This window comes from Salinispora mooreana (assembly GCF_000379065.1).
Classification (GTDB): domain Bacteria; phylum Actinomycetota; class Actinomycetes; order Mycobacteriales; family Micromonosporaceae; genus Micromonospora; species Micromonospora mooreana.
The window spans coordinates 3,876,133-3,932,456 of the sequence record NZ_KB900614.1; the positions used below are offsets into that span (position 1 = coordinate 3,876,133).

Consider the following 56,324-nt stretch of genomic DNA (forward strand, 5'->3'; position numbering starts at 1 on the left):
CTCGCCATGATCGACAACCTCGCCAAACGCCTCACCGCCGAAACCACCCCAACCTGGCGAGAACCACTACAACCACAACACACACAAAATACGTGAATCAGACGTCCTCTCACACCACGAACACACTGGCGTGGGTGTGGTTAAGCGGCTCGGCCTGCGGTCAATTGACCCGGCCGGGCCTGCAGTGACCAGCGGTCGAAGCGGCTCACCTGAGTTTGGTCATCGGTTCTCGGAGTTTCGGGGCGCGGCGCGCTGACCTGGGGTGATGGGTTCTGATGGGCTGGTTTTGAGGCACTAATTGGTGTCTTACGCTCGGTGTGTGGCGTGGATTCGGCGGGTCCGGACGGCCTCGGGCGCGACGGCGGTGCAGATCGCTGAGTCCGTCGGTGGGCGTCGGCGGATCGTTGCTCATGTCGGCTCGGCGCGTACCGAGGCTGAGTTGGGGCTGTTGATGGTGCGGGCTCGTGAGCTGATTGCCGATCCTGGGCAGGGCGAGTTGGAGCTCGGCATCGATGCGGTGGCGCCGAAAGCGGCGCTGGTCGGCCCGGCCGGTGACGCGGCGTTGTTCGATGTCGAGGGCTCACGGGAACGCAGTCCGCTGGTCGCTGCGCCGCGGGTGGTGGCGACGGCGTCGCGGGTGCTGTATGAGGTGCTGGTGTCGGTGTTCACGTCGCTGGGATTCGACGCGGTGGGTGACAGGGTCTTCCGGGACTTGGTGATCGCGCGGATCGTGGAGCCGACCTCGATCCGCGATACCGGCCGGGTACTGATCGATTTAGGCCGTAAGCCGGCCAGCGAGAAGACGATGCGCCGTAGCCTGGCCCGCGCCCATGAGGGCGCATACCGTGACCAGGTCGCGCGGTTGTGCTTCGCCCACGCCACGGGCAGCGGCGACGTCAGTCTGTGCCTGTACGACGTGACCACGTTGTACTTTGAGGCCGACAAGGAAGACGACCTACGCAAGGTCGGGTACTCCAAGGAACGGCGGGTGGACCCGCAGATCGTCGTCGGGCTACTGGTTGACCGGCACGGGTTCCCGTTGGAGATCGGCTGCTTTGAGGGCAACAAGGCCGAGACATTGACATTGCTGCCAGTCATCCGCCAGTTCCAGGCCCGCCACCAGATCACCGGCATGGTCATCGTCGCCGACGCCGGCATGCTCTCCGCGACCAACCTACGCGAACTCGACGACGCCGGCCTCGGCTTCATCGTCGGCTCGCGCACCACCAAGGCACCTATCGACCTGGAGTCGCACTACCGCTGGCACGGCGACTACTTCACCAACGGGCAGACCATCGACACGATCACCCCCCGCACCGGCGTCAACCGAGACAACGACCCCGCACTCAAGACCGAACCGGTGTGGAACCCCCAAACACACACCTCGGCATGGCGGGCGGTATGGGCCTACTCCACCGCACGCGCTGTCCGGGACAACAAGACCCTCAACGCCCAAGAGGCGAAAACACGAGCCGTCATCGCCGGAGACAAGACGACCCGAAACCCGAGGTTCGTCACCACCAACGGCGACGCCCGCACCCTCGACGAAGCGTCCCTGACCAGGGCACGAAAGCTCGTCGGCCTCAAGGGCTACGTCACCAACATCCCCCACACCGTGATGAGCCCCAGCGACGTGATCTCCAACTACCACGACCTGTGGCACATCGAGCAGTCCTTCCGCATGTCCAAAACCGATCTCGCCGCCCGACCCATGTTCCACCACACGAGGGCCGCCATCGAAGCGCACCTGACCATCGTCTTCACCGCCCTGGCCGTCACTCGCGAAGCCCAAACCCGCACCGGACTCGCGATCCGCAACGTCCTGCGCCAACTGCGCCCACTACGCTCCGCGACCCTCACGATCAACGGCGCCATCCAGACGTTCCCACCCGAGATCAACCCCGAACAACAAGCCATCCTCGACGCCCTCACCCAAGCAAACCTCAGGCACTAACGGAATGACCGAACTCAGGTCACACCACGAACACACTGGCGTGGGTGTGGTTAAGCGGCTCGGCCTGCGGTCAATTGACCCGGCCGGGCCTGCAGTGACCAGCGGTCGAAGCGGCTCAGGCGACCAGGCCGGGGGTAGCGGCGAACGAATGGCATCACCAAACGACACAACAACTCCCACATCCATAATGACGAGGTCAACTTGGCTGGCTGATCCTGCCGCAGCCAGCACCGCCTGGTGTAGCCGGAAATACCGAAACCCGATCCAGAACCACAATCCGTGGCCAGTAAATACCCGAACTCAAGTCATTGCAAGCAATATCATGAATTACATATCTGATATCGTGATCATTCATCCACTAATCAAAAAGATCCGGCACGCACCCATAAAGGACTAAATATGCGGTAGCCGACTCCACGCCCGAGTGGGTTTCGACGCACGCGGGATAGGGCGCAGGGGAGGACGGCGACGCAGGGGAGGGCCAGAGGGACGGCGATGGGGGCGGCGGCGAGACCGCTGGCGCGGATGACGACGGCGATGGCTGGTCCGCCGGCGGGGGCATCGGGGCCGAACCAGCACCGGCTGTGGCGAGCAGCGGCAGGGAGGCGGTCCCGGCGAGCAGCGCCACCGTGAACAGGTAGCCACGGGAGGGACCTGCGCCGCCGGGGGCACGGTGAGCGCCGACAACCCGTCGATAGCCGGTAACCGAGCGGTGCCCGTCGGCGGGGAGAGGACCCACCGCGTCACCTGGCTCGGGCACGCCATCCTCCTCGTCATCCTCAGCCGACGGGAGTGACCCAACGGGCAGCCGCGGCGCCAGCAGTATCATCACCCTGACCCAGTAACCCTGGGCGTACCAACTAGCACAGCGTGTCGACACGCCAATGCGATGGAAGTGACACGAACCATCCTGGGTTCGGCGTTGCGTCACTGCCGCCGACACTCTGGAATCCAGATAACGAAGCGGGCACCCGGCAGGACGCGGGCAGGCCGGACTGTGGGCGTGCTCACGTGTGATGCGAGTATGGACCACGACGGCAACGCAGCCGGAACCTCCGCGCACCCCGCAGGCGGTACGGCTGGGCGCCGGCGCTCCCGAACCGGATCCACTCCCCTGGATCCGGCTCACGCCGCGCGGCAACCCCCACCGGGGCTAGGCGTGGCCGCCAGGATCTTGTCCGGCAGCAGCCGGACAGGCGCACGAGTTGCGTGCCGTCGGGTTACCCCCGGCGCCGACGCAGACACGACAGGGAGAGACGGATGGCAAAAGGCGACCCCGGGGTCAGCACCCGCGGCCGGCGGGCCGTACCCCGATCCAGGAAGGGCGCGACCGGCGACCCCGAGCTGGTACAGCTGCTCACCCCCGAAGGTGAGCGCCTCGAGAGTGTGACCGGGCCGGACGGCACGGAGTACCGGGTCGACTTCACCGACGAGGAGTACCGCGGCTTCTACCGGGACCTGGTGCTGGTGCGGAAGCTGGACGCCGAGGCGACCGCCCTGCAGCGGCAGGGCGAGCTGGGCCTCTGGGCGAGCCTGCTCGGCCAGGAGGCGGCCCAGGTCGGTTCCGGCCGGGCGCTGCGTACGCAGGACATGGCCTTCCCGACCTACCGGGAACATGGTGTCCTCTACTGCCGGGGCATCGACCCGATCATGCCGCTGGGCCTGTTCCGCGGAGTTGACCAGGGCGGCTGGGACCCGAACGAGTTCAAGTTCAACATGTACACGATCGTGATCGGGGCGCAGACCCTGCACGCGACCGGGTACGCCATGGGCGTCACCATGGACGGCAAGACCGGCACCGACGAGGGCGAGGCGGTGATCGCCTACTTCGGCGACGGCGCCACCAGCCAGGGCGATGTCAACGAGTCGTTCGTCTGGGCCAGCGTCTTCAACGCGCCGATGGTCTTCTTCTGCCAGAACAACCAGTACGCCATCTCGGAGCCGCTGGAGCGTCAGACGCGCATTCCGCTCTACCGACGGGCCGCCGGCTTCGGCTTCCCCGGCGTCCGGGTGGACGGCAACGACGTACTGGCGAGCTACGCGGTGACCCGGCACGCGCTGGACAACGCGCGGCACGGACAGGGCCCGAGCCTGATCGAGGCGTACACCTATCGGATGGGGGCGCACACCACCTCCGACGACCCCACCCGGTACCGGATCGCCAGCGAGGTCGAGGCCTGGCAGGCGAAGGATCCGATCGCCCGGATGAAGGCCTTCCTGGTAAAGCAGAAGATCGCCGACGACGACTTCTTCGCCGAGGTGGACGAGCAGGCCAAGCGCGAGTCGGTGCACCTGCGCGAGCGGGTGCTGGAGATGCCGAACCCGGAGCCGAGCAGCATGTTCGACCACGTCTACCCCAACGGATCGCCCCTGGTTGACCAGGAGCGGGCGCAGTTCACGCAGTACCTGGAGTCGTTCGAGGGGAGCGCGCACTGATGGCCACGGAGACCCTCACCCTCGGCAAGGCCCTCAACGCCGGCATGCGCAAGGCCCTGGAGAACGACCCGAAGGTCGTGATCATGGGCGAGGACGTCGGCAAGCTCGGCGGCGTGTTCCGGATCACCGACGGGCTACAGAAGGACTTCGGTGACCAGCGGGTGATCGACACCCCGCTCGCCGAGTCGGGCATCATCGGCACCGCGGTCGGCCTGGCCATCCGCGGCTACCGGCCGGTCTGCGAGATCCAGTTCGACGGTTTCGTCTACCCGGCGTACGACCAGATCGTGTCGCAGGTGGCGAAGATGCACTACCGCTCCCGCGGCAAGTTGACGATCCCGATGGTGATCCGCATTCCGTTCGGGGGCGGTATCGGGGCGGTGGAGCACCACTCCGAGTCGCCGGAGGCGTACTTCTCCCACACCCCCGGGCTCAAGGTCGCCACCTGCGCCAACCCGCAGGACGCGTACGTGATGATCCAGCAGGCCATCGCGTCGGACGACCCGATCGTGTTCCTGGAGCCCAAGCGCCGCTACTGGGAGAAAGGCCCGGTCGAGGTCGACCAGCCGCTGCCGGAGGCCTACCCGCTTCAGGCCGCCCGGATCGCGCGGCCGGGCACCGACGCGACCCTGATCGCGTACGGGCCGATGGTGCGCACCTGCCTGGACGCGGCGACCGCCGCCGCCGAGGACGGCCGTGAGCTGGAGGTCATCGACCTGCGCACGCTCGCCCCGCTGGACCTGGGCCAGGTGTACGAGTCGGTACGCCGCACCGGTCGGGCCGTCGTGGTGCACGAGGCGCCGTCGAACATCGGCCTCGGAGCCGAGGTCGCGACCCGGATCACCGAGGAGTGCTTCTACTCCCTGGAGTCTCCGGTGCTGCGGGTGACCGGCTACGACATCCCCTACCCGGCCTCCCGGGTGGAGGAGGAGTACCTGCCCGACCTCGACCGGGTGCTCGACGCCGTCGACCGCACCTTCGGCTGGTGAGTGAGATGTCACGAGTCAAGGAATTCAACCTGCCCGACCTGGGCGAGGGCCTGACCGAGGGGGAGATCCTCAGCTGGCTCGTCAAGGTGGGCGACACCATTGAGCTGAACCAGCCCATCGTCGAGGTGGAGACCGCCAAGGCGGCGGTCGAGATCCCGGCGAAGTGGGCCGGCCGGGTGCAGTCGATCTTCCACGCGGAGGGCGCGACCGTCGAGGTCGGCACACCGATCATCGCGATCGACACCGACCCGGCCGCCGGCCCGCTGGAGACGCCGGAACCGGCCGACGACGCCGCGGAGGCCTCGTCAGCGGCGGGGGAGGCCGCCAGGGGTGCGGCCGAGTCCGGCCAGAACAACGATGCCGAGTCCGGTAAGCGCACCCCCGTACTGGTGGGTTACGGCCCGCGTACCACCGCCGCGAAGCGCCGCCCCCGCAAGGGTGTCGCTCCGGCCGCGCCAGCCCAGCCCGCTCCCGTACCGGCCCAGCCCGCTCCCGTACCGGCCCAGCCGGCTCCCGCGCCGGTGGTCAGCGGGCCGAGTACGGCGGGCAACGGGCACAGCGGTCCGGCCGGCGGCGCTCGGGTGCTGGCCAAGCCCCCGGTACGCAAGCTCGCGAAGGATCTCGGGGTCGACCTGTCCACCCTGACCGGGTCGGGTCCGCACGGCTCGATCAGCCGGGAGGACGTACGGCAGGCAGCAAGCGCCACCCCGGCGGCGGCTGAACCGCTGGCGGCGGCCGCGCTGGTCGGTAGCACGGCGGCCAACGTCGGGGTGCACCGCGAGCAGCGGATCCCGGTCAAGGGGGTCCGGAAGCTGACCGCGGAGAACATGTCCCGATCGGCGTTCACCGCGCCGCACGTGACGGAGTTCCTGACCGTCGACATGACCCGGGCGATGAAGGCCCTGGACCGGCTCCGTCAGCGGCGGGAGTGGCGGGATGTCCGGGTCTCCCCGCTGCTGCTGGTCGCCAAGGCCGTGCTGTTGGCCGTCCGGCGGCACCCGATGGTGAACTCGACCTGGGCGGGCGAGGAGATCGTCGTCAAGGACTACGTCAACCTTGGCATCGCGGCGGCAACCGAGCGCGGTCTCATCGTGCCGAACGTGAAGGACGCGGGGCGGCTCACCCTGCGGGAGCTGGCGGACTCGCTGACCGATCTCGTTCAGACCGCCAAGGCCGGAAAGACCTCACCGGCGGACATGTCCGGCGGCACGTTGACCATCACCAACGTGGGGGTCTTCGGCGTGGACACCGGTACCCCGATTCTGCCCCCGGGTGAGTCGGCGATCCTGGCCTTCGGCGCGGTCCGCAAGATGCCATGGGTGCACAAGGGCAAGGTCCGCCCCCGCCAGGTCACCACGCTGGGTCTCTCGTTCGACCATCGGATCATCGACGGGGAACTCGGGTCGCGCTTCCTGCGGGACATCGGCGACTTCCTCGCCGATCCGGAGGCGGCGCTGCTCGCCTGGAGCTGACCGGTAGCGATCGGCTGGTCCACTGACGGCCGGTGTGCCTGGGGTTGACGCCCCGGCACACCGGCCGTCGCCGTTGGTGAGGCACCTTCAGTCAAACGGCCAGGCCACCTTAGATTTTTCGGCTCGTGTCCCAGCTCACCTAAGAATCGTTGGCGATCTCGGACCCGGTTGCGTTTCAATTGGTGTCAGCAGGGGCTACCGACAACCGAATAGCCAGGAGTGAGACCCATGAGCATGATCGACCGATTCCGCAGCCGTCGCGACGCCAGCCGCCGCGCCCGTGCCATCGAGCGCGCGCTGCGTTCCGCCAATTCGCCGGCGGTCCGCGACGAGATCCTCACCATCGCGCAGCGTCAGATGTACTGACCCGCCCACGAGTTTCTCGCCTCCCCACCGAAGCCCGTCCGGCTCCGCCGGGCGGGCTTCGGCGTTCCGCGGCGCGCACGCGTCGACCGGGTCCTGTGACGGCTGACACCGGGATTTCGCCATCACCCGCCGCCCGGTACGGTGGTGTCCGGTCGTCGCCCGCCGATGCGGCAGGGCGGTTCCGGATCGAACCCAATCGAAACCGCCCGGCAACACGGAGTAGCGGCCCGACGCTCCCGAAACCTCCCTTGAGGAGGACCGGATACGGTGCGGAGAGCGGGCCGGGGCCCACGGTCCGGCGATGCCGGTTGCCGTGTCGCGCACCGGCGTCCGCGGCCGAAGCTGATGGAGGAGGCGCACGCATGACGTCCGAAGGCACGCACCACCCCGGCCAGCAGCCGGAAGAGGCGTCGCCGGGCGCTGGCGGACCGACGCCATACGGCGACTGGCCGGCAAGGCAGGACAGCGGGCACGCCGCCGGGCAGCCGGATCTGGGCTGGGCCCCTCCGCCCCCCGCGCACCCAACCCCGGCCAGGCCCGCCTGGGGAACCGGCGCACCACCGGCACCCGCGTGGGGTACCGCTCAACCGCCGGAGCCGAACCCGGCTCCCGCTTCGGCGCAGTGGGCCCCGGATGCGGGGGTGCCGCAGCCGGAGCCAGGGCGCGGCGGCCCACCCGAGACGACCTGGGCCCCACCCCCGGCCGCCGAACCGGCCTGGGCGCAGCAGCCACCCCCGGTCGTCCGGGCCACCGCGCAGGTGCCCCCGCCGGCGCCCAGCCAGCCCATGGCAGACATCCCGGCGGGCGGGCGGCCGGAGCCGACACCCGAGTGGAACGCCGGAGCTGGCCAACCAGATCCGGCCCCGTCGGGCGGCTGGGCACCGGAGGCGGCCGCCTGGGTACCCGGAAGCCCCGCTGTCGCCGCCAGCAACGAGGGCGGCTGGCAGCTCGGGGAGCCGTCGGGCCACGCCGGCATGGCCGCGCCCGGCGAGCGTCCCGCACAGCCCTGGGTACCGGCGCCACGCAGCGCAGGCGATGGGCTGAACATGCCCGGCGTCGAACCGTGGGCGCCGGAGGAGGCCTGGGGTAACGCCGAACGCTCGGCGGCTGCCGGGCAGGAGCCGGCGGGTCCCGGAGCACCTCCGGTCTACCAACCGGCGCCGGGCCCGGGCATCTCTCCGGCCAATGCGGTCCCGCTCCCGCCGCAGGAGCAGCGGGTGCCCGGCGCCAGCCTCGCGGCCGGCGCACCGACCGACTTCGCCGCGCCGCCACCACCAGCCGCTGCTCCGCCGCCACCGGCCGACTTCGCCGCGCCACCACCGCCGGCTGCCGTGCCGCCGCCGGGTGCCCCGGAGCCGGCTCGCCCCGGCCTCGGACATGAGGCAGACCAGCACGGATGGCCCCCACCGGCGGGGCCGGGCGAGCCCCCCGCACCCCCGGCGGTGCCCGCGCCGCGTACCTCCCCGGAGTCCGCTGAACAGCCCGCGCCCCCGGCGGTGTCCGGCGGCGTCTCGGCCAGCGCCGCTGTGCCGCTAGCCAGCCGGGTGATGCCTCCGACGGACCAGGCGCAGGTTCCTCCCACGCCAGCGCCGCAGCCACGCGTGTATGGCCGCCCCGCGCCGGAACCGGCGGAGCCCGAGGGCTATCAGGCCGACGCCCAGCGATTCGATCCGGAGGGTCCTGGCCGGGACACCGGGCTCGGTGCCAACCGAGGCTTCGGCCCGGACACCGGACCCAGCCCGGAGAGCGGCTTACGCCCGGACGGCGGTTTCGGCCCGGAGAGTGGCTTCGGTCGTGCCAGCGAGGATTGGCCCGCCGATCCCCCCGGCTACGCGCCCGTCGTGCCGGCTCCCGCGGCGCCCTTCCCGCCGAGCATCCCCACCTTCGCCGACGCCCCGGCCAGCGAACGACCGGTCAATGGCACCAAGCCGCATCCCGGCGAGGAACGCCCCGCCGACCGCTTCGGCGAGCCGGTGACGGGTGCCGCCAGCGTCAACAGCACCACTGCCTTCCCCCCGCAGCCCGAGTCGGCGTTCTCACCGCCGGCCCAGCCCACGGCCCCGGCCTGGGACCAGGCACCGCCCCCCACCCAGGCCTGGGACCAGGCCCAACCGCCAACCCCGGCACGGGACCAGGCCCAGCCGACGGCACCGCCCGCCACCCAGGCCTGGAAGCAGGCACCGTCCCCGGCCCAGCCCTGGGGCCAGACCGGCCCGGCCAGTCCGGACCCGGAGCAGAGCCGCTTTGACGCGTTCCAGCCGATCGCCGAGCCGGCGGCCGACGCGCCCGCCCCGAAGGTCCGTAACGGCCGGGTGTTGGCCGCGGTGCTCGTCGCTGCGGTGCTGATCCTGGCTATACCACTGGGCCTGCTCGTGCTGCTCGGCAAAATCGGCGGCAGCGACTCGGCACAGAGCTTCGACCCAGCGGTCGGAAGCTGCGTCAAACAGTCAGGTGAAACGGCTGTGGCGGTGGACTGCGGTGACACCGAGGCACACACAGTGGTGTCGAAGGTGAACACCAGTGACGAGTGCACCGACCCGACCCAGCCGCACGTGAAGCTCACCGGCTCCGGCGGTAACCGGGTGCTCTGCCTCGAAAAGACCAGCTGACCAGCCCCAACACGATGGTGGGGCCACAGGTCGACTGTGGCCCCGAGCCACCCAGCGAACCTGCCGGTCAACCTGCCGGCGTGGATGACATGAACACCACGCGTGATCGGCGCACCGGCATCCAGTCGATCGGGTTTATGACCGATGGCAGCGGGCTGGAGATGGAACCTCCCCCGCCCAACCGATCCAGGAGGCGGGGGTGACGGTGCCGGTCACCATCGTCGACATCACGGAACCCATCAGCCTGCTGGCCGACAGCCAGGAAGCCACGCTGACCGACAGCCAGGAAGCCTGGCTGACCGACGCCACCGACCAACACAGCCCCTAGAAAGGGCCCGCGTCGTTTTCCGCATCACGTTCGCTCATCCACGGGGGCACCTGCGTCGTTGCCGTGGGAGGGTTGCCCCATGGCTACCGCGCCGCGCGTCCGAGCGCCCGAGTTGAAGGGCCGTCGCTGGCTGAACACCGGCGGACGAGACCTGACCCTGGCCGACCTTCGGGGCCGAATTACGGTCCTCGACTTCTGGACCTTCTGCTGCATCAACTGCCTGCACGTGCTCGATGAGCTCCGCTCCATCGAGCAGAAGTACGCCGACGTACTCGTGGTCATCGGCGTCCACTCGCCCAAGTTCGAACACGAGAAGGACCCGGACGCCCTGGCCGACGCCGTCGAACGGTACGGCGTACACCACGCGGTGCTCGACGACCCGGAACTGAACATGTGGCAGCAGTATGCCGCCCGGGCCTGGCCGACCCTGGCCGTGATCGACCCCGAGGGGTACGTGGTGTCCACGATGGCCGGTGAGGGGCACGCCGAGGGCCTGGTCCGGCTCGTGGACGACCTGATCGCCACCCACGAGGCCAAGGGCACCCTGCACCGGGGCGACGGCCCGTACGTGCCCCCCGCCGAGCCGGAGACCACGCTCCGCTTCCCCGGCAAGGGCGTCGTACTCGATAATGGGAACCTGCTGGTGTCGGACTCGGCCCGGCACTCCCTCGCGGAGCTGGCCCCCGACGGCGAGACGCTGCTCCGCCGGATCGGCACCGGCGCGCGCGGCCGGGCCGACGGGCCGGCCACGGCGGCCACCTTCGCCGAGCCGCAGGGGCTCTGCCTCCTCCCGGCACACGTCTCCCGGCTGGTCGGCTACGACCTGGTCGTCGCCGACACCGTCAACCACCTGCTGCGCGGCGTACACCTCGGCACCGGCGAGGTGGTCACCGTGGCCGGCACCGGCCGGCAGTGGCGTTCCACCGTGGATGACCACGCCCACGACGCCCGCTCGGTCGACCTCTCCTCCCCCTGGGACCTGGCCTGGTTTGACGGCCGCCTGGTGATCGCCATGGCCGGCATCCACCAGCTCTGGTGGTTCGACCCGGTGAAGCGCACCGCCGGCATGTACGCGGGCAGCACCGTCGAGGCCCGCAAGGACGGCCCGCTGGCCGAGGCGTGGCTGGCCCAGCCCTCCGGCCTGTCGGTCTCCGCCGACGGTAGCCGGCTCTGGGTGGCCGACAGCGAGACCAGCGCGGTCCGCTACGTCGAGAACGGCACCCTGACCACTGTTGTCGGGCAGGGGCTCTTCGAGTTCGGACACATTGACGGGCCGGCGGCGCAGGCGCTACTCCAGCATCCGCTGGGGGTCTGCGCGCTGCCGGACGGATCGGTGCTGATCGCCGACACGTACAACGGGGCGGTCCGCCGCTACGACCCGGACTCGGACTCGGTCGGCACGGTCGCCGACGGGCTCGCCGAGCCGAGCGACCTGTTGCTCACCCCGGACGGCGGGGTGCTGGTCGTGGAGTCCGCCGCCCACCGGCTGACCCGGCTTGCGTCGGGCGCGCTCACCGCCGCCGGGGCCAGCACAGTCGACGGCCCACGGCACCGCACCGAGCGGAGGCCGACCGAGCTACGCGCGGGCGAGGTGACCCTGGAGGTCATCTTCACCCCGGCACCCGGTCAGAAGCTCGACGACAGCTACGGGCCGTCCACCCGGCTGGTGGTCACGGCGTCCCCGCCGGAGCTGCTGCTGGACGGCGCGGGCACCGGCACCGAGCTGACCCGCCGGTTGAGGATCAACGACTCGGTCCCCGAGGGGGTGCTCCAGGTGACCGCCCAGGCGGCGACCTGCGACGCCGACGTGGCGCACGCCGCGTGCCACCTGACCCGGCAGGATTGGGGTGTGCCGATCTGGGTGGTTGACGACGCCACCGACCGCCTCCCGCTGGTGCTACGCGGCATGGACGCCTGAACCGGCGCGGGAGTCCCCGCGCCTGGACCGTCACGGGTCCCGCGACGCTGCTACGCCCGCCCCGCGGTACCCCTGAACGGGGCGAGCGGGACCCCCGCGTCAACCAACACGGCGCGGATCAGCTCGGCGCAGCGCACCGCACCGGGGGTGTCGCCGTGCAGGCAGATCGACTGGACCGGGCAGGGAATCACGGTGCCGTCGACCGCCACCACCGCCTGCTCGGTGGCCATCCGGAGGGCCTGCTGGGCCATCTGCTCCGCGTCGGTGACCAGCGCATCCGGTGCGCCCCGAGGCACCAGCCTGCCGTTGGGCTGGTAGCCCCGGTCGGCGAAGCCCTCGCTGATCGCTCGCAGCCCGGCCCCGTTCGCGAGTTGGGCGAGCACCGAGCCGGACGGGCAGAGCAGGGAGAGCTGATCGTCATAGTCGGCGACTGCGGCGACCACCGCCGCCGCCTGGGACTCGTCGTAGGTGACGGCGTGGTAGAGCGCACCGTGCGGCTTGAGGTAGCGGACCCGCGTCCCGGCGACCCGGCAGAACCCGTCGAGAGCGCCGAGCTGGTAGATGACCTCGTCGCGCAGCTCGGCGAACTCGTACGCGATGTGCCGGCGGCCGAAGCCGACCAGGTCCCGGTAGCCAACCTGGGCGCCCACCATGACTCCGCGCTCGGCAGCCCCGGCGCAGACCCGGCGCATGGTGACGGCGTCGCCCGCGTGGAAGCCGCAGGCGACGTTGGCGGAGGTGACCAGGTCCAGCAGCGCGGCATCGTCACCGAGCCGCCAGACGCCGAGGCCCTCACCGAGATCCGCGTTGAGGTCCATAGAACCTCACCGTAGTCCCTGGCCGGGCCTGCGCAAGTGGGGTCACGTCAACCACCACCCCGACAACCGGGTATCCACCGGTGGTCGGATGGTCGGCGAGGAAGACCAGGGGTTGGCCATCCGCCGGCACCTGCACCGCACCGAGCACGAGGCCCTCGCTGGGCAGCTCCCCCGACACCGCGCGGGGCAGCGGCGCCCCGGAGAGGCGAGCGCCGACGCGGTTGCTGACCGGGGTCAGGGTGTAGGCCGTACCGAACAGCAGGTCGAGTGCGGGTGGGGTGAACCAGTCGGCGCGTGGGCCGAGGTGCAGCGCCAGCCGTACCTCGTCCGGGGCCGGCACGGTCACGGTGACATCCACCGGGGCGGGCGGGCCGGTCGGGGCACCGACGGGGAGCCGGTCGCCGTCGTGCAGCGGGGGCGGGCCGAGCCCGGAGAGGGTGTCGGTGGCCCGGCTGCCGAGCACCGGTTCGACGGCGATCCCGCCGGCGACGGCGAGCCAGGACCGCAGCCCGGTGCGGGGTGGACCGACCCGCACCGCCGCGCCCGCTGGGACCGCGAGCGGCCGCCCCACGTCACCGGGACGTTCACCGACGTGGACGGGCGCGTCCGCCCCGGTGATAGCGACGGTGGTGGCGCGACGAAACCGCAGCTCGCACCCGGTCAGGGTGATCTCCAGACCGGCGGCGCTCTCCGGGTTGCCCACCAGCCGGTTGGCCAGTCGGAGCGCGCCCGGGTCGAGGGCACCGGAGCGCGGCACGCCGAGGTGCGCCCAGCCGGGCCGGCCGAGATCCTGCACGGTGGTGAGCATGCCGGCCCGCAGCACCGCGACCACGTCACGGCCGGCTGCGGGCACGTCGGATGACTTCGGCCCGGCGGGCCGGGTGCCGGTCATGCCGGGACCAGCCGCACCAGGGTGCCGGGCGTGAGCCGGGCCGGCGGGTCGGCGTGCACGTCGAACAGGGGCAGGTCGGTGTGGCCGACGAGCAGCCAGCCGCCGGGCGAGGCGGTCGGATAGATCCCGGCGTACGGACCGGCCAGCGCGACGGAGCCGGCCGGTACCCGGGGGCGAGGGGTCGGCAGCCGGGGCACGGCCAGCCCGGCGGGCAACCCGGTCAGGTACGCGAAGCCGGGCGCGAAGCCGCAGAAGGCCACCCGGAACTCGGTGGCGATGAGCCGGCGTACGACGGTCGGCACGGCGACGTCCCAGAAGCCGGCGACGGTCGGCAGGTCCGTCCCGTCGTAGCGCACCGGAACCTCGACAGCGCCGGTGCCTCCACTGCCGGTGCTGGTGGTGGAGGCGCTGGCAGTGTCGGTGCTCGTGGCAGCGGTGCTGGGGGGCGGGTTCCAGGTGCCGAGGAGTGCGGCGGTGTGGGCCGCGTCGGTGAGGCCGTCGAGCAGCACGGTGCGGGCCGCCGGGATGATCTCGACCGCGTCCAGGTGGCCCTCTTTCCGGCGTCGCCACAGCTCGGCTCGCCACGCCTCCACCTGGTCGGCGTCGGAACAGTCGAGCAGCAGGGCGTGCGCCCCGACCGGCCGAATCCGCATCCCGCCATCTTTCCGGAACACACCGGCTGCCGGAACAGGCCGGCTGCCCAATACACCCGCTGGTGCGGTTGGCCGCCCACCCGCGCGGCGTGAGTTCACGGGACCAGAGGCCCTACCGCCAAGTAACCTACGGCGTCGTAACCTTTTGGTGTGACCACCTCCGTACCAAGCCGCCTCAAGCCGGCCGACCTCGGCAAACCGAGGATGCGCGGCTGGCTGCACACGTACGCGTTCTTCGTCGCCGTCGTCTGCGGGATCGTCCTCTGCTCCATTGCCGCTGCCCGGTCCGGCTGGTCGCCGCTGATCAGCACCCTGATCTACAGCCTGACCGTCTGCGGGCTCTTCGGCACCAGCGGGCTCTACCACCGACGGGTGTGGTCAGAGCGGGGTTTCCAGGTCATGCGGCGGATGGACCACTCGATGATTTTTGTCTTCATCGCTGGTACGTACACGCCGTTCTGCGTCCTGCTGCTGGACCCCCGACCGGCGGCGATCATGCTCGCGCTGGTGTGGGGCGGCGCGCTCGGGGGCGTTGCGCTCAAGCTCATCTGGCCGCACGCCCCGCGCTGGGTCTCCGCGCCGCTCTACCTGGCGCTCGGCTGGGTCGCGGTGGCGATGCTGCCGGACATTCTCCACGCGGGCGGGGTGACCGCCCTGGTCCTGCTGATCGTCGGCGGCGCGATCTACAGCATCGGCGCGGTCAGCTACGCCCTCCGCCGGCCCAACCCGTGGCCCACCGTCTTCGGCCACCACGAGTTCTTCCACGCCTGCACCCTGGTCGCCGCGATCTGCCACCACATCGCGATCTACTTCGCCCTCTTCGCCTAGCAGTGCGTCGCCAGATCGGTGTCACCGAGCAATCGGAGCGGTTCGGGCATGGTGGTTTCTGGCATGTCATGGCGTGGTGACCCTTACCGGCGCGCACAGGGTCGACGCCGTCCGGTGCTACCGGTCGACGTCAGACCCGGTCGCCACGGGTTCTGGTGCCGCGACACGAGCCGCCAGCAGCCCACCGACACCAGGCACGAGAGCGATCAGCCAGACTCGATGGCGCCGCTGCATGACCAGGGCCGCGGCGAGGACTGTGAGGGTGTAGGCCAGTCCGTGTACCGGTCCGAGGATGCGGGAGACGGTAGGCGTGTGCACGGTGACGATGTTCAGGAGCATCAGCGCGAGGGTGGCCAGTTCGACTGAGCCGACGACCCGCAGCAGGAGACGGGGGTTCACAGTCCGACCCCCGTCGTCGATCCCGGCCGATAGATCATCAGAACCACCACGATCGCCCAGAGCAGGTTGAAGATTCCGGCGTGCATGCCCAGGCGGGGCACGACCCGGGCGAGGTCCGCGGGTTTCGCACCCACATCAAGGCAGCGCAGGGTGCGACGCTGCCCGGGCAGGACGACGCCGATGAGCATCGCGCCGGCACCGGCGGTGAGAACAATGGACACGATCAGCCACGCGTCACCGAGGACACCGATACTGGCACCGGTAGCGAGCCCGAACACGGGAACGAGTACGCCGATCACGGCGTAGTTACGGGTGATCCGGTGCAGGACGCGGACGACGGCACCGCGGCGGGGATCAGCTGACTTGTCGAGCGCGAGTCGCGCGAAGCGAGGAAACATGCTTGCGGTGACAGCGACTGGGCCGATGGTGAGGATCGCGGCCAGGACGTGGACCGACAGCAGGAAGGCGCTCATGCCCGCACTCGCTGCTCGCTGACAGGTGTGCGGAGCAGGCGTCCGACAGGCGCTTTCCAGGTGGTGCCGCGGCGCTCGAACTCGAAGAGGTCCTCGACGGCACGGGCAGCAGCGCAGCCGAAGTCACGTTCGAGCAGGTAGAGGGCTACGTCGACGCCGGACAGGACACCGCCGCCGGTGACGAGGTCACCGTCGTCGACGACCCGCGCCCGGACCGCGTTCACACCGATGGACTCCAGTCGATCGATGCCGAGGTGGTGGGTGGTGGCTGTTCTCCCCTCCAGCAGGCCCGCCATGGCGAGCGCGAGCCCGCCGCCGCAGACGGCGACGACGGTGACCCGCGGCGCGGCGAGAGCCCGGGCGACGAGTGCCATCGCCGGACTTCCGGCGAACCGCCCGAGCAGCGCGGGAACGGTCAGCTCGCCTGCGTCCGGGTCGCCGTCGACGGGCCCGGACGCACCCGGAACGATGACGTAGCCGGGCACCTCCGGCTCCAGCGCGGCGCTGGCGGGGAGGCAGAGGCCGGCGGCTCCCGACGGGACGCTGTCCCGTCCCGACTCGCTCACCAGCACACATTCGAGTACGCCGCCGAGGGCGGCGCTGCCCGCGGAAAGCACCTCGAGTGGAGCGATGACATCGAGCAGATCGAAGCCGTCGAAGAGCACGAACTGGGCGCGAAGCGTAGGCATCGGTAGTCCCCTCACGTGTAGGTGCACTCCATGGTTGGGCAGCCGAGCGTCTCCCAATAGTGGCTACTAAGCCATGTAACGCCTGAATCTCGCCAGGGTCAGGGAGGCCTACTATGCAGGTGTGTATACGGTCGTCGTGCTCGCTCTGCCGGATGTGATTGCCTTTGATCTGGCCACACCGGTTGAGACGTTCGGACGTGTCCGCCTGCCAGACGGTCGGCCGGGGTACCGGGTCCTCGTCGCAGGGCCCGACGATGTCGTCGACGCCGGGCCGGTGCGGCTGGCAGTCAGCGAGCAGCTGGATGCGCTCGATCGCGCCGACCTGGTCCTGGTGCCCGGCCGCAACGACCCCTTGCGGCCCTCCCCGCCCTCGGTGCTCACAGCCCTGCGTGCGGCCGCGGCCAAGGGCACTCGCCTCGCCTCCATCTGCGTCGGAGCGTTCACGCTGGCAGAGGCGGGACTACTCGACAACATGAGGGCCACGACCCACTGGCTCGCCGCGGAACAACTTGCGCGCAGACACCCGTCGATCCAGGTGGACCCCGACGTGCTCTACATCGACAACGGCAGTATTCTCACCTCTGCCGGCGCCGCGTCCGGACTGGACCTGTGCCTGCACGTGATTCACACCGACTACGGCGCGGCGGTGGCCGCGGATGCGGCACGCCTCGCCGTGGCCCCACTGCACCGAGGCGGCGGACAGGCGCAGTACATCCTGCGGAACCGGCAGCCCGTGCGAACCTCATCCCTCGAACCCGTCCTCGCCTGGATCGAGACCAACGCACATCGGGCCCTCACGCTCGCCGACCTCGCCGCCGCCGCGAAGATGAGCGCACGCACCCTGACCAGGCGATTCGCCGTCGAGACCAGGCAGAGCCCGATGCAATGGGTAGCCGGTGTCCGGATTCGTCACGCCCAGGAGCTCCTGGAAACCACCGACTACACAATCGACCGCGTAGCGAACCAGACCGGATTCACCAGCACGAGCAACTTTCGTGCGCAATTCCAGGAGGTCGTCGGCACCACACCAGGCGCCTATCGCAGAACCTTCCGACTGTGAGGCGAGCAGCGGCCGGTCGATTCGCGTCGAGGAGTTCGTCGCACTGTTCACCAGCAGAACACCGCCGACAGCATCGACGTAGCCGGGCGGTCGGATCGCCGATCAGGCAAGCTGGGGGCATGACGGACGCGTACGCCCAAAACCGCACGCTGGTGTTGCTTCGGCACGCGAAGGCGGAGCCCAACGGCGACCAACCGGACGTGGATCGGCCGCTGACGGCCCGGGGGCGAGCGGACGCGGCGGCGGCCGGCGCGTGGCTGGCCCACCACGGGCTCCTCCCGGACGTGGTGATCTGCTCCTCGGCTCGCCGCACCCGGGAAACCTGGCACGGCGTGGCGATGGGCATGACCGGAGCGCCACCGGAGGGCGGCTCCGCGGGTCCGGCACCCGACGTGCACTACGCCGACGACGCGTATGAGGCGCACCCGGCGGATCTGCTGGCCTTGGTGCGGCGGGTCGAACCGACCGCCCGGACGGTGTTGCTGATCGCCCACAACCCCGGCGTCTCGCAGCTGTCGATACTGCTCGACTCTGAGCAGGCGGACCGGGACCCACAACGGACCGGTCAGGCCGTGGTGCACCGCACGACGGCGGAGTGGGCCGGCCTCGGCCGCCGGGACACGGTCATCACCGCCGAGCACACCGCCCGCGGCTGAGCCGCCCGCCAGGGATGAGCCGCCATCGGGTCGCGGCGGCTCATCCCGCCACTCAGGACGGCGGCGCTGTCGGCGGCGGCGGATCCGGCGGCGGTGGCATCATCGCGGTCGGATGCGACAGCCGGTTCTCCTCCACGATCAGCGTCCGCGCCCGCTTGCGCCGGTCCTGCCAGAACCACACCGTGGTGAGGAGGACTGCCAGCCCGGCCAGGATGAAGACCCAACCGACCGCACGCAGGTCAACCCACCAGACGTTGGCCCGGACCGCGAAGGTGAGGATCGCCCCGAGGGCGATCAGGAAAATACCGCTACCAATGCCCATGTGCGCTGCACTCCCCCGTGCGATGGCTTCTGGGCGTTCTCTGCCTGACCTGATGCCGGTTACCCGCCGCCGCCGGGTGCTACCCCCATCCGGGCCGGGAACCCCGACCCCGGCGGGGTCACGATGCGGCGCGAGCGTCGAAGCCAACGCGACGGCCGGCGGGTCATCCCGCCGGCCGTCGCTTCTGCCGGGTCTGCCCCCGGATCAACCCTGACCTCCGAATCGGGTCAGAACGCCTCCTCCGGGAGGTCCATGACGCTCAGGTCGACGTTCTCGATGATGCGCCGATCGGCACCGATGCGCGGCAGCACCTCGCGGGCGAAGAACCGGGCGGCGGCCACCTTGCCGGTGTAGAAGTCCCGGTCAGTGCCGGCGTCACCGGCGAGCGCCGTCAGCGCCACGTCGGCCTGCCGCTGGAGCAGCCAGCCCACCACCAGGTCGCCGATGGCGAGCAGGAACCGGCGGCTGCTCAGGCCGACCTTGTAGAGCGCCCGGGTCTCGCCGCCCTGCGCCTCACCCAACCAGCCGGTCAGCGTGCCAAGGATGCTCTGAATCTCACCGAGAGCGCGGCCGAGCGCCTGCCGCTCCTCCTTGAGCTGACCGTTGCCACCCTCGGCGGCGATGAACTCCTGGATCTCGCTGGCGACCGCCATCAGGGCCTTGCCGTTGTCCCGGACGACCTTGCGGAAGATCAGATCGAGGCTCTGGATCGCCGTGGTGCCCTCATACAGGGTGTCGATCTTGGCGTCCCGGACGTACTGCTCCAGCGGGTAGTCCTGGAGGAAGCCGGAGCCGCCAAAGGTCTGGAGGGACTCGTGGCCGAGCAGCTCGTACGCCCGCTCCGAGCCGACCCCCTTGACCAGCGGCAGCAGCAGATCGTTGACCCGCTTGGCGAGCTTGACGGTCTTCTCGTCGCCGGCCGCCTCGGCGATGGCGACCTTGTCCTGCCAGGTTGCGGTGTAGCAGACCAGGGCCCGCAGCCCCTCGGCGTACGACTTCTGCAGCAGCAGCGAACGGCGTACGTCCGGGTGATGAGTGATCGTGACCCGGGGAGCGCTCTTGTCGGTCAACTGGGTCAGGTCGGCGCCCTGCACCCGGCTCTTGGCGTACTCGAGCGCGTTCAGGTAGCCGGTGGAGAGGGTGGCGATCGCCTTCGTACCAACCATCATCCGGGCGTACTCGATGATCATGAACATCTGCCGGATGCCGTCGTGCTTCTCGCCCAGCAGCCAGCCCTGCGCCGGCACGCCGTGCTCGCCGAAGGTCAGCTCGCAGGTGTTCGACACCTTCAGGCCCATCTTGTGCTCGACGTTGGTGGCGAAGACGCCGTTGCGCTCGCCCAGCTCGCCGGTCTCCTCATTGAAGTGGTATTTCGGCACCACGAAGAGGGAGAGGCCCTTGGTGCCCGGCCCGCCCGCGCCCTCGACACCGACCGGCCGGGCCAGCACATAGTGGACGATGTTGTCGCTGAGGTCATGCTCACCGGAGGTGATGAAGCGCTTGACGCCCTCGATGTGCCACGAGCCGTCCGGCTGCGGGATGGCGCGGGCGCGGCCGGCGCCGACATCCGAGCCGGCATCCGCCTCGGTCAGCACCATTGTGGAGCCCCAGCCCTGGTCAATGAAGAGCTGGGCCCACTTTCGCTGCTGCTCGGTGCCCTCAACATGCAGGACGTGCGCGAACGACGGGCCGGAAGCGTACATCCAGACCGCGGCGTTGGAGCCCAACACCAGCTCGGCGAGCGACCACCAGAGGGCACGGGGTGCGTTGCTACCGCCGAGCGCCTCGGGCAGGTCCAGCCGCCAGAACTCGGCGTCAATGAACCGGCGGTACGACTTCTTGAACGACTCTGGCAGCGGCGCGGTGTGCGTCGCCGGGTCGAAGACCGGCGGGTTGCGGTCGCTGTCCGTGTAGCTGGCTGCCAGGTCTTCCCGGGTCAGGCGGTCGACCTCGGCGAGGAAGCTACGGGCGGTGTCGACATCCAGCTCTGTATAGGGAGCATGGCTGAACGCCCGGTCCGCCCCGAACACCTCGAACAGGTTGAATTCAAGGTCCCGAAGGTTGCTCTTGTAGTGGGTCATGGTCGCTGGCCCCGCTTCCGGACGCGTGTTACCGATCAGTAACTCCGACTGTATTACTCGCGGGTAGGCAACGACAAGCCCTTCACCCCTCCGCCGTGCCGACCTCCCAACTCGGCACGGCGGCCGAACCCCCGGTCCGGGCACCGGTGTACTCCGTCAGAACCAGCGCGATGTCGTCGTCGAGCCGGTCATACACCCACTCGACCAACGCCGCCTCCAGGGACGCCAGCCCGTCGCCGACGGTGCCGTGCCCGAGCAACCGCCAGGCCCGATCGGTGGTCGGGAAGAACTCGCCGTCCCGCCGGGCCTCACCGAGCCCGTCGGTAAACAACAGCAGCCGGTCGCCCGGCTCCAACCGCTCCACCCGGGCCCGGACCGCCGGCATGAACCCCAGCGGCGGAGCCGGCGCCGGCGGCTCCAACGCGATCACCGCACCCCGACGCAGCAACAGCGGCGCCGGATGTCCACAGTTCACGATGGTCAGGGTGCCACCCCGCTCCTCGACCAGAGCCGCGGTCACGAAGTCCTCGTCACCCCCGCTCCGGGCCACCGCCCGGTCCAGGTCCGCGACGACCGCGCGCAGGTCGGCCCGCTCGTACGCCACATGTCGGTAGGAGCCCAGCACGATGCTGGCCAACCGGACCGCGTCCAGGCCCTTACCCCGAACATCCCCAATAATCATGCGTACGCCGTACGGCGTGTCCAGGGCCTCGTACAGGTCGCCGCCGATCTCCGCGGTGGCCGTGGAGGAGATGTACCGGGCGGCGATGGCCAAGGAGCCGACCTGCGGGCCGAGCGGACAGAGCACCGCCTGCTGAGCAACCGTGGCGAGCCTCGACAGCTCCTCGATCCGCTCGGTCTGTCGCTGCCGGATTGACGCCATGGTGGCCGCCAACGTGGCGCCCAGGGCGATGCCAGCCACCGCGACCGCAGCCGCCAGCGAACCGACCCCCTCGGCCAACGCGAAGCCGACGCCAAGGCAGACGGCTGCAACCCCTACCCCCAGCACCACCTGCCAGGAGGCCAGGGCAGCGGCCAGGAACGGGGCAGCGATCAGCAGAGCGATGTAGTTGGCCCCACGGCCGTCGGCGCTCTCCAGGGCCGAGACGATTACGAGCAGGGCAACGGCCGCGCCGAGGCCGGCGCGGGATCCGGGGCCCAGTGGGCCGCGGCCCAGCCGGGAGAGCTGTGTGCGTACGAGGGACAGCATGCCTGATGGACAGTGGTCGTTGAATGAACCTGACCTGACATCTGAGGTGGTTCTGACTGTGTGGGTCACCCCCGGAAGCCGTTCGCGGTTGACGGTGGGCTCAGCCCAACACCTCGTACCGAACCTCGACGTGCCCCGCGCTCAGTGGGGCGATCACAGCGAAGGCCGCCTGGGACAGGTCGATGCAGCGCCCCGTGATGAACGGGCCCCGGTCGTTGATCCGCACAGTCACCGACGTGCTGGTAACCGGGTTGGTGACCCGCACCATCGTGTCGAACGGCAGGGTCTTGTGGGCGGCCGTCATCGCCGATGGGTCAAAGACTTCGCCGCTCGCCGTGAGCTGCCCCTCGGAGTAGTGGGAGGCGCCGCAGGACCCGGTCTCCACCACGGTCGGAGCGGCGCTGGTCGGCGTCGGGGCGGCGCTGGTTGACGTCGTCGCGGCCGGCTGCGGCGTCGTCGATCTCGACTTGCTCCGGGACGGCGCCTGGGTCTTCCGGGGCCGCGTGGGGCTCACGGCCGAAGCGGACGGGGCGCTGGTGCTCGGCGAGACGCTCGGCGACGCGGAGAGCGGGGCGGCTGTGGCGGACGGAGAGCCAACCGTGGTCGGCACGACCGCGACGGACCGGTCGGACTCGTTGGCGGAGGTCAGCCGGACGGTGCCCACCGTCCCACCGATCGCGAGCACGACACCGATCGCCGCGGTTGCCGCGACGCCGGTCGGGGAGACCCTTCGGGTACGCGTATGCCTGCCGGCCACCAGCCCGATCCTTTCGCTAACTGAACAAAGCGGGTCGGACCGTAACGAGCGAAGCACATCCGAAGTCAACGTGATCATGGAGTTATTGCCCGATTTACGGTGAAACGAATAGCCGATCATCCGATCGGCAATGGTCCGGCTAGCCGATCACGAGCGGTGGACCAGAATGACGGTATGCGCCCCGAGTTGAGTGGACGTCTCGCCGAGCTGATCCGTTGGATCGACCCGGGACCGGGCGCCACCCACCTGGTCAGTGATATCTCCGGCTGGTGGCGGGACCCGGTGATGCTGGGCAGCCTCGGCCCGGCCCTGGTCCAGCCCTTCCGGCACTCCCGGCCAACAGTGGTGATCTCCCCGGCGGTCACCGGCTACCTGCTCGGACCGCTCGCCGCGACCGCGCTCGGCATCGGCTTCGTCGCGGCCCACAAGCCTGGCGACGGCCGCCTCCCTCCGGGCACGCTCACCTGGGCACAGGGCCCGCCAGACTATCGCGGGCGTCGGCTCGACCTGGCCGTGCGAAACCGGAACCTCAACGCCGGAGACCGGGTGCTGGTGGTGGACGACTGGGTCTCCACCGGAGCCCAGGTACGCGCCCTCTACGACATTTGCGCAGCCCGGGGCGCCACCCCGATCGGCACCGCCACCGTGGTGGCCGACTGTCCCGCGGAAGTCGCAGGCGAGCTCCGGATCCAGAGCCTGCTCACCGGCGCCAACCTCACCCCCTGAGCCACAACCGAGATAGCCCGGTCGCCGGTGCAGTCGGTCACCGAGGCCAGTCGGTGCAGCTCGGCTACCCGAGGTCAGTCGGTGCGGGCCGTCGCCCGAGGTCAGTCGGTCGCCGGTTCGGGGCGGTCAGCGGTCAGCGGTCAGCCGGCGTAGCTCCGGCAGCCGGGAGGCAACCTCCACCAGGACCGCCTCATCCCCCGCGTACCAGCTACTGGACCGGGGCCAGTGGGTGATCACGTCGGTGAAACCGAGTGCCGCGGCCCGCCCCACCTGCTCGGCGAAGAAGTCCGCGCTACGGAGCGAGAAGACGGGCGCGGAGTCCACCAACAGGTGCCGGTCGAGGGCACCGGGCTCACGGCCGACCGACGCCAGCGACTTGTCCAGTCGAGCGGCCAGGTCGGCCACACCCTCCCACCACGCCTCCATGTCGTCGGTCGTCGGGCCGGTGGTGACCCAGCCCTGGCCGTACCGGAGGGCGAGCCGCATCGAACGAGGCCCGTTGGCGGCGACGACGAACGGCACCCGCGGCGTCTGGACGCAGCCCGGGTTGTTCCGCGCCTCAACCGCGGTGAACCAGTCACCCCGCCACGTCGTCCCGTCCTCACGCAACACCAGGTCGAGCAGCTCGACGAACTCGCTGAATCGGTCCACCCGCTGCCGTGGTGGAAGGGTCTCGCCGCCGAGCACCGCGGCGTCGAACCCGATGCCGCCCGCACCCAGACCGAGCAGGGCCCGGCCGTTGGACACATCGTCGAGGGCGGTGACCTGGCGGGCGAAGGCTGCCGGATGCCGGAAGTTCGGCGACGCGACCAGGGTGCCCAGCCGGATCTGGCGGGTCGCGACCGCGGCGGCGGTCAGGGTGGTCATCGAGTCGAACCACGGCCCGTCCACCAGATCCCGCCAGCCCAGGTGGTCATAGGTCCAGGCGTGGTCGAAGCCCCACTCGTCCGCCTGCCGCCAACGCCGCTCCGAATCCGCCCAGCGCTGGTCTGGAAGGATCACAATGCCGATCCGCATGATCACCAGACTATCCGCCTTCCCCACCCGGCAGCAGGAGACCAGTGCGAGGACTCGGCGGTACGTGAACGGATTCACCCAGCTGCTGACCACCGCACGCAGCAAAGCGCCGTCCGTCAGCGCAGTGGTTTCGCCATCTGCTGAGCGGTCATCTCGTACCCGCTGCGCTCGTACAGGGCGATCGCCGGCTTGTTGTGGCCGAAGACGTTGAGCCCCAGGCGCAGCGCCCCCGCCTCCCGGGCCAGCTCCTCGGCCGCCGACAGGATGGCAGCGCCGTAGCCCAGCCGTCGGTGGGCGGGATCAACCCTGATATCGAAGATCCAGGCCATCTCGGCCGACTTGCTGGTTGGATCGTCCAAGCCGAGCCAGAGGACTCCGACCACCTCACCGCTGCTGTTCTCCGCCACCAACAGCCGATGGCGCTCGGTAGCCAGCCCGTGGGGCAGGAACTGCTCCCGATCCCGAAAGGCCTTCCTCCGGGCGGCTTCGGTCGACACCAACCCGGTCTGGGACTCCACATATTCCCGGAGCTGCTGATCCGAGTAGACGTCGTACTCGTCCTGGCACATGTCCCGCAGTTTCACGACCTGACCCATGGCCGAAGGCTACCCGACAAAGCAGGCTAACCGCAGCACTCTACCCAGATGACAAAGTCATACAACCAGGACGTAAATGATATCTTTCGTAAATCAAATCCTAGATTCACTCTAAGCGATCTTGTTGTTACACTTCAGCAGTGCGACGAGTCCTGCTAGCCGGAGGCACGGGATCACGTTTGTGGCCTATCACACAGGCGGTGTCGAAACAACTGCGGCCGGTCTTCGACAAGCCCGTGATCCACTGTCCGCTATCGACGCTGGTGACGGCCAAAATCAGGGAAATTATGGTGTTAACCAGTCCAGAGGGTCAGTCGCAGTTCCAGCGCCTGCCAGGCGACGGTACACAGTGGCGTCGTTCCCTGACATACGGAGCGCAACCCCGACCTGAAGGTATTGCGCAGGCATTTGTCATTGCCCGGGAACTCCTCAACAACGGCCCCGCCGCCCTCATCCTGGGCGACATCATCTTTCACGGTGTTGGACTCGGCCGGAAGTTGACCGGCCATACGAATCCGGCCGGCGCAGAAGTCTTCGGCTGTCCGGTCGCGGACCCATCGGCGTACGGGGTGGTGGAGTTCGACGAGGCGGGACAGGTGCTCCCCATCGAAGAGAAGTCCGCCTCGCCTAAATCACGCTACGCCGTGCCAGGGCTCTACTTCTACGACAGCGACGTGGTGGAGATCGCAGAACAGTTGACGCCGAGAGGCCGGGGCGAGTGGGAAATCAGCTCGATCAACCAGGAATACCTGCGCCGAGGCGCACTAAGCCTGACCCTGCTCGATCGGGGCACGGCATGGCTGGACACCGACACGTTCGCCAGACTTGTCCAGGCCGGGCAGTACGTCCGGGTGATCGAGGAACGACCGGAATTCAGGATCAGGTGTGTGGAGGAAGCGGCGTGGCGCGCCGGCTTCCTGGCCGATAACGAGCTGTGCGCCCTTGCAGGTCCGCTCACTCGCAGTGGTTACGGGGACTACCTACTCCGATCGCGCGACTGGAAGTCACCCATTGCCCAGTACTGATACACAACAACCGACCGGCACCTATCTCGCACCCACCGCCGGCGGGCTAGGAAGGGTGAGTAAGTACGTCTCTTTTTTGCACTCCGAGCGGGCGGTAGCCGAGCCCGAGAAAGGCTTTCCTCATGCGCATCCTGGTAACCGGCGGGGCAGGCTTCATTGGCTCGCACTTCGTCCGGGGGATACTGTCCGACGTCTACCCCTATTGGGAAAATGTGCGGACGTTGGTACTCGATAAACTGACCTACGCCGGCAACCTGGCCAATCTCGCGCCGGTGGCGAACCAGCAGAACCTGACGTTCGTCCAGGGAGATATCTGCGACCCAGTGATCGTCGACAAACTGATGCGTGAGGTCAACCTGGTCGTGCACTTCGCGGCCGAGACACATGTCGACCGGTCAATCGCGAATGCCTCCGAGTTCGTCCGGACGAATGTGCAGGGCACCTTTACCCTGCTGGAGGCGGCGACGCGGGCGGGCGTGGACCGGTTCGTGCACGTGTCCACCGACGAGGTCTACGGCTCGATCGCACACGGCGCCTGGGCCGAAGACCAACCGCTCTCGCCCAACTCACCGTATGCCGCCAGCAAAGCTTCCTCCGACCATCTGGCTCTGGCCTTCCACCGCACCCACGGGCTACCGGTCTCCGTCACCCGCTGCTCCAACAACTACGGCCCGTACCAGCACACCGAAAAGCTCATTCCCCTGTTCGCGACTAATCTACTGGATGGCCTGACCGTGCCGCTCTATGGGGACGGGCGCAACAGTCGAGATTGGCTCCACGTCGACGACCACTGCCGGGGTATCCAGCTCGTCGCATCAAAGGGCCGGGCCGGTGAGATCTACCACATCGGTGGCGGTACCGAACTGACCAACGCCACTTTGACCGGCCAGCTGCTCGATATCTGTGGCGCGGACGCCTCCGCTGTTCGCCGGGTACCTGACCGCAAGGGCCATGACCTGCGCTACTGCCTCGATATCTCAAAAATCTCGACGGAGCTCGGGTACTCCCCCCGGATCAGCTTCTCCGATGGGCTGGCAGACACCGTGGAGTGGTACCGCACCCACCGCGACTGGTGGGAGCCGAGAAAGGTGTCGACAACGGCGACGACCTGACGATGCGGCGGTGGGGCCGACCCAGGTACTGGCTCGGCCCCACGAGCGTCATCCTCGTCGAATCGGGGCGGGTTTCCGTGGTCGACGCGGCGACGGCTGGCCACCTCTGTCTGGTCGAGCCGGCCCGACCAAACGCCATAGGGAGGCCCACTCGTCAGCGCCAAGATCCTTCGGAAGGAGGTGTGGTCCCACGTGGTGTTCCCGCATCCACTCGTGTAGATCGCGGCGGCTGATTCGCCTCAACCGCTGGAGGATCTCACCGAGACCACGCCCCCTACCAGTGAAAACCTGCCGCACGAACTCCTGGTACGCCTTGCGGTCACTGGCCCATGGAGTCCCCCGACGGGCAATGGTGAGCAGCCCGCCGTCCACCGAGGGAACCGGGCGGAAGGCTCGGGCCGGGACCCGCGCATGCAGCTCGAAGTCGTACCAGGGCCACCAGCTCGCGGTCAGCAACGAGGCGCCGCCAACACCCGCCCTTCGACGGGCCACCTCCCACTGAACCAGCAACACCGCCGTATGCCAGTGATCGGCAGCGAGCAGGATCCGGATGATGGACGTCGTCACATGGAAAGGAACGTTCCCGACGACCACGTGTGGGTACCGGGGAAACCGAAAGCGCAGAATATCCGCGCAGACCACGGTGACGTTCTCCGGAGTCTGCCGACTCAGCCGTTTCGCACGCTTTGCATCGATCTCTATTGAGGTAATTTTTCTGCCTTGCCCACTCAGGGGGAGGGTGAGGGCACCGTCGCCGGCGCCAATCTCCACGATCGGGCCTTCGGCGCGGGCGGCGAGCTCGACCATCTCGCCGATCACCGAGCGGTCAATCAGGAAGTTCTGGCCGAACTCATGTCGTCCGGCGTACTCTCGATAGGGCATGGGCTTGCTCCGCGAATATCATTTCGGAGCCGGCGGGCTGGTAAAATGCCGACCGGCACTGACTGCCGCGAGGCGGAGCTCATCGAAAGAACGAATAGTCCGCCACTATACGTGGCGGAACCTTTTGAAACATATCAAACTCATGCCGAACACTATACCCGACTCTGTGGAACGCGGCACCCAGACCCGCCCCGAACTCCGGCTCCACATGTTTCATACGTTCGCTGGCTGCGCCGCCGAGACCCATCAACGGAGAAAGCCACGGCACTCCCCCAACCGTCAGCAATGGCGGCTTCCTTCTGGTTCACGGGCCGTGACCGCCTGGTCGAAACCGTCCAGGAAATATTCGTTCCCTTCCTGGGGAGGCACTGCCACACCGCCGCTCTATTAGGGCTACCGAGGGGCCTGGGGCAGCGTGCGCACCCCGTTCCAACAACGCCGCTTCCGGCCCAAGCTGTCACGCCGGCAATAGGTGGCCAACCGAGCCGCACGCCAAAATCCGCTCCCGCAGTGAGCCATCGCCACCCTCAAGACCTGGAGGATTCTGGCCAAGCTCCGCTGCGGCCGGCGCCGAGGCACCACGATCGTGCAGGCCATCCTCGTCCTGCGTCGGGCCGAAGCCATTCGCTACGCAGAATGAAGAGAGCTCAATATACGACGATGCCGAAAGCAGCGCCACAGGTCTCGGTCCCTGCGTCCCGAAAAGTCAGTGCACGCCGTGGGTAAGAACCGCGGAGAACGTCAATCCCGCAGGAGGCTGCTGCAATCTCTCAGTGGCACGTCACGCCTACTCGGCCACAGCGGCCAACACTCAATCAGCGCTGACCCAACAGGCGTGATAGCCTTCGATTTCATCAGAACCAGCCCCGGGGTAGGACCTCCCCGTCTTCATACCATCACGAACCACACGTCAACGCTCCGCCGCCCACAACAGCTATATCACAAAGACCAGGGTTTAGCCAGTGAAAATCGTCACCCTCCAAGGGGTGGGGCCGGGCCGGACGATGAGGCGGTAAGCTCCCCCCAACTCAACAGAAAGCGTCGCCGATGACAGACGAAGAAAGCCTTTGGATCCGCCGCTTTCACCCCTGCCCGCAGGCCGAGATCCTGCTTGTCTGCCTCCCACACGCTGGCGGTTCAGCAAGCTTTTTCTTCCCGATGTCACGCGCGTTGACGCCCACGGTCGAGGTGCTGTCCGTGCAGTACCCGGGCCGGCAGGACCGCCGACACGAGCCATGTATAGAAAACCTAAGTGAACTAGCCGACCGCATATTTGACGCAATACGGGGCCAGACCAACCGCCCCCTGGCGCTATTCGGACACAGCATGGGGGCCACGCTGGCATTCGAGGTCGCGGTGCGGCTAGAGACCAAACTCGGCATCACCCCGCGGCACATAATCGCCTCCGGCCGCCGGGCACCGTCGGCGGTCCGCACCGAGCAGGTGCACCTACTCGACGACGCCGGCATCATCGCAGAGCTGCGCGACCTCAGCGGTACCTCGAACGACATGCTCGACAACGCCGAACTCCTGCAGCTGGTCCTCCCGGCGATCCGGGCCGACTATCGCGCGATCGAGACGCACCGGGGGCAGCCGGATGCGACCGTCTCCACACCGATCACGGTACTGACCGGCGACACCGACCCGCAGGTCCCTCTCGCGGACGCGTACAAGTGGCACGCGCACACCACCCAGGCATCCGAGGTACTTGTCTTCCCAGGCGGGCACTTCTACCTCAGCGACTACCGCAACGACGTGAACGGCGTCGTGGCACGGATCCTCACCGAAGCCTGAGCCTCGATCGCCGATGAAGGGAACCGGCAGGACCCTGGATATAGAAAGTGCCCTCTGAGCCAGAAGGAAAGGAGTTCTTCAGGCTTCTATCGCTCGGTTCGAAAGGGCACCTCGCAGGTGAGATGACGCCACGACACGCCGGTGGTGCGCGCGATATTCGACGACCCGAATCTGGTGTCGGGTGCCGGACAACAAGCTGGAGAGCAGCGGTGCGGTCCTCCGGCTCACTTCCGCTCTGCTGGAACGCCGCCTCCCATGCGCAAACCCGCCGATACCTCGTGACCGTGAACGGCACCGCCGAATCGGGGTTACCAACGGGTCGCAACCGACAACCTGACCGCTCGGCAATGTCACCACACCAGCGGAAAACGCCCTGATCACGCACTCAACGTCACCTTGTGTGATCCGAGCACCATCGACCAACCGTGTGTTCACGTCAGCAGGTACGGCATTTATACTCCACAGGAACCGGCAGCGAGCATGCCAGCCATAATTCCAGCTCGGCCGCCCTGCTCCTAGCCGAGGAAGTCTCCACGACCCTGGGCGGTGGAGATAGACGAAGGGTGTTGAGGATCAGTTTGTGACGACCGACCTCAACACCTTTCTGACGGCACTTTACGTGAAGATCGATGACTGGCTCGGACGGCGGCGTAGGCCCGGACGGCCACCCAGGCTCTCGGACGCCGAACTGCTCACCCTGGCCATGACTCAGGCCCTGCTCGACGTGCGCTCCGAAGCCCGTTGGCTTCGGCTCATCCCTGGACATCTCCCCGGGGCTTCGGCGTACCTGCCCGGACAATCCCGAGGGGGTGGTGGACGATCAATGCCTTGAACCCAAGGCCGCCGACGCAGCGAGAATGCGCCGTCCTTGTAGCACTGCTGGCCACTGACTTCGAGGGCGCCGAAGGCCCGTGGCGCCAGCCGGGGAGTGTGATCGTCGTCGACGGGTGCGATCGGGGGTGCCCTCTGAGCACTGGTGGCGGCGGCTCAGAAGGACATGCGGGTAGGGCACGGGCCGTCGGAAGGAAGGCCGATCCCACTTGATTTGATTACTCCATGTACGTCACAGCTCCTGACCGCACTGGTGAAGTCCAGCTCTCTGATGGGCGGCTGCTGGGTTGGGCAGAATGGGGAACGCCGGATGGGACACCGGTGCTGTTCTCGCCTGGTGCCGCCACCAGCCGTTGGCTCGGGTTCGGCGCCGAAGTCATCGACCGGCTCGGCGTGCGACTCGTTTCTGTGGAACGTCCAGGGCTCGGCGCCTCGACGCCGCTGCCCGGTCGAACGTTCGCCGACTTCGTCGCCGACCTCCGACAGTTCACCACGATGCGCGGATTGGGCCGGCCCGCGATGGTCGGGAACTCGCAGGGCGCGCCGTTCGCGCTGGCCTGCGCAGAGGGGGGTGTCACCGCTGCCCTCGCCATCGTCTCTAGCGCCGACGAGGTGGCCGCGCCGGAATTCGCCTCCGCACTGCCAGCCGAGCTACGCAAGCTCGTCGACTGGACGGTACGTGACGCGGCTGAAGCAGAGCGCTTCTTCGCCGGATACAGCACCGACACGCTGCTTGATTTTGTACTGCACGGCAGCCCTGAGTGTGACCTCGCGGTGTACCGCGAGCCCGGGTTCGCGGACGCCTATCGTCGGGCCGTGAACGAGGCGTTCGCGCAAGGGGCGGCTGGGTACGCGCGGGACACAGTGCTGGCAATGAGCCCCTGGCCCATCGACCTCGATAGAATCTCCGTGCCAGTCGACGTCTGGTACGGCGAACTGGACCAGAGCCACTCGCCAGACAACGGATCGTTGCTCGCCGCCCGGATACCCGGTGCACGGCATCACCTCGTACCTGCGATCGGCGGAGCGGTGCTGTGGACACATGCCGAGCCGATCCTCAACACCCTGTTGACCAGGGCGGGCACCTAGTCGCGGCGACGGACCGGCCACCGAGGCACGCTAATGGCACGACCACCTGTTTCAGTCGCCTAGAACAACGAAAGCCCTGGCGGGATATCTGTCCTGACCAGGGCTTTCGTGCGTGGAGCGGGTGACGGGAATCGAACCCGCACTGTCAGCTTGGGAAGCTGATGTTCTGCCATTGAACTACACCCGCATGTGGGACCACTCTACCTGAAGCGCCGCGCAGCGCACATCCCGGTACCCGCCGACACGAGCGGCCTGCGTGGCCCGACAGCCACCAGAGCGGGCTGGACCCGCAGCCGCGAACCTCGGTGCCGCGCACCGCCCATCGGACGAGCCCAGCCAGGGGAGACGGAGCGAACTACTGGCAAGGCCCTTCCTCGCCGGCTCAGCATTTTCAAAGCTGTCGATGTCTTGTAAGGTCTGCCCCACGTTTCCTGCCATGGCACGCACACCCCCCCGCTGTGCTGCCAGAAGGAGGTGGCCCATGGGCCTCCGACCCAACCTACTGTCCCGCCGAAGCGCCGGCATCGCGTCAACGTCGCTCGCGCTACTTCTCGGCGCCGTCACGGCCGGCTACGTCCCGGCGCACGCGGCGCCGCTCGCGGACCACGCCGCGGAACACGCCGCGGAACACGCCGCGAGCGAGGAGTGCGAGCCGGTCCACGCCGACGCCAAGGCCCGGCCGGGCAGCATCACCGAACACGACCCGAACCACCTGACCGAAGCCCAGGTGGCAGCACGGGAGAACGAGCTGGCCGAACTGGTGGAGATGCAGGTACGGCGCGAGGGTGCCGCCGCGTTTGCACCCGTGGCCCCCGCGTCGGTCGCCATCCCGGTGGTGGTGCACGTCATCCAGGAAAACAGCAGCCGGGCCGGCGGCAACATCCCGGACTCCATGATCTACTCGCAGATCGATGTACTGAACGATTCGTTCAGCGGGGCGACCGGTGGCGCTCCAACGGCCTTCAGCTTCGCACTCCAGTCGATCAACCGGGTCACGAACCCGAGCTGGTACCCGATCAACTATGGCTCGTCGTCGGAACGGTCGATGAAGAGCTCACTGCGCGTCGGTGGTGCGGAAACCCTCAACATCTACCTCGGTGACCTTTCGAGCGGCCTACTCGGCTGGGCGACCTTCCCGAAACGCTCAGTGAACAAGATGGACGGCGTCGTCGTGCTGAACGAGTCGCTGCCGGGTGGCACCGCCACCAACTACAACCTCGGCGACACCGGCACCCACGAGGTTGGCCACTGGCTGAACCTTTACCACACCTTCCAAGGCGGCTGCAGTAGCTCCGGCGACGAGGTCAGCGACACCCCGGCCGAAGCCTCCCCGGCCTACCAGTGCCCGACCGGACGAGACACCTGCTCTGCGGCGGGCGTGGACCCGATCCACAACTTCATGGACTACACGTACGACTCCTGCATGTACGAGTTCACTCCGGGCCAGGCCAGCCGCATGCTGACCGCCTGGAATACGTATCGGGCATAGCCCTCGACCGGTGCGGTCTGCTGCCGGCTCTGAAGCTCTGGGGCCGGCAGCGGCTCTTGCGGCGGCCGACGATCAGGCCGCTGCGCTGCTCTGGTCAATGGTGGGGGTCGGCGAGCCGGCACGTTGAGGCTGACCGGTGTGGCCCGCCGCGGCCGGACCACCCGGCTCCAGCCACACCTGAACCGCCGGTCTAGCCACGCCAGCGATGTCGTGCTGGGCGACCATCGCGACATCGATACTGAACTCGAAGAGCCGCCAGTCGATGTCATAAATCGCGCAGTGCCGGCGCGCCAAGCGGGTCACCCGGGCCGGATCCGTAACCAGTCGAGCACGACCCGCGAGGTAAGCCTCGTCGTCGCTCTCCTCCGCAGGAAAAGAATGCAGCGCATAACGCCCGTCGCGCTCCAGATCACGCCGCTTGGGCGAGTCAATCACGAAACAGAAGAGGCCCTCCTCGGTGAGCACCGGGGAGACCGGATGCACGCGAGGACCGCCGTCGGCGCGGACCGTGGCCAGGTAGCCCAGGCCCGGCCCGTACTGCTGGAGAAGCCGGCGGACCCCGTCGGCGAGACGGGGTACGTCGGCGGCGAACTCGGACCAGGAAGCCATACCCCGCACCCTATCGAACGTCCGTTCGAATGCCCAGGCGAAATGGGCGCGTGTCGTCCCACTCGCTATGGTGGTCCGATGCTTCTCTCCGATCGTGACCTGGCCGCTGAGATCAAGGCCGGCACGCTGGCGCTGGAGCCGTTCGATCCCGCGCTGGTCCAGCCCTCCAGCATCGACGTACGGCTGGACAAGCTCTTCCGGGTGTTCAACAACCACCTGTACACGCACATCGACCCGTCCCAGCAGCAGGACGACCTGACCTCGGCGGTCGAGGTGCCTGACGGTGAGCCGTTCGTGCTGCACCCCGGCGAGTTCGTGCTCGCCTCCACCCTCGAGGTGATCTCGCTCGGGGACCAGCTCGCCGGCCGGCTGGAAGGCAAGAGCTCGCTCGGCCGGCTCGGGCTGCTCACCCACTCGACTGCCGGCTTCATCGACCCGGGCTTCTCCGGCCACGTGACGCTGGAACTCTCCAACGTGGCGAACCTGCCGATCATGCTCTGGCCCGGCATGAAGATCGGTCAGCTCTGCATCTTCCGCCTCTGCTCACCCGCCGAGCACCCGTACGGATCGGCCGTCTACGGTTCCCGGTACCAGGGGCAGCGGGGCCCCACGCCCAGCCGCTCCTGGCAGAGTTGGCGCACCTGGCCGACGCGCTGACGCTGGGCGACACCCCAGCGGCTCACGGGCGAACCGGCGGCCCCCACGGAAGAGCCGGTGGCGGCACCGCCGGAACCGACAGACGCAGACGACGAGGCCCCCCGGACGGCAAGCCGTCCGGGGGGCCTCGTCCAGTCGCCGGCTCAGCCCGGTCGACGGAAGCCGGCGATACCCGACATGTAGTAGATGTTGGCAACCATGACCGGCTTGCCGGCCCGGGGCGCGTGCACCATCTGGTTGTTGCCCAGGTACAGGCCGACATGGTGCAGGTTGCTGGGGCTGGAGAAGAAGACAAGGTCACCGGGGCGCGCTTCGGAGTGCGAAACTGCCCGGCCCTCGTTCCACTGGGCACCGGTGTAGTGCGTCAGGTAGATGCCGGCCGCCTTGTACGCGTACTGCGTCAGCCCGGAGCAGTCGAACGAATTGGGACCGGTGGCACCCCACACGTACGGGTCACCCACCTGAGCGCAGGCGGTCCGGATGGCGGTCCGGGCAGCTTCGCTGACCACACCGTTGATGGTGGGGCACTGCGAGGTCGACACCGTGGTCACCGGGAGTGAGTCCTTGAGCCGCTTGATCTCGGCATCGATCTTTTTCTTTCTCGCCGCCAGCTCGCTCTCCTGCTTGTCCTGTGCGGCAATCAGTTCATCGAGCTTCTTTTTTTGGTCCTCGTACTCTTTGCGGATTGCCAGCACCTCCTCGAGTTGCTTGTGCTCCATAAGGGCAACCCGATTCAGCAGGGCCAACTCCTCGCTGATCTCATTCGGATCGTCGCTTACCAGCAGCGCGCCGAGCTCCCGCGAGGGCCCATCGATGTAGTACTGCGAGGCGAGGCCGCCGATCCGTTTCCTCGCGACCTCGCTCTTCTGCCGAAGCGGAGCGAGCTTCTCCGCCAGCTCCGCCGACTTTTCGCGGTTGGCCTTCAGCTTCGCCCGAACCTTGTTGTACTGCGCGATCGTGGGCTCCATCTCGCGCCACTGCTCGTCGATCGCGGCCTCGATCTCCTCCACGGTCGGCTCGGCGTACGCGGGGACCGCCAACACACCGATACTGACCGCGACCGCGGCGACCGCGGCGAGCAGACCGTGAGCGGCCCGACGCAGTCCTTCCGGACGGCGCTGCCGTGCCGAGTCCTGGCGATGAGGGGGCATGGTTGCCACCGGCACCGACTCCTTTTGCAACCCGGACCACGGGGCACCTCGGGACGGGGATACGAGGCAGACGATCCGCCGCGGCCAACGCACAACGATAGAGAGGGCCCGGTACGGAATCAAGGCAAACGAGCAGCTTTCACTTCTGCGTAGTCACCCGCCCACAAATAGTGCCGGCCCGGCTGAAACATGCGGATCTCCACCGGATTGACATCCACAACCACTACCGTTGGTAGTCGATATTTAATCGGGGCTGAGGGCGAAGCGACCGGCGGCGGCACCAACGGGTGCCGCCGCCGTCCCCGACCCGGGCAGAATCAGCCTGCGACCTGCGCACTCTCCTGGTCAACCGGCGGCTTTTCGGGGCGCACCGACCGGAGCAGAACGCTCGCCACATCGACCACCTCGACCTGCTCACCAGCGCCCTTACCGTTCACGCCGTCGTTGAGCATCGTCGAGCAGAACGGGCAGCCGACCGCAACCGTCGCTGCGCCGGTCGACATGGCCTCCTCAACCCGATCCACGTTGATCCGCTTACCGATTTTCTCCTCCATCCACATGCGGGCGCCACCGGCGCCGCAGCAGAAGGACCGTTCACTGTTCCGCGGCATCTCGGTGACCTCGCCCTGGACCGCCGTTCCGAGCACCTCACGCGGTGGAGCGAAGACCCGGTTGTGCCGGCCCAGGTAGCAGGGGTCATGGTAGGTGACGCCGCCGTCGATCGGCTGCACCGGAGTGAGCGTGCCGGTGGCCACCAGGTGGGCCAGCAGTTGGGTGTGATGCACAACCTCGAACTCACCACCGAGTTGCCCGTACTCGTTGCCCAGGGTGTTGAAGCAGTGCGGACAGGTAGCGACGATCTTGCGGCGGCTCTTCTCCCGGCCGTCGAACGCCTCGTTCAGGGTCTCGACATTCTGCTGGGCGAGCATCTGGAAAACGAACTCGTTGCCGATCCGGCGAGCCGGATCGCCGGAGCAGGTCTCCCCCTCACCCAGGATGGCGAAGGAGACGCCGGCCTCGTGCAGCAGCGTGGCGACCGCCCGAGTGGTCTTCTTGGCCCGGTCCTCGAAGGCGCCGGCGCAGCCAACCCAGAACAGGTACTCGAAGTCGTCAACCTCGCCGACCCGCGGCACCTCGAAGTCAAGTCCCTTGGTCCAGTCCTCCCGGGTGTTCTGCGGGGCACCCCACGGGTTGCCCTTGTTCTCCAGGTTGCGCAGCATCACCCCAGCCTCCGAGGGGAAGCTGGACTCGATGAGCATCTGGTAGCGGCGCATGTCGACGATGTGATCAACGTGCTCGATATCGACCGGGCACTGCTCGACGCAGGCCCCGCAGGTGGTGCAGGACCAGAGCACGTCCGGGTCGATGACGCCGGACTCCTCGGCGCCACCGATCAACGGCTTCTCCGCCTCGGCGAGCGCCAGCGCGTCAACGTGGGCGAGCTGCCCGTCGGTGGCCTTCTCGGCACCGGTCAGATCCTTGCCACCACCGGCCAGCAGGTACGGGGCCTTCGCGTAGGCGTGATCGCGGAGGCTGAGCACCAACAGCTTCGGCGACAGCGGCTTACCGGTGTTCCAGGCCGGGCACTGGGACTGGCAGCGACCGCACTCGGTGCAGGTGCTGAAGTCCAGCAACCCCTTCCAGGTGAACTGCTCGACCTGGGCGACGCCGAACTGGTCCTTCTCCGGGTCCGCCTCCTCGAAGTCAAGTAGCTCGCCGTTGCTGCTCATCGGCCGCAGCGCACCGAGCCCAGAGCCCGGTCGGCCCGGGTCGCGCTTGAAGAAGATGTTGGGGAAGGCCAGGAAGCGGTGCCAGGCGACCCCCATGGTCACGTTCAGCGAAATGACGATCAGCCAGGCCATCGAGATCGCGATCTTGATGACAGCGGCGACGCTGACCCCGGCCTCCCAGTCCGGTAGCAGGCCGCCGACGGCGTGGCTCAGCGGCGCCGCCCAGACCGGGTACTCGAAGTGATCAGTAGCGACCTTGAAGCCCCGGATGAGAAAGCCCATCACCAGGACGCCGAGAATGACGGCCTCGACGAAGTAGCCCTGCCACATGGTTGAGCCCGTGAACCGGGACCTTCCACCGGGCCGGGTCGGTCGGTTACGCACCCGAATCGCGATCAACACCAGGATGCTGGCGATACCGAAGATGCCGAGCAGCTCGGTGACGAGACCGTAGACCGCCCAGCTACCGACCAGCGGGAGCCCGCCGGTGGGGGAGACAACCTCGAAGTACGCCTCGAGCACGAGCAGCGACAGCACGATGAACCCGACCATCACGAACCAGTGCGCGGCACCCACGAGACTCCAGCGGAGCATCCGAGTGTGACCGGCGGTCTCCGCCAGCATCGTCCTCGTCCGCGTGGCCCGATCGGTGAAGCGGGCTGGATCCGGCTGGCCCAACCGGATCACCGCCACCATCTTCATGACTGCCCGCACGGCGAGCCACACCGCCACAGCGGTGATGGCGGCCGCGACGATCGTGGTGACGATCTGGACGCTGCCCATCGAGTCGGCCCTCCCGGTCTACTACTGCCTCGAGCGGCTCGGCGATCGGCACCTGGTCGGGACGCGATCGGCGAAAACTCTTACCACGTCCTCAACCCGGACCGATCGTTGACACTGCCTCGCCCGGTCGTGCAGTGCAGCCTACGCGCAAGGTTACCCATCGGTAACGTGACGCATATCGCATCCCACACGATGCCGTCCTGCGCCACACCATAAGGTGCTGCGCGCGGCAGCGCCGGTTGGGGCCGGGTCGACCGGGCTGGCTGGGTTGGCGCGCCGACCGGAGCCGGCGCGGGGTCAACGCGTGGTCAACGCCAGCGCGAGAGCAGAATCAGGGAGCCGACCATTGCGCCGAAGCCCACCGCGAGGTTCCAGTAACCCCACGACATGACGGGATACGCCTGCTCGGAGAGGTAGTAGACCACCAGCCAGCCGATGCCGGCGACGATGAGCGCGACCGCCGTGGCCGGCAACCAGACCGGGCTAGGCTTACGCGTCGCCGCCGTCGCCGTCGGACGCACGTCCGTCGGCGGGGTGTACACCTTCTTCTTACGGACCTGAGACTTGGGCACGACGCTCTCCAGAGGGGGTGACGACCTCGTCCGGCCTGACAACCGGGCGCGAGGGCGACGGTCCATGGCCAATAATGTTCGACATCTAGCGTAGTCCGGAAGACCCGTTCAGGCCACGAAAGGGTCTTCTCCAACACCGGAGAGGTCATTGGAGCGGACTGGCAGGCGACGAGGGGAGAGAGCCCCGTGGAGTACACATCCGGCGCCGCCTCCTGGCGGAAGGTGCTCCGGCGGGTCGTCGCCGCCCTCGTCCGGCGCCCGCGGCAGCGCCGCCTCGGCTGGCCGGTCGGCGTACCGTTGATCGCCGCCGCGGCCGGACTGCTCTTCACCACCACCGCTACCACCGCCGGGGGCACCACCCTGCGCGAGGACCGGCGCCCCCAGCTCAACCAGCTCATCCAGGACCGCCACGCCGAGGTGGCGGCCAGCGAGCAGCGGGCGGCGGAGCTCCGCGCGACGGTGGAGGCCCGCACCAGCGCCCTCGCCGGTTCCGACGGGACGATTCAGCGACAGCAGGAGCGGGCAGTAGCCAGCCAGGAGCCAGCCGGCTTCACCGCCCTCACCGGCGTCGGAGTGACCGTGGAGCTCGACGACGCGCCGCGGCGCAGCGACGGCAGCCTGCCCACGGGCGCCACCAACGACGACCTGGTGGTGCACCAGGGTGACGTACAGGCCGTGGTGAACGCCCTCTGGGCCGGCGGCGCGGAGGCGATGTCAATCATGGATGTCCGCGTACTCGCCACCAGCGCGGTACGCTGCGTCGGTAACACCCTACTGCTCCATGGCCGGGTGTATTCCCCTCCGTTCAAGATCGTAGCGATCGGCGACCCCGCTACCCTCCAGCGGGCCCTCGCCGAGTCCGAGGGAGTCCGGTTGTTCAGGGACTTGGCGAACATCTACAAGCTGGGCTACAAGGAGGCTGTCTCCACCGTGACGGTGCCGGCGTTCGATGGCTCGGCCGCACTCCGCTGGGCGACGGTGCCCGAATGAACAGGGCATCGGAGAGCTGGCAGCCCGAGCAGGACGACGACCAGACGGCCTTCCTGCCGGGACTGGAACGCCCCTGGCGGCAGCCCCGGCACGAATCGGAGCAGTCGTCACCCCCGCCGGGGCCCCGGTCCCAGCCGGACCGGCCGAGCCGGTCGCCGCGGCACCTGGCGAGCCCCGCCCCCACCCCTCCAGCCGGCTCGGCCTTCGACGCTGCGTACCCGCCACCGTCACCGGCACCGCTGCCCGGATCCCCACCCCACTCGTCCGGCCCGGCCGCCCCTTCCCCGTCACCAAGCCCGGGCACCCCGCGCCGGCCAGCATGGGACCGCATCCCATCGGCGGCAGACAACCCCACCGAGCTCATCCCGACGACACCGCTGCGGACCGCGGCCTCGATGCCCGGCGCGGCCCCCGATACCGCCCCGGGGACCGGCTCAGCCACCGATCCGGCGGCCACTGCACTCATCCCACGGGTGGCCAGCCCCACCCCTGCGGCAGTCGACTCCACCGCCCTCATGGGCGCTGTGCCCCAGCCACCGTGCGAGGCGGATGCCACAGCCGAACCCGCCACCGAGGAGCCGGCCCAGCCGCGCCGGGGTGAGCGGGTGATCAAGCTTCGTCCGGAGCAGTCCGCCGACGGTTACAAAAGCGTCCACTCGGAGTTGACCCGGCCGACGTTCCGGTCCCGCCTCCGCACCGGCGTCCGCGCCGCCGGAGAGGTGCTCATCACCTTCGGCATCGTGGTGCTCCTCTTCGCCGGGTACGAGATCTGGGGGAAGTCGGTGATCGTCAATGCCCACCAGAACGACCTCAGCCAGCAGCTCGCCGAGGCGTGGGGGCCCCCCGGTGACCCGACTGTGACGCCCTCCACCACGTCCTCGTCCACCCCCGCATCCGCCCCGCCGAAGGTGCAGGGCACCCCGATCGCCGGCCTGTACATCCCGCGGCTCGACAAGAACTGGATCGTCGTCGAGGGGGTGACCCAGAAGGACCTCCGGTACGCCCCGGGCCACTATCCGACGAGCGCCCTCCCCGGCCAGCTCGGCAACTTCTCCATCGCCGGGCACCGGAACCGGGCCACCTTCTGGCGACTTGACGAGCTGGACGACGGCGACGTGATCGTCGCCGAGGATCGGGACAACTGGCACATCTACCGCGTCACCCGCAACCACATCGTCACACCGAGCGAGGTGGCGGTGGTGGCGCCGGTTCCCGGCGAACCGGGCACCAAGCCGACCGACGCGATGCTCACCCTGACCACCTGCCATCCGAAGTTCGACAACTACGAACGCCTGATCATCCATGCGAAGCTGGACCGGACCCAGGCCAAGTCGGCGGGTCGCCCAGCGGAACTGGGGGGCTGAGGAGATGTACGCCTGGATCTGGCGGAAGTTGCCGTTCGGGCTCCCCGGCAAGCTGGCCGGCAGTGTCCTGTTGGTGACGGCCGCGGTCGCTCTGCTCTGGTTCGTGGTCTTCCCCTGGGCTGAGCCGCTGCTCCCCTTCGACGATGTCCAGGTCACGCAGGAAACGGGGGATCCCGGGCAGCCGGACGTTCCCGGCTATCCGCAGCCCGGCGACGGGCCAGCACCGACCGAGGACGGACACGACCTGCCGTACGACACCGACGAGAACAACCAGCCCCCCTCTTCGGAAGAGTGATCCGTGCGCATCCTGGTCATCGACAACTACGACTCGTTCGTCTTCAACCTGGTGCAGTACCTGGGTCAGCTCGGCGCCGACTGCGAGGTGCGCCGCAACGACGAGATCAGCGTCGCGGAGGTCGGGCAGACGAACGCGAACGGCGTCCTTCTCTCCCCCGGCCCGGGTAGCCCGGATCGCGCCGGTATCTGTTTCGATCTCATTCGGGAGTACGCTGGGGTGCTTCCCCTCTTCGGTGTCTGCCTTGGCCACCAGGCGCTCGGGGAGGCGTTCGGTGCCACCGTCGCCCAGGCCCCGGAGTTGCTGCACGGCAAGACCTCCGAGGTTCGGCACCAGGACGTGGGGGTACTGGCCGGCCTACCGAAGGTGTTCACCGCGACCCGCTACCACTCGCTCACGCTCGTGCCGGAGACGTTGCCGGACGAGTTGGAGGTCACCGGTTGGACCAGCTCCGGCGTGGTGATGGCGATGCGCCACCGGACGTTGCCGATCGAGGGAGTGCAGTTTCACCCCGAGTCGGTCCTGACCGAGGGCGGGCACCTCATGCTGGCGAACTGGCTGGCGTCCTGCGGCTTTCCGGAGGCGCTGGAGCGCGCTCCCGCTTTGGCGGCCGAGGTCGACGCGCGCCGACGTACCGCGTTCAGCGCCACCTGACCGACGACCAACAGCGCCGAACGACAGCTCGGGGCGTACCGCGCCCGCCGGACAATGCCATCACCCCGCGCCGTAGCTCCGACGCGGGGTGCACCGGCCGTCAGCGGGTCGGAAGGCGGGCCGGAGGCGTGGTCGGGAGGAGGCCACCTCCACCTCTACCTCCAGCGTCACCGTCACCGTCGCCGTCACCTCCACCGTCGCCGTCACCTCCACCGTCGCCATCGCCATCGCCATCGCCATCGCCGTCGCCCGGCGGGTCGGCCGGCTCCGGCGTCGGGGACTCGGTCGGCTCCTCGAGCACCGTCACCGTGATGGTCACCGTCTCGCCCTTCTCAAGCGGGGTGTTCGGGCTCGGGTTCTGGTTCGTCACCCGACCTTCGTCGCCCGGTGGCACCGGCTGGCCCTCCCGGACGTCGACCCCGTAGCCGGCGTCAACGAGGTCATCCTTGGCATCCTCGACGGAGCGGTTCACCACGTTCGGTACGGTGCCGATGTTGCCCTTGGAGACGGTCAGCGTGACCACCTCCCCCTCCGCCGCCTGGCTGCCCTCATCCGGCGACACCCGCAGGACGTTGCCCTCCGGCTCCGCACTGTCTACGAGATCGCGCTTCACCTCGAAGCCGGAGTTCTCCAGCTGCTGCTTCGCGTTGTCGAACTTGGCGCCGACCAGGGTGTTCGGGATCGTCACCGTCGCCGGCCCAGCGCAGATGAAGACCGTGACGGTCCCGTCCGGAGCCAGCTGTTGGCCCTGTCTTGGCTCCTGCTTGGCCACCCTGTCCTTGGTGCAGTCGTTGTCGCGGACCGCCTCGCCGGTATTCGCCACCAGACCTTCCCGCTGGATCTCTGCGAACGCTTCCTCCTCCGTCAGCCCGGTCACCCGCGGGACCGTGACCTGCTCGGCTTCTCGGGGCTGCCACTGGGTGACGGCCAACGCGACCACCGCGAGTACGGCGAGCGCGGCGAAGGCGGCGATCAGCCACGACGACGTCCGGCGCCGACGTGGGTCACCGACCCGGGCCGGTATCTGCTGGGTACGCGGACCGGGCGCGGCGGCCGGGTATCCGGCGCCGGCCGGGGCAAGCTGGGTGGTCTCCTCCTCCCGCAGGACCGGGGTCGCCAGGACCGGCCGTCCGGCGGCGGCACGCAGCAGGTCCGCCCGCATCTCGCCGGCGCTCTGGTAGCGGTTGAGCGCGTTCTTCGACAGCGCCTTGAGGATGATCGCGTCAACTGCCGGGGGGACCTCCGGGTTGAGGTCGCTGGGCGTCGGTGGCGTCTCCCGGACATGCTGGTAGGCGACGCTGACCGGGCTGTCTCCGACAAACGGTGGGTGCCCGCAGAGCAACTCGAAGAGCACACAGCCGGCGGCATAGACATCCGAACGGGCGTCCACCGACTCGCCGCGGGCCTGCTCGGGCGAGAGGTACTGGGCGGTGCCGATCACGGCGCTGGTCTGTGTCATCGTGGTCGCACCGCTGGCCAACGCCCGGGCGATCCCGAAGTCCATCACCTTGACCTGGCCGGTCTGGGTGAGCATGACGTTGCCGGGCTTGATATCCCGGTGGATGATGCTGTGCCGGTGGCTGAACTCCAGCGCCGCGCACATGTCGGCGCAGATCTCCAGCGCCCGGCGTGGCTGGAGCCGCCCCTCGCCGCCCAGCACCTCCTTCAGAGTCCGCCCGCCGACGAACTCCATGACGATGAACGGCAGGGTCTCACCGGTCGGCGCCTGTTCCTCGCCGGTGTCATAGACGGCGACGATGGCGGGGTGGTTGAGGGAGGCAGCGTTCTGCGCCTCCCGTCGGAACCGCATCTGGAAGGTGGCGTCCCGGGCCAGATCGGCCCGGAGCATCTTGATCGCAACATCCCGACCCAGTCGCAGGTCACGACCGCGATGCACCTCGGCCATGCCGCCGTAGCCGATGAGCTCGCCGACCTGGTAGCGGCCACCGAGCAGGCGCGCCTGCGCTGTCATCGCGTTTGTCGTCCTTCGCTCGTCGTCGTCTCGTCGCCGCCCATCGAGGGCAGTTGCAGTCGACGGTACGACGTTCGGTCTGAATCGTCGCGTCCGTCGAGCCGGAGTTCGCCGGAGGTTCCTGGCGACTGCCCCAGCCGGCCAGAGGGCCCGCCAAACACCTCGCCCCAAACGTAGGAAACCATGCCAAAGCAGGTCAGGACCAGAGCGGCCAGGAGGAGAGCGAGGAGCATTCCCCCGAACCGGGACCGGCGGGGCGGTGGGCCTGGCACCGGGGGATGCCCGGGACGCACTGACCCCAACGGCACAGCGGCGACCGGGGACCGCCCGACCTGCGGCTGCGGGGCGGGCGGAGGAGAAGGCTGCGGCGCCACCGGTGAGCGGGAAACCTGCGGTGGACGGGCAACGACCGGCGGCGGCACTTTGGCCCGACCCGGCGCCGGCGCGGCGGGCGCGGCCGACACCACGCTGGCTCGGCCCGGCGCCAGCGCGGCAGGCACCGCCGAAACCGGACTGATCCGACCCGGCGCCACCGAAACCGGACTGGCCCGACCCGGCGCCGGTGAGGCCGGACTGGCCTGTCCCGCCACCCGGGCTGCCTGAGAGAGCTGGGCCTTCAGCTGTCGGCTCACCCCGGCCAGCGCCGCCGCGCTCGGCCAGCGGTCCGCCGGGTCCTTCGCCATGGCCCGCTCGACCACGGCCCGCACCTGCGGTGGAATGTCAGCAGGCAGCGCCCGAGGTGTGTCCCGGACGTGCTGCAGGGCGATCTCGAGGGGGTTGTCGCCGGCAAACGGTCGCCGGCCGGAGAGGCACTGGTAGGCAACCACACCGAGGGCGTACACGTCCGAAGCAGGGGTGGCGACCGCGCCGGTGGCCTGCTCCGGTGAGATGTACGAGGCGGTGCCGAGCACCGAGCCGGCGGCGGTGAGCTGGGCCACCAGGTCGGATCGGGCGATACCGAAGTCGGTGAGCACCAGGGTGCCGTTCGGGCGAACGAGGAGGTTGCCGGGCTTCACGTCTCGGTGCACGATGCCCTCCAGATGGGCGGCGTGCAACGCGTCGGCGGCCTGGGCCACCAGGGCCATCGTCCGGGCGGAGGTGAGCCGACCGACCCGGTTCAGGGTGGCCAGGAGCGCCTCACCCTCCACGTGCTCCATCACCAGGAAGGCGATCTGCTGGTCGCTGCCGAAGTCGTAGATGTCAACGACACCGGGGTGGTTGATGGTCGCCATCGTGCGCGCCTCGCCCCGGAACCGCTCGGCGAAGTCAGGATCGTCGAGCAGGGCCGGCAGGAGACTCTTCACGGCGACTGTCCGGCCGAGCACCTCGTCGGTGCCGCGCCAGACGTCGCCCATGCCGCCGCTGGCGATCCGCTCGTCGAGACGGTAGCGGTTGCCGAGCTTCACCCCGGAACTGAGCATGTCAGCGGCTCCCCGGCGAGGCGATCGCCGCCTGCATGATCTGCCCGGCGATCCGGGCGGCCTCGGCGCTGCCACCGTCGCCGGCCTCCTCCAGCAGGACACAGACCGCGGAGACCGGGTTGCCGTCCTTGTCGAGCGCGAAGCCGATGAACCAGCCATGATCGGGAGTGTCCGGGCCCGCCTGTGCCGTGCCGGTCTTGCCGCCGACGGTGTAGCCGCTGATCCGGGCGTTGCGGCCGGTGCCGTTCTGGACGACGCTCTCCATCATCTCCCGCAGGTCGGCGGCGACCTGGTCACCGACCGGCTGGCGCAGCTCGTCGGGCTCGGCGGTGTAGTAGTTGGTGGTGCGATCAGCGCCGAGAATCTGGCTGACGAGATACGGCCGCATCTGGCTGCCGTCGTTGGCGACCGTGGCGGCGATCAGGGCGCCCTGGAGCGGAGTCATCCGAACATCGCGCTGGCCGATGGAGGACTGGGCGAGGGCAGCCGGGTCAACGCTGCCGTCGGCGTTCTCCATGCTGCCGGTCCGACTGGCGGCGACCGATTCGCCGTCCTCACCGAGCCGGCCAACGGTCAGGTCGTCCTGCTCGAAGCCGAACTGCCGGGCCTTCTCCTTGAGCGTGTCCGCGCCGAGGCGCACACCGAGCTGTGCGAATCCGGTGTTACACGACTCGGTCACCGCGTTCATCAGGGTGACCTCCGCCTCCGGGCAGATGGAGGGGGCGGCGTTCCCGATCGGCTCGCCCGAGGTCGGCGGCGTCCAGCTGGGTCCGGCGGGGATCTTCGTGTCCTGGGTGACACCGTTCTCGAGCGCGGCGGCGGCCATCACGATCTTGAAGGTGGAGCCCGGCGGGAGCACCTCGCCGAGCGCCCGGTTCTTCAGCGGACCGTCCGGGTTCTGCTGCAACTCGTTGTAGGCCGCCGTGGCCTCGTCCGAGTCGTGGCTGGCCAGTGGATTCGGGTCGAAGCTCGGCATCGAGACCAGCGCCTGTATCGCCCCGGTACGCGGGTCGAGCGCGATGGCCGCACCCTTACTGACCCCCTTACGGTTCTCCCGCAGCTGCTCGTACGCGACATCCTGCGCCTGCTTGGAGATGGTGAGCAGGACGTTCGCACCGGCGGTCTCGTCGCCGGTAACCAGATCCCGCAGCCGGTCGCCGATCAGCTGGTCGCTGGTGCCGGCCAGGAATGCGTTCTCCGCCTCCTCGATGCCGGTGTCGGCCAGGTTGACCGGCTTGTAGCCAATCGCGTGGGCGTACTTCGCCCCGCCGGGGTAGGTGCGCAGGTACTCCAGTTCCCCGTCGGTCTCCTTGCTTACCGCTAGTGCCGTGCCCCCGGCCTCGATGTTGCCGCGCTTGCGCTCGTATTCGGCGACCTGGACCCGGCCGTTGTAGTCGCTGTTGCGGTAGTCGTCGGCCTTGTAGGCCTGAATCCAGTTCAGGTTCGCGAAGAGAAGCCCGAACAGGACCATCACGACGAGACCCACTCGGCGCAGTGGCGCATTCACGGTCTGATCACCTCCGTGGGGGCACCGTGTAGCTGCTCTGGCGGTCCGCCCGTCGGTCGGGCCGATGGAGAGCCACCACCGGTCACCGGCCGACGGGCGGCATCGGAGATCCGGAGCAGGATCGCGATCAACAACCAGTTCGCCATCAGCGACGAACCACCGGCGGAGAGGAACGGCGTGGTCTGGCCGGTGAGCGGAATCAGCCCGCTGATCCCGCCGACGATCACGAAGACCTGGAGCCCGAGGGTGAACGCCAGGCCACCGGCGAGCAGCTTGCCGAACGAGTCGTGAACCGCCAGCGCGGCGCGCAGCCCCCGCTCGACGATGAGCAGGTAGACCACCAGCAGGGCGGAGAGACCGAAGAGACCGATCTCCTCGCCGAGGCCGGCGAAGATGAAGTCGTTCTGCACCTCGGGCAGCTTGAGCGGCTGGCCGGCGCCGGGGCCGGCGCCGAACATGCCACCACTACCGAGGGCGAGCAGCCCCTGCACCAGCTGGTAACCGTTGTTGTACGGGTCGGCGAACGGGTCCAGCCAGATGTTGGCCCGCAGGTAGAAGTTGGCGAACGGGCCACCGATCATGTCGCCCAACACGTACGCCAGATAGGCGCCGCCGAAGAAGAGCACCAAGCCGATGAGGAGCCAGCTCACCCGTTCGGTGGCGATGTAGAGCGTCGCCACGAACATGCCGAAGTAGAGCAGGGAGGTGCCCAGGTCCTTCTCGAAGACCAGGACCAGGAGGCTGATCAGCCAGACCACCACGACCGGCCCGAGGTCCCGGCCCCGCGGGAAGTCGACACCGAGAAACCGGCGACTGGCCAGGGAGAGGACCTCCCGCTTGCGGACCAGGTAGTACGCGAAGAAGGCGAGCAGCGCGAGCTTGGCGAACTCACCAGGTTGGATGGAGAGGCCGCCAACCCGAATCCAGAGCTTCGCGCCGTTGATCTCGGAAATGCTCGGCGGGAGCACCGCCGGGATCATCACCAGCACGATGCCGGCGAGACCCAGCGTGTACGCGTACCGGGAGATCGAGCGGTGATCACGGACCACGGCGAGCAACCCGGCGGCGAGAGCGACCGAGATCAGTGTCCAGGCGAGTTGACGCCCGCCGGTGCCGGCGAAGGTCGCCAGTTCGGCGCGCTCGCTCGGGGTGGCGCGGGCCAGGTCCAGCCGGTGCAGGAACCCGACACCGAGGCCGTTGAGGAGGGCGACGGCCGGCAACAGGGCCGGGTCGGCGAAGGGAGCCAGGAACCGGATCGCCACATGCAGGCCGAGGAAGACGGCGCTGAGCGCGGCGGCCGGCACCCAGAAACTCGGCGTGACCGTGTCGAGCACGCTGGCTTCGACCATCGCCCCGTACGCGGCTACCAGCACCATGGCGAGCAGCAGCAGCGACAGCTCGGCGTTGCGCCGGGACCGGGCCAGCCGCACGCCGCTCTGCCCGCCCCTGCTGGTGGGCGGGGATGTCGACGTGGCCGCTGCGGTCACTGAACGTCCTGACAGATCAAGCCGGCGCTCACTCGGGCGACCGGCAGGCGGCCGGGTCAACGGCCGGCGGCGGGATGGCGGGCAGGGAGTCGGGCGAGGGGGTCGGTTCGGTCGGCGCGCTGGTTGCCGGGGTGCTCGGTGTGGCGGAGGTCGCCGGCGGCGTACTCGGAACGGAAGCCGACGTCGGCGCAGCGATCTCTGCGGTCGGGCTCGACACCACCGGCGGGCTCGGGCTCGGGCTGGGACTGGGGGGACAGGTCGGCTTCAGGTTGGGGTTGGTCGGGGTATCGGCGGTCAGCTCGGCCAGCCGACGCTCCGCATCCGCTTCACTCTTGGCCGGGATGCCCTGTTTGACCTGCTCCTGCGCGGCGAGTGTGAGGTCGTCCAGCTCGGCGGAGCTGGTCGAGTGCACGGCAGAGAGGTCAATACCGGCGACCTGCCCCTCAATGCCTCGGAACACCGCGACCTGGCCACTCTCCGTGGCTCCGACGTAGTAGTGCCGCTGGGTATAGCTCCACCCACCGTAGAGCGCTCCGCCCAGCAGGACGAGTAGGGCGAGGCACATCGCCGCGAGGCGGATCGGCCGACGCCGACGGGGCTCCGGCTCGTCGTCGGTCGACGCTGTCGACTCGTCCGGCGTCGCCGGTGGCGACCCGGAGAGCGCCGAGGCGCGGGCCGCGGGGGTGGAGTCGTCGGCGGAGGTCGCCATGCCCCGGTCCCGGGCGGCGGCACCACCGACGATCGGGGTCGCCTCGACGATGTCCTGGTCCGTCGCGTCGGCGATGATCACGGTGATGTTGTCCGGTCCGCCGCCGCGCAGCGCGAGCTGGACCAACCGCTCCACGCACTGCTGCGGGTCGGCGTACTCCCGCATCGTCTCCACGATCGTCTCCGCGCTCACCACGCCCGAGAGACCGTCGCTACAGATCAGGTACCGGTCGCCGGTGAGGACCTGGCGGACCGAGTACTCCGCGTCGATGTCCCGACCGTCGAGAGCCCGGGTCAGCAGCGACCGCTGGGGGTGGCTGCTCGCCTCCTCGGCGCTGATCCGGCCCTCGTCAACGAGCATCTGGACGTACGTGTCGTCCTTGGTTATCTGAGCGAACTCGCCGGCGCGCAGCAGGTAGGCGCGGGAGTCGCCGATGTGCACCATGCCCAGCTTGCTGCCGGAGAAGAGGATCGCGGTGAGCGTCGTCCCCATCCCCTCCAGTTGCGGGTTGGCGTCAACGGTCTCACGGAGCTGTTGGGTGGCGTTGGTAACAGCCGAACGAAGCGCATCCACGAGGGCGTTGCCCGGCACATCCTCATCCAGTGGTGCCATGGCACCGATGACGATGTTGCTGGCGACGTCACCGGCGGCCATACCACCCATGCCGTCGGCGACGGCGAGCAGCCGTGGCCCGGCATAGACGGAGTCCTGGTTACCGTCTCGGATCAGCCCGCGGTCGCTGTGGGCCGCATAGCGGAGGGTCAGAGTCATGGCCGTAATTCGAGTGAGGTGCGCCCGATGCGGATCGGCACGCCGAGGGGGACGGGGGTAGGTCCGGTGACCTTAGCGCGATCCAGGTAGGTGCCGTTAGTCGAACCGAGGTCCTCGACGAACCACTGCCCGTCGCGAGGCACGAGCCGGGCGTGTCGAGCGGAGGCGTAATCATCAGTGATCACGAGGGTGGAATCCTCGGCCCGGCCGATTGTAATCTGCGCCTCACCGAGAGTGATGCGGGTGCCGGCTAACTGGCCGGCGGTCACCACCAGCTGGTGGGCTGCCTTTCCCCGCTTCACCCGGGCCGGCTTGCCGCCCTGACCAAGGACGGCCCCGACGCCCCGGGGGGCCGCTACCAGCCGACCAGAACGGGCACCCGCGAAGAGGTCCCGGCGAATCACCCCGACCACCGTAAAGACGAAAATCCACAACAGGATCAGGAACCCGAACCGGGCAACGGTGATGACGAGTTCCGGCAAGACGGATCAGCCGTCCACGCGGAAGGTCAGCGTTGTGGTGCCGAGCTGGACCATGTCGCCGGGGTTCAGGGCGACCGCAGAGACCCGCTGACCGTTGACCATCGTGCCGTTGGTCGACCCAAGGTCGGTCAGCACGACCTGTCCGCCGTCGAAATCCAGCCGGGCGTGTCGCCGCGAGATGCCGACATCGGGCAGGCGCAGGGTGGCCTGGTCGCCGCGGCCGATCACGGTCGTGCCCAACTGGAGCGGGTAGGTCCGCCCGTCGCCGGAGACCAACCGCACGTTGTGGCCACCACCTTGACCGGGTGGCGGGCCGTAGCCGCCCCCCTGGTCGTAGGCGGGGTAGGCCGGCGGGCCGGCGTCATAGCCCGGCCCCGACACCGGGGCGACCTCGCCGCCGGTGTACACCTCGGCGGTGACCCGGAACATGCCGGTGTCGAGCCCCTCCCCCCGTTCGACCTCGACGATCACGTCGCCGTAGACCGTCCACGCCTGCTCGCCGATGAACTCCGCCTGCGACTGGGCCAGCTCCTGGGCCAGCGCGGCGGCGTACGGCGCCAGACGACTGTGGTCGTACGGCGAGAGATCGATCACGTAGCGGTTGGGCACCAACGTGCGCCCGCCGGCCAGGATCGCCTTGTGCGCCTCGGCCTCCCGCTGCATGGCGTTGAGGATCTCCACGGGGTGGACCACCCCTTTGAAGACCTTGGCGAAAGCCCCTTCGACCAGGCCTTCCAGACGCTTCTCAAAGCGTTGCAGCACGCTCACCGGCTCCTCCTCGGGTCCCGAGGACATGATGGTATCCGGCCGAGGAGCGTGCAGCTCACACGCCGCTCGGCCACGCTAATCCCGGCCCGTTCGGCGGGCCGTCTCCGTCGTGCTAGTCTTTCGTCCGCCGCAAACGGCGACCGTCCTACGAGGGTAACCGTTGGTGGCAAGCGCGAGGAGCCACGTAGAATGTCTCGAGCCCGACGGCACAGCCGGGGGACCGGACACCAGGTGCCTCCGGTGCGAAGCCACGGGGAAGTGGCGGAATGGCAGACGCGCACGGTTCAGGTCCGTGTGCCCGAAAGGGCGTGGGGGTTCAACTCCCCCCTTCCCCACCAGACGAGGGCCCCGCGGTAGCGGGGCCCTCGCGCCGTCTCGGGGCACGTCGTACGTCACGCTATGCTCCGATCGTTCTTGACTCCGACGGACCAGGAGTGACGTGTGAGTGTCGCATTCGTGACCGGATCGGGCGGTCTGATCGGCTCCGAAGCGGTCCGGCATTTTGCCGGTCTCGGTCTTGACATCGTCGGTATTGACAATGACATGCGGCAGGAGTTCTTCGGCGCGGAGGCCTCGACCGCCTGGAACGTTCGACGGCTCACCGAGGAGCTGGGCGCCGCCTACTCACACCAGAGCATCGACATTCGCGACCGGGACGCGCTCGCGAAGCTCTTCCGCCGATACGGCCGCGACACCGCCGTGGTGATCCACACCGCCGCACAGCCGTCGCACGACTGGGCCGTCCGTGACCCATTCACCGACTTCGACGTCAACGCCACCGGCACCCTCAACGTGCTACAGAACGTCCGCGAGCACTGCATTGAGGCGCCGGTCATCCACTGCTCCACCAACAAGGTCTACGGCGACCGGCCGAACAGCCTGCCCCTGGTCGAGTTGGAGACCCGGTGGGAGATCGAGCCCGGGCACCCGTACGAGCAGGGCATCCGGGAAGACATGTCGATCGACGCCTGCCTGCACTCGATCTTCGGCGCCTCCAAGGTGGCGGCGGACGTGATGGTGCAGGAGTACGGCCGTTACTTCGGCATGCGGACGGCCTGCTTCCGCGGTGGCACCCTGACCGGGCCCGCGCACGCCGCCACCGAGCTGCACGGTTTCCTCGGGTACGTGATGCGGGCCAACATGGAACGCCGGAAATACAAGATCTTCGGATACCAGGGCAAGCAGGTCCGGGACGCGATCCACAGCTCGGACGTGGTCTCGGCGTTCGAGTCGTTCTTCCGTAACCCGCGCTCCGCCGCCGTCTACAACCTGGGCGGTGGCCGGCACTCCAACACCTCGATGTGCGAGGCCTTCGCCCTGGCCCAGCAGATCACCGGACTGGAGATGGACTCCGAGTACGTCGAGGCGAACCGAATCGGTGACCACAAGTGGTGGATCGGCTCGAACGAAGCCTTCCACGCCGACTACCCGGATTGGAAGCAGGTCTACGACGTGCCCATGATCATGCGTGAGATCTACGAGGCCAACGTCGACAAGTGGGTTCCGCAGTCATGACCCTCCGGGTCAAGCGGAACGTGCTCGGCGTCCTCGTCGATGTCACCGACTACGCGACCGCCACCGAGGCGGTCGTGACGGCGGCACACGAGCGGCAGCCGCTGGCGCTGACCGCCCTGGCCGTTCACGGCGTGATGACCGGTGTGCTCGATTCCGCCCATAATGCCCGGTTGAACTCGTTCGACGTGATCACTCCGGATGGACAACCGGTGCGCTGGGCGCTCAACGTGCTGCACCGCGCCGGGTTGACCGACCGGGTCTACGGCCCGACGCTCACCCTGCATGTGCTGTCCCGCTTCGCCGACGAGGGCCTTCCGGTCTACCTCTACGGCTCCACCGAGGAGACGCTCGCGACCCTGGTGCCGGCGCTGGAGCGAATGTTTCCCGCGCTGAAGCTCGCCGGGGTGGAGCCATCCAAGTTCCGACCGGTGCGACCCGGTGAGGATGTCGAGATCGCCGATCGGATCCGGGACAGCGGGGCCCGACTCGTCCTGGTCGGGCTGGGCTGCCCGCGGCAGGAGATTTTCGCGTACGCCATGCGACCGCTGCTGGACATGCCGCTGATGGCGGTTGGCGCGGCCTTCGACTACCACGCGGGCCTGCTGCGGCAGCCGCCGCCGTGGATGCAGCGGGCCGGGCTGGAGTGGCTCTGGCGACTCGGCCTGGAACCGAAGCGTCTCTGGCGCCGTTACGTGCTCCTCAACCCGGCCTACCTGGCCAGACTCGCCGCACAGAAGACCGGCCTGTGGAAGGCGAAGCCGCCGGAACCCGCCACCGACCGGCCCACCAGCTTCGCGGTCTGAGGACGTCGCGGCACGGCGCGGGGCCCTTTCCGGAGGCTCCGGAAAGGGCCCCGCCCGGTGACGCCAGATCAGACCGTCAGGGTCCAGGTGTTGATGTGTCCGGTGTCTTGACCGTAGACGTCGCGAACCTGGAGCTGCCAGGTGCCGTCGGCCGCCTCACTGGAGAGGTCCACCGTGTAGGTCTCGTTGACGTTGTCGGCGGAGTCGGACAGGTTGTTGGTCTTCAGCTGGTAGGACGAGCCGTCCGGCGCGATCAGGTCGATGACGAGGTCACCCCGCCAGGTGTGGGGGATGTCCACCGCCACGGTCGAGGTGGAGGCGGCGTCCCGGTCGCAGCCGGTGATGGTGATCGAGCTGGTCACCGCAGCACCGGCGTCCGGGATCGACACGTCGGTGTCGTTGGTGCCGGAGCAGCCGGGCGGCGGGGGCGGCGTGGTGCCACCGTCACCGACGTAGAGGAGCTTGTTCGGTGAACCGCTGCCAGGGGAGCCCACCGCACCGTCGGTCGCGTTGTCGACCAGCGCGTCCCGGACCTGCTGCGGGGTGTATGACGGGTTGGCCGACAGGACCAGCGCCGCGGCACCCGCGACGTGCGGCGAGGCCATCGACGTGCCGCTGATCGTGTTCGTGCTGGTGTCACTGGTGATCCACGGCGCGGTGATCGACGAGCCCGGCGCGAAGATGTCCAGACAGGTGCCGTAGTTGGAGAACCAGGACAGTCCGTCGGTGCTGGTCGTAGACCCGACAGTGATCGCGTCCGGGGTACGCGCCGGCGAAGAGTTGCAGGCGTTGGCGCTGCTGTTACCCGCCGCCAGTGCGTAGGTGATGCCGGAGTCGATCGAGTTGCTCACCGCGTTGTCCAGCGCACTGTTCGCAGGGCCGCCAAGGCTCATGTTCGCCACCGCCGGCTGGACCGCGTTCGCGGTTACCCAGTCGACGCCGGCCACGACCCCGGCGTAGGTGCCGCTGCCCGCGCAGTTCAGCACCTTCACCGCTACCAGGTTGGTCTCCTTGGCGATGCCGTGTGCCGTGCCACCGACGGTTCCGGCGACGTGCGTGCCGTGCCCGTTACAGTCGGTGTCGTTACTGTCGGCGGTGTTGGTGCCCCAGGTAGCCCTGCCACCGAAGTCCTGGTGGGTGATGCGGATACCGGTGTCAAGGATGTACGAGGTCACGTCACCGGCCGTGTTCGGGTAGGTGTAGGAGTTGTCCAGCGGCAGGTCCCGCTGGTCAACCCGGTCCAACCCCCAGGACGGCGGGTTGGGCTGCGTGTCGTTGATCGACACGGTGTGGTTCTGCTCGACGTAGGCCACGGCCGGGTCGGCCGCGATTCGCGCGGCGGCACCAGCATCTACCCGGACCTCAGCCCCCCGGAGGGCTGCGGTGTACGTCCGAGCTACCTGGCCTCCGTGCCGATCCACCAAACGATCAGCCGACCTCCCGACCGTGCCGCGGCTGACCGCGCTGTCCTTGAAGACCACGATGTAGCTGTCGGCCACGGCCGTAGCGCCCCCCGCGCTACGGATCTCACCGACCGGCTCAGCGGCCATAGCGGGGGTTGCGGACGCCACCATGGCCATCGTGGCTAGTCCGACGAACACGGACCTTCGGGATAGACCCATCTCCTCTGTCTCCCTCCGGATGGCATCAAGGTCCACCGGCTCCCGACGAGTCGATCGATAGATGCCAATCTATCGATGAGAATAATCGGCGGGGAGACGAGAAATCAACACATCGGGTCACCGGGGCACGGGTGGGGCGCCCGGAAGTCACCGAGATGGCGGCGGGGCACGTCCGGCGACCGGAGGACAAAGCCGCCGGAGCCCCCACCGATCAGCACCACAGACTCGGGTCCCGACCAGCCCCTCGACGCGCAACAACCGTCAGCGGGACCGCCCCGGTCCCTGTACGTAGAGGAGTTCGAGAATGGCCCGGGTCGCCTCGAACCAGCGATCCAGCCAACCCGGCGGCGGAACACTACCCTTCGGCGGCAGTTCCAGCAGGAGACCACGCAGCAACGGGTGATCGACCAATGATTCGACCGGACCGGCCGACCAGTCGTCGGCCGGAATACCCGGCCCGGTCGACGGGTCCGGGTCGAGCGAAGGCAGGGGGTGGGGCGGCGCAGGTCGCGGAGGTGCGGCCCCGTCCTGCCGCTCGCCAGCTTCGCTGTCCGGCGACACCACCTCGGTGAGCACCGTGTCCCGGCGTGTCCCTCGGTACTTGCCACCGAACCGCTCCGGCTTACCCGGACCGTTGGTGAGGTTCTCTGACCCGATCGTCGTCATCCGTCTCGCCTACTTCGTTCGGTTGCCGATCGGCGCGGCGGGTCACTGACCTGCGCCGTACCGACGGGTACAACGAGACGGAGCCGTTGTGGCGACGGGCCCGCGGCAAGCGGGTCGCCGAACCCAGAACAACCGATCCGGTGCCCCCGGCCGGACTGGCCGGCCGGGGGCACCGGTCCTGGTCAGCGCGGGTCGAAGGCACCGTCCCGCGCATTGCTGACGAAGGAACGCCAGTCACCCCGGCTGAAGACCAGGGCCGGGCCGGACCTGTCCTTCGAGTCCCGCACGCCGACCGCCCCCGGTACGTACGCCACCTCAACGCAGT

Annotated in this window: 52 protein-coding genes, 2 tRNA genes and 3 pseudogenes (1 of these 57 running past the window's edge); 29 read left to right on the top strand and 28 right to left on the bottom strand. The window is 68.7% G+C overall.

What is annotated here, in order from left to right:
- The first annotated feature begins 319 nt into the window (after positions 1 to 319).
- The 10 genes and pseudogenes from SALPAC6_RS0118440 (at position 320) to SALPAC6_RS0118480 (ending at position 12,072) form a co-directional block, all read left to right on the top strand.
- Positions 320 to 1,954 (top strand): IS1634 family transposase, encoded by a 1,635-nt coding sequence (locus SALPAC6_RS0118440; RefSeq protein WP_020493603.1) that lies wholly within the window; start codon positions 320 to 322, stop codon positions 1,952 to 1,954.
- Between the two features lie 449 nt (positions 1,955 to 2,403).
- Positions 2,404 to 2,595 (top strand): annotated as a pseudogene (locus SALPAC6_RS31310) (hypothetical protein); the annotation flags it as partial.
- Between the two features lie 32 nt (positions 2,596 to 2,627).
- Positions 2,628 to 2,750: a hypothetical protein gene (locus tag SALPAC6_RS30830; RefSeq protein WP_263404718.1), complete on the top strand. Its 123-nt coding sequence runs from the start codon at positions 2,628 to 2,630 to the stop codon at positions 2,748 to 2,750.
- A 464-nt stretch (positions 2,751 to 3,214) separates the two neighbouring features.
- Positions 3,215 to 4,390 carry a pyruvate dehydrogenase (acetyl-transferring) E1 component subunit alpha gene (pdhA, locus tag SALPAC6_RS0118450; RefSeq protein WP_018254837.1) on the top strand — a complete coding sequence of 392 codons (1,176 nt, stop codon included), beginning with the start codon at positions 3,215 to 3,217 and terminating at the stop codon, positions 4,388 to 4,390.
- A complete protein-coding gene (locus SALPAC6_RS0118455; protein WP_018254838.1) occupies positions 4,390 to 5,379 on the top strand; it encodes an alpha-ketoacid dehydrogenase subunit beta in 990 nt (329 codons plus the stop codon). The genes pdhA and SALPAC6_RS0118455 overlap by 1 nt, the downstream gene beginning before the upstream one ends.
- A gap of 5 nt (positions 5,380 to 5,384) precedes the next feature.
- Entirely contained in the window at positions 5,385 to 6,851 is a 1,467-nt protein-coding gene (locus SALPAC6_RS0118460) for a dihydrolipoamide acetyltransferase family protein (RefSeq protein WP_018254839.1), read from the top strand.
- A 228-nt stretch (positions 6,852 to 7,079) separates the two neighbouring features.
- Complete coding sequence (locus tag SALPAC6_RS29735; RefSeq protein WP_018254840.1) at positions 7,080 to 7,217, top strand: hypothetical protein; 138 nt, start codon at positions 7,080 to 7,082, stop codon at positions 7,215 to 7,217.
- A gap of 362 nt (positions 7,218 to 7,579) precedes the next feature.
- Positions 7,580 to 9,826, top strand: coding sequence for an LppU/SCO3897 family protein (locus SALPAC6_RS0118470; protein ID WP_026189817.1), 2,247 nt, complete (start codon positions 7,580 to 7,582; stop codon positions 9,824 to 9,826).
- A 199-nt stretch (positions 9,827 to 10,025) separates the two neighbouring features.
- Positions 10,026 to 10,154 (top strand): hypothetical protein, encoded by a 129-nt coding sequence (locus SALPAC6_RS30835; protein ID WP_018254841.1) that lies wholly within the window; start codon positions 10,026 to 10,028, stop codon positions 10,152 to 10,154.
- A 79-nt stretch (positions 10,155 to 10,233) separates the two neighbouring features.
- Positions 10,234 to 12,072, top strand: coding sequence for an NHL domain-containing thioredoxin family protein (locus SALPAC6_RS0118480; protein WP_018254842.1), 1,839 nt, complete (start codon positions 10,234 to 10,236; stop codon positions 12,070 to 12,072).
- 50 nt (positions 12,073 to 12,122) lie between these two features.
- Here SALPAC6_RS0118480 and SALPAC6_RS0118485 read toward each other — a convergent pair whose 3' ends face one another.
- Genes SALPAC6_RS0118485 through SALPAC6_RS0118495 form a run of 3 tightly spaced genes read right to left on the bottom strand, consistent with a single transcriptional unit; the run spans position 12,123 to position 14,435 of the window.
- A complete protein-coding gene (locus tag SALPAC6_RS0118485) occupies positions 12,123 to 12,890 on the bottom strand; it encodes a LamB/YcsF family protein (RefSeq protein ID WP_018254843.1) in 768 nt (255 codons plus the stop codon).
- Complete coding sequence (locus tag SALPAC6_RS0118490; protein WP_018254844.1) at positions 12,865 to 13,782, bottom strand: 5-oxoprolinase subunit C family protein; 918 nt, start codon at positions 13,780 to 13,782, stop codon at positions 12,865 to 12,867. Before SALPAC6_RS0118490 ends, SALPAC6_RS0118485 begins: the two co-directional genes overlap by 26 nt.
- Positions 13,779 to 14,435: a 5-oxoprolinase subunit B family protein gene (locus tag SALPAC6_RS0118495; RefSeq protein WP_018254845.1), complete on the bottom strand. Its 657-nt coding sequence runs from the start codon at positions 14,433 to 14,435 to the stop codon at positions 13,779 to 13,781. The genes SALPAC6_RS0118490 and SALPAC6_RS0118495 overlap by 4 nt, the downstream gene beginning before the upstream one ends.
- 150 nt (positions 14,436 to 14,585) lie before the next feature.
- On the opposite strand from SALPAC6_RS0118495, the gene trhA reads away from it, so the two are divergent.
- Complete coding sequence (gene trhA, locus SALPAC6_RS0118500) at positions 14,586 to 15,263, top strand: PAQR family membrane homeostasis protein TrhA (protein ID WP_018254846.1); 678 nt, start codon at positions 14,586 to 14,588, stop codon at positions 15,261 to 15,263.
- A 117-nt stretch (positions 15,264 to 15,380) separates the two neighbouring features.
- Here the strand turns inward: trhA and SALPAC6_RS0118505 are convergent, their stop codons facing one another.
- Genes SALPAC6_RS0118505 through SALPAC6_RS0118515 form a run of 3 tightly spaced genes read right to left on the bottom strand, consistent with a single transcriptional unit; the run spans position 15,381 to position 16,824 of the window.
- A complete protein-coding gene (locus SALPAC6_RS0118505; RefSeq protein ID WP_018254847.1) occupies positions 15,381 to 15,662 on the bottom strand; it encodes a hypothetical protein in 282 nt (93 codons plus the stop codon).
- Positions 15,659 to 16,135 carry a DUF2269 family protein gene (locus tag SALPAC6_RS0118510; RefSeq protein WP_018254848.1) on the bottom strand — a complete coding sequence of 159 codons (477 nt, stop codon included), beginning with the start codon at positions 16,133 to 16,135 and terminating at the stop codon, positions 15,659 to 15,661. The genes SALPAC6_RS0118505 and SALPAC6_RS0118510 overlap by 4 nt, the downstream gene beginning before the upstream one ends.
- Positions 16,132 to 16,824 carry a DJ-1/PfpI family protein gene (locus tag SALPAC6_RS0118515; protein WP_018254849.1) on the bottom strand — a complete coding sequence of 231 codons (693 nt, stop codon included), beginning with the start codon at positions 16,822 to 16,824 and terminating at the stop codon, positions 16,132 to 16,134. The genes SALPAC6_RS0118510 and SALPAC6_RS0118515 overlap by 4 nt, the downstream gene beginning before the upstream one ends.
- 121 nt (positions 16,825 to 16,945) lie before the next feature.
- Between SALPAC6_RS0118515 and SALPAC6_RS0118520 the strand changes: the two genes are divergently transcribed.
- On the top strand, positions 16,946 to 17,884 hold the full coding sequence (locus SALPAC6_RS0118520; RefSeq protein ID WP_018254850.1) for a GlxA family transcriptional regulator: 939 nt from the start codon (positions 16,946 to 16,948) through the stop codon (positions 17,882 to 17,884).
- Between the two features lie 119 nt (positions 17,885 to 18,003).
- Positions 18,004 to 18,540 (top strand): SixA phosphatase family protein, encoded by a 537-nt coding sequence (locus SALPAC6_RS0118525; RefSeq protein WP_018254851.1) that lies wholly within the window; start codon positions 18,004 to 18,006, stop codon positions 18,538 to 18,540.
- Between the two features lie 52 nt (positions 18,541 to 18,592).
- Here the strand turns inward: SALPAC6_RS0118525 and SALPAC6_RS0118530 are convergent, their stop codons facing one another.
- The 4 genes from SALPAC6_RS0118530 to SALPAC6_RS0118545 form a co-directional block, all read right to left on the bottom strand.
- On the bottom strand, positions 18,593 to 18,862 hold the full coding sequence (locus SALPAC6_RS0118530; RefSeq protein WP_018217865.1) for a DUF6458 family protein: 270 nt from the start codon (positions 18,860 to 18,862) through the stop codon (positions 18,593 to 18,595).
- Positions 18,863 to 19,089: 227 nt separating this feature from the next.
- Entirely contained in the window at positions 19,090 to 20,943 is a 1,854-nt protein-coding gene (locus SALPAC6_RS0118535) for an acyl-CoA dehydrogenase (protein ID WP_018254852.1), read from the bottom strand.
- Between the two features lie 82 nt (positions 20,944 to 21,025).
- Entirely contained in the window at positions 21,026 to 22,153 is a 1,128-nt protein-coding gene (locus SALPAC6_RS0118540; protein ID WP_018254853.1) for a PP2C family protein-serine/threonine phosphatase, read from the bottom strand.
- Between the two features lie 100 nt (positions 22,154 to 22,253).
- The gene (locus SALPAC6_RS0118545) at positions 22,254 to 22,910 is read right to left on the bottom strand and encodes a septal ring lytic transglycosylase RlpA family protein (RefSeq protein WP_018254854.1); all 657 of its coding nucleotides are present in this window, start codon (positions 22,908 to 22,910) and stop codon (positions 22,254 to 22,256) included.
- Positions 22,911 to 23,084: 174 nt separating this feature from the next.
- Between SALPAC6_RS0118545 and SALPAC6_RS0118550 the strand changes: the two genes are divergently transcribed.
- The gene (locus SALPAC6_RS0118550) at positions 23,085 to 23,636 is read left to right on the top strand and encodes a phosphoribosyltransferase family protein (protein ID WP_018254855.1); all 552 of its coding nucleotides are present in this window, start codon (positions 23,085 to 23,087) and stop codon (positions 23,634 to 23,636) included.
- Positions 23,637 to 23,762: 126 nt separating this feature from the next.
- On the opposite strand, the gene SALPAC6_RS0118555 is transcribed toward SALPAC6_RS0118550, so the two are convergent.
- The gene (locus SALPAC6_RS0118555; RefSeq protein WP_026189819.1) at positions 23,763 to 24,659 is read right to left on the bottom strand and encodes an LLM class flavin-dependent oxidoreductase; all 897 of its coding nucleotides are present in this window, start codon (positions 24,657 to 24,659) and stop codon (positions 23,763 to 23,765) included.
- Positions 24,660 to 24,769: 110 nt separating this feature from the next.
- Positions 24,770 to 25,249, bottom strand: coding sequence for a GNAT family N-acetyltransferase (locus SALPAC6_RS0118560; protein ID WP_018254857.1), 480 nt, complete (start codon positions 25,247 to 25,249; stop codon positions 24,770 to 24,772).
- 140 nt (positions 25,250 to 25,389) lie between these two features.
- Between SALPAC6_RS0118560 and SALPAC6_RS0118565 the strand changes: the two genes are divergently transcribed.
- Both SALPAC6_RS0118565 and rfbB read left to right on the top strand, forming a co-directional pair.
- Positions 25,390 to 26,274, top strand: coding sequence for a sugar nucleotidyltransferase (locus SALPAC6_RS0118565; RefSeq protein ID WP_026189820.1), 885 nt, complete (start codon positions 25,390 to 25,392; stop codon positions 26,272 to 26,274).
- A 122-nt stretch (positions 26,275 to 26,396) separates the two neighbouring features.
- The gene (gene rfbB, locus SALPAC6_RS0118570) at positions 26,397 to 27,386 is read left to right on the top strand and encodes a dTDP-glucose 4,6-dehydratase (protein WP_018254859.1); all 990 of its coding nucleotides are present in this window, start codon (positions 26,397 to 26,399) and stop codon (positions 27,384 to 27,386) included.
- Between the two features lie 48 nt (positions 27,387 to 27,434).
- Here rfbB and erm read toward each other — a convergent pair whose 3' ends face one another.
- Positions 27,435 to 28,268, bottom strand: coding sequence for a 23S ribosomal RNA methyltransferase Erm (gene erm, locus SALPAC6_RS0118575; RefSeq protein ID WP_018254860.1), 834 nt, complete (start codon positions 28,266 to 28,268; stop codon positions 27,435 to 27,437).
- Between the two features lie 391 nt (positions 28,269 to 28,659).
- Here erm and SALPAC6_RS30385 point away from each other — a divergent pair.
- The 4 genes and pseudogenes from SALPAC6_RS30385 to SALPAC6_RS0118585 form a co-directional block, all read left to right on the top strand.
- Positions 28,660 to 28,908, top strand: a pseudogene (locus SALPAC6_RS30385) (IS5/IS1182 family transposase); the annotation flags it as partial.
- A 407-nt stretch (positions 28,909 to 29,315) separates the two neighbouring features.
- Positions 29,316 to 30,062 carry a thioesterase II family protein gene (locus SALPAC6_RS0118580; RefSeq protein WP_026189821.1) on the top strand — a complete coding sequence of 249 codons (747 nt, stop codon included), beginning with the start codon at positions 29,316 to 29,318 and terminating at the stop codon, positions 30,060 to 30,062.
- Between the two features lie 580 nt (positions 30,063 to 30,642).
- Positions 30,643 to 30,864, top strand: a pseudogene (locus SALPAC6_RS31415) (IS982 family transposase); the annotation flags it as partial.
- A gap of 254 nt (positions 30,865 to 31,118) precedes the next feature.
- Positions 31,119 to 31,982 carry an alpha/beta fold hydrolase gene (locus SALPAC6_RS0118585; protein ID WP_026189822.1) on the top strand — a complete coding sequence of 288 codons (864 nt, stop codon included), beginning with the start codon at positions 31,119 to 31,121 and terminating at the stop codon, positions 31,980 to 31,982.
- A gap of 113 nt (positions 31,983 to 32,095) precedes the next feature.
- Here the strand turns inward: SALPAC6_RS0118585 and SALPAC6_RS0118590 are convergent.
- Positions 32,096 to 32,169, bottom strand: a tRNA-Gly gene (locus SALPAC6_RS0118590).
- Between the two features lie 294 nt (positions 32,170 to 32,463).
- Here SALPAC6_RS0118590 and SALPAC6_RS0118595 point away from each other — a divergent pair.
- Positions 32,464 to 33,471: a zinc metalloprotease gene (locus SALPAC6_RS0118595; RefSeq protein ID WP_018254863.1), complete on the top strand. Its 1,008-nt coding sequence runs from the start codon at positions 32,464 to 32,466 to the stop codon at positions 33,469 to 33,471.
- Between the two features lie 72 nt (positions 33,472 to 33,543).
- Here SALPAC6_RS0118595 and SALPAC6_RS0118600 read toward each other — a convergent pair whose 3' ends face one another.
- Positions 33,544 to 34,080, bottom strand: coding sequence for a pyridoxamine 5'-phosphate oxidase family protein (locus SALPAC6_RS0118600; protein WP_018254864.1), 537 nt, complete (start codon positions 34,078 to 34,080; stop codon positions 33,544 to 33,546).
- A 78-nt stretch (positions 34,081 to 34,158) separates the two neighbouring features.
- Between SALPAC6_RS0118600 and dcd the strand changes: the two genes are divergently transcribed.
- The gene (gene dcd, locus SALPAC6_RS0118605) at positions 34,159 to 34,737 is read left to right on the top strand and encodes a dCTP deaminase (protein ID WP_018254865.1); all 579 of its coding nucleotides are present in this window, start codon (positions 34,159 to 34,161) and stop codon (positions 34,735 to 34,737) included.
- 143 nt (positions 34,738 to 34,880) lie between these two features.
- On the opposite strand, the gene SALPAC6_RS0118610 is transcribed toward dcd, so the two are convergent.
- From SALPAC6_RS0118610 to SALPAC6_RS0118625, 3 genes are all read right to left on the bottom strand, one after another.
- Positions 34,881 to 35,888, bottom strand: a complete 1,008-nt coding sequence (locus tag SALPAC6_RS0118610; protein WP_018254866.1) for a C40 family peptidase — start codon at positions 35,886 to 35,888, stop codon at positions 34,881 to 34,883.
- Between the two features lie 317 nt (positions 35,889 to 36,205).
- Entirely contained in the window at positions 36,206 to 38,401 is a 2,196-nt protein-coding gene (locus SALPAC6_RS0118615; protein WP_018254867.1) for a (Fe-S)-binding protein, read from the bottom strand.
- Between the two features lie 308 nt (positions 38,402 to 38,709).
- The gene (locus SALPAC6_RS0118625; RefSeq protein ID WP_018254868.1) at positions 38,710 to 38,973 is read right to left on the bottom strand and encodes a cell division protein CrgA; all 264 of its coding nucleotides are present in this window, start codon (positions 38,971 to 38,973) and stop codon (positions 38,710 to 38,712) included.
- Positions 38,974 to 39,159: 186 nt separating this feature from the next.
- On the opposite strand from SALPAC6_RS0118625, the gene SALPAC6_RS0118630 reads away from it, so the two are divergent.
- From SALPAC6_RS0118630 to SALPAC6_RS0118645, 4 genes are read left to right on the top strand one after another with little or no spacing between them, the layout of a single operon-like run.
- Positions 39,160 to 39,963, top strand: coding sequence for a DUF881 domain-containing protein (locus SALPAC6_RS0118630; protein ID WP_018254869.1), 804 nt, complete (start codon positions 39,160 to 39,162; stop codon positions 39,961 to 39,963).
- Positions 39,960 to 41,327, top strand: coding sequence for a class E sortase (locus SALPAC6_RS26275; protein ID WP_026189824.1), 1,368 nt, complete (start codon positions 39,960 to 39,962; stop codon positions 41,325 to 41,327). The genes SALPAC6_RS0118630 and SALPAC6_RS26275 overlap by 4 nt, the downstream gene beginning before the upstream one ends.
- A 4-nt stretch (positions 41,328 to 41,331) precedes the next feature.
- A complete protein-coding gene (locus SALPAC6_RS0118640; RefSeq protein WP_018254871.1) occupies positions 41,332 to 41,622 on the top strand; it encodes a hypothetical protein in 291 nt (96 codons plus the stop codon).
- A gap of 3 nt (positions 41,623 to 41,625) precedes the next feature.
- A complete protein-coding gene (locus tag SALPAC6_RS0118645) occupies positions 41,626 to 42,276 on the top strand; it encodes an aminodeoxychorismate/anthranilate synthase component II (protein ID WP_018254872.1) in 651 nt (216 codons plus the stop codon).
- Positions 42,277 to 42,376: 100 nt separating this feature from the next.
- Here the strand turns inward: SALPAC6_RS0118645 and pknB are convergent, their stop codons facing one another.
- From pknB to SALPAC6_RS0118680, 7 genes are read right to left on the bottom strand one after another with little or no spacing between them, the layout of a single operon-like run.
- Positions 42,377 to 44,248, bottom strand: a complete 1,872-nt coding sequence (pknB, locus tag SALPAC6_RS0118650) for a Stk1 family PASTA domain-containing Ser/Thr kinase (protein WP_018254873.1) — start codon at positions 44,246 to 44,248, stop codon at positions 42,377 to 42,379.
- A complete protein-coding gene (locus tag SALPAC6_RS0118655) occupies positions 44,245 to 45,669 on the bottom strand; it encodes a serine/threonine-protein kinase (RefSeq protein WP_018254874.1) in 1,425 nt (474 codons plus the stop codon). The genes pknB and SALPAC6_RS0118655 overlap by 4 nt, the downstream gene beginning before the upstream one ends.
- Position 45,670: 1 nt before the next feature.
- The gene (locus SALPAC6_RS0118660) at positions 45,671 to 47,176 is read right to left on the bottom strand and encodes a peptidoglycan D,D-transpeptidase FtsI family protein (protein WP_026189825.1); all 1,506 of its coding nucleotides are present in this window, start codon (positions 47,174 to 47,176) and stop codon (positions 45,671 to 45,673) included.
- On the bottom strand, positions 47,173 to 48,663 hold the full coding sequence (locus tag SALPAC6_RS0118665) for an FtsW/RodA/SpoVE family cell cycle protein (protein WP_026189826.1): 1,491 nt from the start codon (positions 48,661 to 48,663) through the stop codon (positions 47,173 to 47,175). The genes SALPAC6_RS0118660 and SALPAC6_RS0118665 overlap by 4 nt, the downstream gene beginning before the upstream one ends.
- A gap of 28 nt (positions 48,664 to 48,691) precedes the next feature.
- On the bottom strand, positions 48,692 to 50,143 hold the full coding sequence (locus tag SALPAC6_RS0118670) for a PP2C family protein-serine/threonine phosphatase (RefSeq protein WP_018254877.1): 1,452 nt from the start codon (positions 50,141 to 50,143) through the stop codon (positions 48,692 to 48,694).
- On the bottom strand, positions 50,140 to 50,625 hold the full coding sequence (locus tag SALPAC6_RS0118675; RefSeq protein ID WP_018254878.1) for an FHA domain-containing protein FhaB/FipA: 486 nt from the start codon (positions 50,623 to 50,625) through the stop codon (positions 50,140 to 50,142). Before SALPAC6_RS0118675 ends, SALPAC6_RS0118670 begins: the two co-directional genes overlap by 4 nt.
- Before the next feature lie 6 nt (positions 50,626 to 50,631).
- Complete coding sequence (locus SALPAC6_RS0118680) at positions 50,632 to 51,420, bottom strand: FhaA domain-containing protein (RefSeq protein ID WP_018254879.1); 789 nt, start codon at positions 51,418 to 51,420, stop codon at positions 50,632 to 50,634.
- 225 nt (positions 51,421 to 51,645) lie between these two features.
- Between SALPAC6_RS0118680 and SALPAC6_RS0118685 the strand changes: the two genes are divergently transcribed.
- From SALPAC6_RS0118685 to SALPAC6_RS0118695, 3 genes are all read left to right on the top strand, one after another.
- Positions 51,646 to 51,731 (top strand) — tRNA-Leu (locus SALPAC6_RS0118685).
- A gap of 103 nt (positions 51,732 to 51,834) precedes the next feature.
- Positions 51,835 to 52,908, top strand: a complete 1,074-nt coding sequence (locus tag SALPAC6_RS0118690) for an NAD-dependent epimerase/dehydratase family protein (protein ID WP_018254880.1) — start codon at positions 51,835 to 51,837, stop codon at positions 52,906 to 52,908.
- Complete coding sequence (locus tag SALPAC6_RS0118695; protein WP_018254881.1) at positions 52,905 to 53,711, top strand: WecB/TagA/CpsF family glycosyltransferase; 807 nt, start codon at positions 52,905 to 52,907, stop codon at positions 53,709 to 53,711. The genes SALPAC6_RS0118690 and SALPAC6_RS0118695 overlap by 4 nt, the downstream gene beginning before the upstream one ends.
- A 68-nt stretch (positions 53,712 to 53,779) precedes the next feature.
- Here the strand turns inward: SALPAC6_RS0118695 and SALPAC6_RS0118700 are convergent, their stop codons facing one another.
- The 3 genes from SALPAC6_RS0118700 to SALPAC6_RS0118710 form a co-directional block, all read right to left on the bottom strand.
- The gene (locus SALPAC6_RS0118700; RefSeq protein WP_026189828.1) at positions 53,780 to 55,333 is read right to left on the bottom strand and encodes a S8 family peptidase; all 1,554 of its coding nucleotides are present in this window, start codon (positions 55,331 to 55,333) and stop codon (positions 53,780 to 53,782) included.
- Between the two features lie 261 nt (positions 55,334 to 55,594).
- On the bottom strand, positions 55,595 to 55,999 hold the full coding sequence (locus SALPAC6_RS0118705; RefSeq protein ID WP_018254883.1) for a hypothetical protein: 405 nt from the start codon (positions 55,997 to 55,999) through the stop codon (positions 55,595 to 55,597).
- A gap of 182 nt (positions 56,000 to 56,181) precedes the next feature.
- Positions 56,182 to 56,324, bottom strand: partial view of a DUF397 domain-containing protein gene (locus SALPAC6_RS0118710; RefSeq protein ID WP_018254884.1) — the 3' portion only. Its footprint extends 79 nt past the window's final position; the window shows 143 of its 222 coding nt (coding positions 80-222); its start codon lies off the right edge, out of view — the gene reads right to left on this strand; its stop codon occupies positions 56,182 to 56,184.

Coding starts and splice junctions, on each gene's coding strand:
- pdhA (WP_018254837.1), top strand. CDS start 3,215: ATGGCAAAAGGCGACCCCGGGGTCAGCACCCGCGGCCGGCGGGCCGTA.
- SALPAC6_RS0118455 (WP_018254838.1), top strand. CDS start 4,390: ATGGCCACGGAGACCCTCACCCTCGGCAAGGCCCTCAACGCCGGCATG.
- SALPAC6_RS0118460 (WP_018254839.1), top strand. CDS start 5,385: ATGTCACGAGTCAAGGAATTCAACCTGCCCGACCTGGGCGAGGGCCTG.
- SALPAC6_RS29735 (WP_018254840.1), top strand. CDS start 7,080: ATGAGCATGATCGACCGATTCCGCAGCCGTCGCGACGCCAGCCGCCGC.
- SALPAC6_RS0118470 (WP_026189817.1), top strand. CDS start 7,580: ATGACGTCCGAAGGCACGCACCACCCCGGCCAGCAGCCGGAAGAGGCG.
- SALPAC6_RS0118480 (WP_018254842.1), top strand. CDS start 10,234: ATGGCTACCGCGCCGCGCGTCCGAGCGCCCGAGTTGAAGGGCCGTCGC.
- SALPAC6_RS0118485 (WP_018254843.1), bottom strand. CDS start 12,890: ATGGACCTCAACGCGGATCTCGGTGAGGGCCTCGGCGTCTGGCGGCTC.
- SALPAC6_RS0118490 (WP_018254844.1), bottom strand. CDS start 13,782: ATGACCGGCACCCGGCCCGCCGGGCCGAAGTCATCCGACGTGCCCGCA.
- SALPAC6_RS0118495 (WP_018254845.1), bottom strand. CDS start 14,435: ATGCGGATTCGGCCGGTCGGGGCGCACGCCCTGCTGCTCGACTGTTCC.
- SALPAC6_RS0118510 (WP_018254848.1), bottom strand. CDS start 16,135: ATGAGCGCCTTCCTGCTGTCGGTCCACGTCCTGGCCGCGATCCTCACC.
- SALPAC6_RS0118515 (WP_018254849.1), bottom strand. CDS start 16,824: ATGCCTACGCTTCGCGCCCAGTTCGTGCTCTTCGACGGCTTCGATCTG.
- SALPAC6_RS0118525 (WP_018254851.1), top strand. CDS start 18,004: ATGACGGACGCGTACGCCCAAAACCGCACGCTGGTGTTGCTTCGGCAC.
- SALPAC6_RS0118530 (WP_018217865.1), bottom strand. CDS start 18,862: ATGGGCATTGGTAGCGGTATTTTCCTGATCGCCCTCGGGGCGATCCTC.
- SALPAC6_RS0118535 (WP_018254852.1), bottom strand. CDS start 20,943: ATGACCCACTACAAGAGCAACCTTCGGGACCTTGAATTCAACCTGTTC.
- SALPAC6_RS0118540 (WP_018254853.1), bottom strand. CDS start 22,153: ATGCTGTCCCTCGTACGCACACAGCTCTCCCGGCTGGGCCGCGGCCCA.
- SALPAC6_RS0118550 (WP_018254855.1), top strand. CDS start 23,085: ATGCGCCCCGAGTTGAGTGGACGTCTCGCCGAGCTGATCCGTTGGATC.
- SALPAC6_RS0118560 (WP_018254857.1), bottom strand. CDS start 25,249: ATGGGTCAGGTCGTGAAACTGCGGGACATGTGCCAGGACGAGTACGAC.
- rfbB (WP_018254859.1), top strand. CDS start 26,397: ATGCGCATCCTGGTAACCGGCGGGGCAGGCTTCATTGGCTCGCACTTC.
- erm (WP_018254860.1), bottom strand. CDS start 28,268: ATGCCCTATCGAGAGTACGCCGGACGACATGAGTTCGGCCAGAACTTC.
- SALPAC6_RS0118580 (WP_026189821.1), top strand. CDS start 29,316: ATGACAGACGAAGAAAGCCTTTGGATCCGCCGCTTTCACCCCTGCCCG.
- SALPAC6_RS0118585 (WP_026189822.1), top strand. CDS start 31,119: ATGTACGTCACAGCTCCTGACCGCACTGGTGAAGTCCAGCTCTCTGAT.
- SALPAC6_RS0118595 (WP_018254863.1), top strand. CDS start 32,464: ATGGGCCTCCGACCCAACCTACTGTCCCGCCGAAGCGCCGGCATCGCG.
- SALPAC6_RS0118600 (WP_018254864.1), bottom strand. CDS start 34,080: ATGGCTTCCTGGTCCGAGTTCGCCGCCGACGTACCCCGTCTCGCCGAC.
- dcd (WP_018254865.1), top strand. CDS start 34,159: ATGCTTCTCTCCGATCGTGACCTGGCCGCTGAGATCAAGGCCGGCACG.
- SALPAC6_RS0118610 (WP_018254866.1), bottom strand. CDS start 35,888: ATGCCCCCTCATCGCCAGGACTCGGCACGGCAGCGCCGTCCGGAAGGA.
- SALPAC6_RS0118615 (WP_018254867.1), bottom strand. CDS start 38,401: ATGGGCAGCGTCCAGATCGTCACCACGATCGTCGCGGCCGCCATCACC.
- SALPAC6_RS26275 (WP_026189824.1), top strand. CDS start 39,960: ATGAACAGGGCATCGGAGAGCTGGCAGCCCGAGCAGGACGACGACCAG.
- SALPAC6_RS0118640 (WP_018254871.1), top strand. CDS start 41,332: ATGTACGCCTGGATCTGGCGGAAGTTGCCGTTCGGGCTCCCCGGCAAG.
- pknB (WP_018254873.1), bottom strand. CDS start 44,248: ATGACAGCGCAGGCGCGCCTGCTCGGTGGCCGCTACCAGGTCGGCGAG.
- SALPAC6_RS0118655 (WP_018254874.1), bottom strand. CDS start 45,669: ATGCTCAGTTCCGGGGTGAAGCTCGGCAACCGCTACCGTCTCGACGAG.
- SALPAC6_RS0118670 (WP_018254877.1), bottom strand. CDS start 50,143: ATGACTCTGACCCTCCGCTATGCGGCCCACAGCGACCGCGGGCTGATC.
- SALPAC6_RS0118680 (WP_018254879.1), bottom strand. CDS start 51,420: ATGTCCTCGGGACCCGAGGAGGAGCCGGTGAGCGTGCTGCAACGCTTT.
- SALPAC6_RS0118695 (WP_018254881.1), top strand. CDS start 52,905: ATGACCCTCCGGGTCAAGCGGAACGTGCTCGGCGTCCTCGTCGATGTC.
- SALPAC6_RS0118700 (WP_026189828.1), bottom strand. CDS start 55,333: ATGGGTCTATCCCGAAGGTCCGTGTTCGTCGGACTAGCCACGATGGCC.
- SALPAC6_RS0118705 (WP_018254883.1), bottom strand. CDS start 55,999: ATGACGACGATCGGGTCAGAGAACCTCACCAACGGTCCGGGTAAGCCG.